The organism is Aquimonas sp. (assembly GCF_044377145.1).
Lineage (GTDB): Bacteria > Pseudomonadota > Gammaproteobacteria > Xanthomonadales > Xanthomonadaceae > Aquimonas.
The window spans coordinates 1-56023 of record NZ_JBILJQ010000009.1; the positions used below are offsets into that span (position 1 = coordinate 1).

Annotated in this window: 52 protein-coding genes and 1 tRNA gene (1 of these 53 cut by a window edge); 29 read left to right on the forward strand and 24 right to left on the reverse strand. The window is 65.2% G+C overall.

The features are described from left to right. Window positions 1–424: 424 nt before the first annotated feature. Both ACIQ7H_RS04575 and ACIQ7H_RS04580 read right to left on the reverse strand, forming a co-directional pair. A tRNA-Val gene (locus ACIQ7H_RS04575) sits at window positions 425–499 on the reverse strand. 34 nt (window positions 500–533) lie between these two features. Then, entirely contained in the window at window positions 534–1703 is a 1170-nt protein-coding gene (locus ACIQ7H_RS04580) for an MFS transporter (protein WP_395788852.1), read from the reverse strand. 279 nt (window positions 1704–1982) lie between these two features. On the opposite strand from ACIQ7H_RS04580, the gene ACIQ7H_RS04585 reads away from it, so the two are divergent. The 3 genes from ACIQ7H_RS04585 to ACIQ7H_RS04595 all read left to right on the forward strand — a co-directional run bounded on the left by ACIQ7H_RS04585 (window position 1983) and on the right by ACIQ7H_RS04595 (window position 6508). Next, a complete protein-coding gene (locus ACIQ7H_RS04585; protein WP_395788854.1) occupies window positions 1983–3599 on the forward strand; it encodes a hypothetical protein in 1617 nt (538 codons plus the stop codon). A gap of 339 nt (window positions 3600–3938) precedes the next feature. After that, complete coding sequence (locus tag ACIQ7H_RS04590; RefSeq protein ID WP_395788856.1) at window positions 3939–4982, forward strand: hypothetical protein; 1044 nt, start codon at window positions 3939–3941, stop codon at window positions 4980–4982. After that, the gene (locus ACIQ7H_RS04595; protein ID WP_395788858.1) at window positions 4979–6508 is read left to right on the forward strand and encodes a hypothetical protein; all 1530 of its coding nucleotides are present in this window, start codon (window positions 4979–4981) and stop codon (window positions 6506–6508) included. The genes ACIQ7H_RS04590 and ACIQ7H_RS04595 overlap by 4 nt, the downstream gene beginning before the upstream one ends. Here the strand turns inward: ACIQ7H_RS04595 and ACIQ7H_RS04600 are convergent. The 3 genes from ACIQ7H_RS04600 to ACIQ7H_RS04610 are packed head-to-tail and all read right to left on the reverse strand — an operon-like array spanning window position 6460 to window position 8874. Further along, the gene (locus ACIQ7H_RS04600; RefSeq protein WP_395788860.1) at window positions 6460–7632 is read right to left on the reverse strand and encodes a glycosyltransferase; all 1173 of its coding nucleotides are present in this window, start codon (window positions 7630–7632) and stop codon (window positions 6460–6462) included. The two genes, ACIQ7H_RS04595 and ACIQ7H_RS04600, sit on opposite strands and share 49 nt — an antisense overlap. A 19-nt stretch (window positions 7633–7651) precedes the next feature. After that, a complete protein-coding gene (locus ACIQ7H_RS04605; RefSeq protein WP_395788862.1) occupies window positions 7652–8062 on the reverse strand; it encodes a DUF2304 domain-containing protein in 411 nt (136 codons plus the stop codon). Next, window positions 8059–8874: a glycosyltransferase family 2 protein gene (locus tag ACIQ7H_RS04610; protein WP_395788864.1), complete on the reverse strand. Its 816-nt coding sequence runs from the start codon at window positions 8872–8874 to the stop codon at window positions 8059–8061. The genes ACIQ7H_RS04605 and ACIQ7H_RS04610 overlap by 4 nt, the downstream gene beginning before the upstream one ends. On the opposite strand from ACIQ7H_RS04610, the gene ACIQ7H_RS04615 reads away from it, so the two are divergent. From ACIQ7H_RS04615 to ACIQ7H_RS04660, 10 genes are all read left to right on the forward strand, one after another. Beyond that, window positions 8863–9672: an ABC transporter permease gene (locus ACIQ7H_RS04615; protein ID WP_395788866.1), complete on the forward strand. Its 810-nt coding sequence runs from the start codon at window positions 8863–8865 to the stop codon at window positions 9670–9672. The two genes, ACIQ7H_RS04610 and ACIQ7H_RS04615, sit on opposite strands and share 12 nt — an antisense overlap. Continuing rightward, window positions 9669–10898, forward strand: coding sequence for an ABC transporter ATP-binding protein (locus ACIQ7H_RS04620; RefSeq protein WP_395788868.1), 1230 nt, complete (start codon window positions 9669–9671; stop codon window positions 10896–10898). Before ACIQ7H_RS04615 ends, ACIQ7H_RS04620 begins: the two co-directional genes overlap by 4 nt. A 29-nt stretch (window positions 10899–10927) precedes the next feature. Continuing rightward, entirely contained in the window at window positions 10928–12670 is a 1743-nt protein-coding gene (locus tag ACIQ7H_RS04625) for a methyltransferase domain-containing protein (RefSeq protein ID WP_395788870.1), read from the forward strand. A 4-nt stretch (window positions 12671–12674) separates the two neighbouring features. Further along, on the forward strand, window positions 12675–13820 hold the full coding sequence (locus ACIQ7H_RS04630; RefSeq protein ID WP_395788872.1) for a glycosyltransferase family 4 protein: 1146 nt from the start codon (window positions 12675–12677) through the stop codon (window positions 13818–13820). Then, window positions 13817–14710 carry a GDP-mannose 4,6-dehydratase gene (locus tag ACIQ7H_RS04635; protein ID WP_395788874.1) on the forward strand — a complete coding sequence of 298 codons (894 nt, stop codon included), beginning with the start codon at window positions 13817–13819 and terminating at the stop codon, window positions 14708–14710. Before ACIQ7H_RS04630 ends, ACIQ7H_RS04635 begins: the two co-directional genes overlap by 4 nt. 11 nt (window positions 14711–14721) lie before the next feature. Further along, window positions 14722–15690, forward strand: coding sequence for a GDP-mannose 4,6-dehydratase (locus ACIQ7H_RS04640; RefSeq protein ID WP_395788876.1), 969 nt, complete (start codon window positions 14722–14724; stop codon window positions 15688–15690). A 22-nt stretch (window positions 15691–15712) separates the two neighbouring features. Then, on the forward strand, window positions 15713–18238 hold the full coding sequence (locus ACIQ7H_RS04645; protein WP_395788878.1) for a glycosyltransferase family 4 protein: 2526 nt from the start codon (window positions 15713–15715) through the stop codon (window positions 18236–18238). Between the two features lie 362 nt (window positions 18239–18600). Further along, complete coding sequence (locus ACIQ7H_RS04650; protein WP_395788881.1) at window positions 18601–20778, forward strand: DUF7024 domain-containing protein; 2178 nt, start codon at window positions 18601–18603, stop codon at window positions 20776–20778. A gap of 46 nt (window positions 20779–20824) precedes the next feature. Continuing rightward, complete coding sequence (locus tag ACIQ7H_RS04655; protein WP_395788883.1) at window positions 20825–21772, forward strand: WxcM-like domain-containing protein; 948 nt, start codon at window positions 20825–20827, stop codon at window positions 21770–21772. Window positions 21773–21782: 10 nt separating this feature from the next. After that, on the forward strand, window positions 21783–22163 hold the full coding sequence (locus ACIQ7H_RS04660) for a GtrA family protein (protein WP_395788885.1): 381 nt from the start codon (window positions 21783–21785) through the stop codon (window positions 22161–22163). On the opposite strand, the gene ACIQ7H_RS04665 is transcribed toward ACIQ7H_RS04660, so the two are convergent. The 11 genes from ACIQ7H_RS04665 to ACIQ7H_RS04715 all read right to left on the reverse strand — a co-directional run bounded on the left by ACIQ7H_RS04665 (window position 22153) and on the right by ACIQ7H_RS04715 (window position 33259). Further along, the gene (locus ACIQ7H_RS04665) at window positions 22153–23130 is read right to left on the reverse strand and encodes a glycosyltransferase family 2 protein (RefSeq protein ID WP_395788887.1); all 978 of its coding nucleotides are present in this window, start codon (window positions 23128–23130) and stop codon (window positions 22153–22155) included. The genes ACIQ7H_RS04660 and ACIQ7H_RS04665 overlap by 11 nt on opposite strands. 2 nt (window positions 23131–23132) lie before the next feature. After that, window positions 23133–24251: a DegT/DnrJ/EryC1/StrS family aminotransferase gene (locus ACIQ7H_RS04670; RefSeq protein ID WP_395788889.1), complete on the reverse strand. Its 1119-nt coding sequence runs from the start codon at window positions 24249–24251 to the stop codon at window positions 23133–23135. A gap of 170 nt (window positions 24252–24421) precedes the next feature. Continuing rightward, window positions 24422–25828, reverse strand: a complete 1407-nt coding sequence (locus tag ACIQ7H_RS04675) for a mannose-1-phosphate guanylyltransferase/mannose-6-phosphate isomerase (RefSeq protein ID WP_395788891.1) — start codon at window positions 25826–25828, stop codon at window positions 24422–24424. A gap of 248 nt (window positions 25829–26076) precedes the next feature. Then, window positions 26077–26718 carry a hypothetical protein gene (locus tag ACIQ7H_RS04680; protein ID WP_395788893.1) on the reverse strand — a complete coding sequence of 214 codons (642 nt, stop codon included), beginning with the start codon at window positions 26716–26718 and terminating at the stop codon, window positions 26077–26079. Window positions 26719–26802: 84 nt separating this feature from the next. Continuing rightward, on the reverse strand, window positions 26803–27363 hold the full coding sequence (gene rfbC, locus ACIQ7H_RS04685; protein ID WP_395788895.1) for a dTDP-4-dehydrorhamnose 3,5-epimerase: 561 nt from the start codon (window positions 27361–27363) through the stop codon (window positions 26803–26805). Beyond that, window positions 27360–28238, reverse strand: a complete 879-nt coding sequence (gene rfbA, locus ACIQ7H_RS04690) for a glucose-1-phosphate thymidylyltransferase RfbA (protein ID WP_395788897.1) — start codon at window positions 28236–28238, stop codon at window positions 27360–27362. Before rfbA ends, rfbC begins: the two co-directional genes overlap by 4 nt. A 55-nt stretch (window positions 28239–28293) precedes the next feature. Next, window positions 28294–29352 (reverse strand): dTDP-glucose 4,6-dehydratase, encoded by a 1059-nt coding sequence (gene rfbB, locus ACIQ7H_RS04695; protein WP_395788899.1) that lies wholly within the window; start codon window positions 29350–29352, stop codon window positions 28294–28296. 156 nt (window positions 29353–29508) lie between these two features. Beyond that, window positions 29509–29967, reverse strand: coding sequence for an rRNA maturation RNase YbeY (gene ybeY, locus ACIQ7H_RS04700; protein WP_395788901.1), 459 nt, complete (start codon window positions 29965–29967; stop codon window positions 29509–29511). Further along, window positions 29964–30965, reverse strand: coding sequence for a PhoH family protein (locus ACIQ7H_RS04705; protein ID WP_395788903.1), 1002 nt, complete (start codon window positions 30963–30965; stop codon window positions 29964–29966). Before ACIQ7H_RS04705 ends, ybeY begins: the two co-directional genes overlap by 4 nt. Before the next feature lie 93 nt (window positions 30966–31058). After that, complete coding sequence (locus ACIQ7H_RS04710; RefSeq protein ID WP_395788905.1) at window positions 31059–32606, reverse strand: hypothetical protein; 1548 nt, start codon at window positions 32604–32606, stop codon at window positions 31059–31061. Window positions 32607–32707: 101 nt separating this feature from the next. Next, the gene (locus ACIQ7H_RS04715) at window positions 32708–33259 is read right to left on the reverse strand and encodes a hypothetical protein (protein WP_395788907.1); all 552 of its coding nucleotides are present in this window, start codon (window positions 33257–33259) and stop codon (window positions 32708–32710) included. A gap of 411 nt (window positions 33260–33670) precedes the next feature. Between ACIQ7H_RS04715 and ACIQ7H_RS04720 the strand changes: the two genes are divergently transcribed. Both ACIQ7H_RS04720 and ACIQ7H_RS04725 read left to right on the forward strand, forming a co-directional pair. After that, window positions 33671–34237 carry an ECF-type sigma factor gene (locus ACIQ7H_RS04720; RefSeq protein ID WP_395788909.1) on the forward strand — a complete coding sequence of 189 codons (567 nt, stop codon included), beginning with the start codon at window positions 33671–33673 and terminating at the stop codon, window positions 34235–34237. A 44-nt stretch (window positions 34238–34281) separates the two neighbouring features. Beyond that, entirely contained in the window at window positions 34282–36519 is a 2238-nt protein-coding gene (locus tag ACIQ7H_RS04725) for a protein kinase (protein WP_395788911.1), read from the forward strand. Between the two features lie 27 nt (window positions 36520–36546). Here the strand turns inward: ACIQ7H_RS04725 and miaB are convergent, their stop codons facing one another. Beyond that, a complete protein-coding gene (gene miaB / locus ACIQ7H_RS04730; protein WP_395789024.1) occupies window positions 36547–37914 on the reverse strand; it encodes a tRNA (N6-isopentenyl adenosine(37)-C2)-methylthiotransferase MiaB in 1368 nt (455 codons plus the stop codon). 191 nt (window positions 37915–38105) lie between these two features. On the opposite strand from miaB, the gene ACIQ7H_RS04735 reads away from it, so the two are divergent. The 5 genes from ACIQ7H_RS04735 to ACIQ7H_RS04755 all read left to right on the forward strand — a co-directional run bounded on the left by ACIQ7H_RS04735 (window position 38106) and on the right by ACIQ7H_RS04755 (window position 41424). Continuing rightward, window positions 38106–38459 (forward strand): ArsR/SmtB family transcription factor, encoded by a 354-nt coding sequence (locus tag ACIQ7H_RS04735; RefSeq protein WP_395788913.1) that lies wholly within the window; start codon window positions 38106–38108, stop codon window positions 38457–38459. Further along, window positions 38446–39180 carry an arsenical resistance protein ArsH gene (gene arsH / locus ACIQ7H_RS04740; RefSeq protein ID WP_395788915.1) on the forward strand — a complete coding sequence of 245 codons (735 nt, stop codon included), beginning with the start codon at window positions 38446–38448 and terminating at the stop codon, window positions 39178–39180. Before ACIQ7H_RS04735 ends, arsH begins: the two co-directional genes overlap by 14 nt. A gap of 64 nt (window positions 39181–39244) precedes the next feature. Beyond that, window positions 39245–39754, forward strand: a complete 510-nt coding sequence (locus tag ACIQ7H_RS04745) for a CinA family protein (RefSeq protein WP_395788917.1) — start codon at window positions 39245–39247, stop codon at window positions 39752–39754. A gap of 133 nt (window positions 39755–39887) precedes the next feature. Then, entirely contained in the window at window positions 39888–40916 is a 1029-nt protein-coding gene (recA, locus tag ACIQ7H_RS04750) for a recombinase RecA (protein WP_395788919.1), read from the forward strand. Next, window positions 40894–41424 (forward strand): regulatory protein RecX, encoded by a 531-nt coding sequence (locus tag ACIQ7H_RS04755; protein ID WP_395788921.1) that lies wholly within the window; start codon window positions 40894–40896, stop codon window positions 41422–41424. The genes recA and ACIQ7H_RS04755 overlap by 23 nt, the downstream gene beginning before the upstream one ends. Window positions 41425–41449: 25 nt before the next feature. On the opposite strand, the gene ACIQ7H_RS04760 is transcribed toward ACIQ7H_RS04755, so the two are convergent. Continuing rightward, window positions 41450–42598, reverse strand: coding sequence for a hypothetical protein (locus ACIQ7H_RS04760; RefSeq protein ID WP_395788923.1), 1149 nt, complete (start codon window positions 42596–42598; stop codon window positions 41450–41452). A gap of 227 nt (window positions 42599–42825) precedes the next feature. On the opposite strand from ACIQ7H_RS04760, the gene ACIQ7H_RS04765 reads away from it, so the two are divergent. Next, complete coding sequence (locus tag ACIQ7H_RS04765) at window positions 42826–43836, forward strand: isocitrate dehydrogenase (RefSeq protein WP_395788925.1); 1011 nt, start codon at window positions 42826–42828, stop codon at window positions 43834–43836. A gap of 76 nt (window positions 43837–43912) precedes the next feature. Here the strand turns inward: ACIQ7H_RS04765 and ACIQ7H_RS04770 are convergent, their stop codons facing one another. Then, complete coding sequence (locus tag ACIQ7H_RS04770; protein WP_395788927.1) at window positions 43913–44368, reverse strand: putative toxin-antitoxin system toxin component, PIN family; 456 nt, start codon at window positions 44366–44368, stop codon at window positions 43913–43915. Between the two features lie 40 nt (window positions 44369–44408). After that, on the reverse strand, window positions 44409–44984 hold the full coding sequence (locus ACIQ7H_RS04775) for a lipocalin family protein (protein WP_395788929.1): 576 nt from the start codon (window positions 44982–44984) through the stop codon (window positions 44409–44411). 113 nt (window positions 44985–45097) lie between these two features. Here ACIQ7H_RS04775 and ACIQ7H_RS04780 point away from each other — a divergent pair, with 113 nt between their 5' ends. The 5 genes from ACIQ7H_RS04780 to ACIQ7H_RS04800 all read left to right on the forward strand — a co-directional run bounded on the left by ACIQ7H_RS04780 (window position 45098) and on the right by ACIQ7H_RS04800 (window position 49976). Further along, a complete protein-coding gene (locus ACIQ7H_RS04780; RefSeq protein WP_395788931.1) occupies window positions 45098–45700 on the forward strand; it encodes an RNA polymerase sigma factor in 603 nt (200 codons plus the stop codon). A gap of 3 nt (window positions 45701–45703) precedes the next feature. After that, window positions 45704–46471, forward strand: a complete 768-nt coding sequence (locus tag ACIQ7H_RS04785; protein ID WP_395788933.1) for a hypothetical protein — start codon at window positions 45704–45706, stop codon at window positions 46469–46471. 67 nt (window positions 46472–46538) lie between these two features. After that, a complete protein-coding gene (locus tag ACIQ7H_RS04790) occupies window positions 46539–47783 on the forward strand; it encodes a HEAT repeat domain-containing protein (RefSeq protein WP_395788935.1) in 1245 nt (414 codons plus the stop codon). Further along, complete coding sequence (locus tag ACIQ7H_RS04795) at window positions 47780–48859, forward strand: hypothetical protein (RefSeq protein WP_395788936.1); 1080 nt, start codon at window positions 47780–47782, stop codon at window positions 48857–48859. Before ACIQ7H_RS04790 ends, ACIQ7H_RS04795 begins: the two co-directional genes overlap by 4 nt. A gap of 187 nt (window positions 48860–49046) precedes the next feature. After that, on the forward strand, window positions 49047–49976 hold the full coding sequence (locus tag ACIQ7H_RS04800) for a M14 family metallocarboxypeptidase (RefSeq protein WP_395788938.1): 930 nt from the start codon (window positions 49047–49049) through the stop codon (window positions 49974–49976). 160 nt (window positions 49977–50136) lie between these two features. Here the strand turns inward: ACIQ7H_RS04800 and ACIQ7H_RS04805 are convergent, their stop codons facing one another. The 4 genes from ACIQ7H_RS04805 to ACIQ7H_RS04820 all read right to left on the reverse strand — a co-directional run bounded on the left by ACIQ7H_RS04805 (window position 50137) and on the right by ACIQ7H_RS04820 (window position 52657). Beyond that, window positions 50137–50343 (reverse strand): dodecin family protein, encoded by a 207-nt coding sequence (locus ACIQ7H_RS04805; RefSeq protein WP_395788940.1) that lies wholly within the window; start codon window positions 50341–50343, stop codon window positions 50137–50139. A 122-nt stretch (window positions 50344–50465) separates the two neighbouring features. After that, window positions 50466–51077 (reverse strand): high frequency lysogenization protein HflD, encoded by a 612-nt coding sequence (hflD, locus tag ACIQ7H_RS04810; RefSeq protein WP_395788942.1) that lies wholly within the window; start codon window positions 51075–51077, stop codon window positions 50466–50468. Further along, window positions 51074–52189, reverse strand: a complete 1116-nt coding sequence (mnmA, locus tag ACIQ7H_RS04815) for a tRNA 2-thiouridine(34) synthase MnmA (protein WP_395788944.1) — start codon at window positions 52187–52189, stop codon at window positions 51074–51076. Before mnmA ends, hflD begins: the two co-directional genes overlap by 4 nt. Window positions 52190–52195: 6 nt before the next feature. Beyond that, on the reverse strand, window positions 52196–52657 hold the full coding sequence (locus ACIQ7H_RS04820) for an NUDIX hydrolase (protein WP_395788946.1): 462 nt from the start codon (window positions 52655–52657) through the stop codon (window positions 52196–52198). A gap of 189 nt (window positions 52658–52846) precedes the next feature. Here ACIQ7H_RS04820 and clpS point away from each other — a divergent pair, with 189 nt between their 5' ends. From clpS to ACIQ7H_RS04835, 3 genes are all read left to right on the forward strand, one after another. Then, window positions 52847–53209 (forward strand): ATP-dependent Clp protease adapter ClpS, encoded by a 363-nt coding sequence (gene clpS, locus ACIQ7H_RS04825; RefSeq protein WP_395788948.1) that lies wholly within the window; start codon window positions 52847–52849, stop codon window positions 53207–53209. A 79-nt stretch (window positions 53210–53288) separates the two neighbouring features. Then, on the forward strand, window positions 53289–55562 hold the full coding sequence (gene clpA, locus ACIQ7H_RS04830; protein ID WP_395788950.1) for an ATP-dependent Clp protease ATP-binding subunit ClpA: 2274 nt from the start codon (window positions 53289–53291) through the stop codon (window positions 55560–55562). Window positions 55563–55673: 111 nt separating this feature from the next. Next, a protein-coding gene (locus tag ACIQ7H_RS04835) for a hypothetical protein (protein ID WP_395788952.1) crosses the window boundary here: on the forward strand, window positions 55674–56023 show its start. Its footprint extends 1495 nt past the window's final position; only the first 350 of its 1845 coding nucleotides appear in the window; it begins with the start codon at window positions 55674–55676; the stop codon falls past the right edge of the window.

Below are 56023 nucleotides of genomic sequence, written 5' to 3' on the forward strand. Positions count from 1 at the left end.
CGGCGGAAGATGTTTCTGGCGGGCGAACCCGCAACGGCTTTGGCATGGGAGTCTCCGAACAAAGCCGCCCTAGAATGAGAGATAACGTGCTGCGTCACTGTCTCGTGGAGTGTAGGCGCGTAGGGCCCTGAACCTCTTGAGTCTGATGGGCTTCACACTCGTTGAGTTCGAAGGACTGACGCGCCACTTTTTTGCTTGCATGCACTTCATCGCCCATGCAGCTGCGACGTACGAGCTCGGCTCAATTCCTGTTATCTCGGTCCGATCCAGCGCGAGGCCGAGCGCGCTCTGCGCGCTCGAGTGCGCGAGTTTGGGCGCAACGGTTGCCGACCTGCTTTACGGAACGCGGTTGGACCCTTCGCGTCAACTGTCCGCGCAAAAACGAAAAGGCCACCGCAAGGGTGGCCTAAGTCGTTGAATCTCTTGGTGGGCGGTGCAGGGATCGAACCTGCGACCCTTGCCGTGTGAAGGCAATGCTCTACCGCTGAGCTAACCGCCCGAGCCGCGCATTCTGCACATCTGTGGCGGGCAGATCAAGCCTGTGTAGTGGCAGCGGCCTGCGGACCAGCGAAGCGGCGCATCGCCGGCAGCAGGCCGAAGGCGGCAAACAGCGCCGCCGCGGCGAAGGCCCACTGGCCGCCGCCGGCGTTCCATAACGAGCCCGCGATTACCGCGCCGAGCACGCCGCCGAGGCCCGAGCCGAGGCTGTACATCAGACTTTGTGCGCCGATCCGGTCGGATTCGGGAAACAGCTCGACGATGCGCTGCATGCAGGCGACATGGAATGCGCCGAAGCCGATCGCGTGCGCGGCCTGCACCACGATCATCAGCGCCAGCGACTGCGGCATCACCGCAATCGCCAGCCAGCGCAGCACGGTGATGCCGAGCGCGATCTGCAGCGTGCGGCTGGCGCTGACCCGGCGCAGCAGGCTGCCGGCATACATGAACAGGACGATCTCGGCGACCACGCCTAGTCCCCACAGCTGGCCGACCACGTCGGTGGTGTGGGCGTGGCGCTCCAGCTGCAGGGTGAAAAACAGGTAGTACGAACCGAAGCTGATCTGGGTCAGCATCACGATCGCGATGAAAGGCGCCACGCCGGGTCGCTTCAGCAGCTCCAGCAGGCTGGCGTGAACGACCGGTCCATCCGATTCAATGCGTCGCTGCGCGGGCAGTGCGTGGGTGATCAAGGCGGTGGCGACTATTCCTGCGCCCATTACCCACGGCAAGTCTGGCGCCTGGCCGTGTTCAAGCAGCCAGCCGTAGCCGACCGCCAGCAGGATGAAGCCGAGTGAACCCCATAGCCGCACCCGGCCGTAGTTGTGTTTGAGCGGACCCAGCCCGGCCAAGGTGAAGGCTTCGAGCTGCGGCAGGATGGCGTTGTAGAAGAGGCTGAAGACTGCCATCGACACCATCAGCAGCCACAGGTGTTCGGCGCCGAAGAAGCCCAGAAACCCGACTGCCGAAGCCCACAGCCCGCCCAGCAACCATGCCTTTGGCCGGGCCGAGCCGCGGGCGAAATGGGCGAACAGCGGCGGGCCGAAGATCCGCGTGCCGTACCACAGCGCAAACAAGGCGCTGATAGCGAACGCACCGTGGCCGAGGCCTTCCATCCAGCGCGCGAAGTAGGGCGTGAACACGCCGATCGCGGCGTGGTAGCTGAAGTAGACGGCGGACAAACGCCAGTAGGGCAGGGTAGGCATCGCGCATTATCCGCTGGCGCGTGCGGCTTGGAATCCTCCTGAAGTCGCGCTTGTGTTCGATCGCCATCACGTTTTGGCGGGATCGAACCGGGTCGAGCGTCCGGAGTTCTCCCGAAGCTGCCCACTCGCCCGCGCGTGCTTGCCCATCTTCTTCCCCGCTTGTTCCTCGACCGCAGTGGTTCAGCCACATAGCGTCTGGGCCGCTGCAATCCCGCAGCGAATCCAGCCTGCAGCCCCGCCTACGGAGGCACGGGCTGCACTTATCCGGGAGCTTGATCCATGCGCCGTATCACCCATCCTCAACGAATCCTGTGGACCCTTGGCAGCCTGTTCGCGCTGCTGGGCTCGCCCCTGGTCATTGCCCAGAGCGAGGGCGGTGAATCCGAACAGCGGACCGTCTCCGCCAGCCTGATGGACGTGCTGGAAGGCTGGTCCGATCCGGTGACCGGCATCGAGGAGTTCGCCTTCGAGCAGCACCCCGAACTGATCGACGCCTATGCCGCAGCCTTGAGCCGGCTGTACGGCGGTCGCCCCCTGCTCGAGCACGTGGCCAAGACCTATCCGTCGGCCTACGCCGAGATCACGGCCGAGCTGCCGCGCGAATCCCAGACCGACGCCGAAGTGCTGGCTTGGCTGATGTCCGCGCGAGAAGCCGACTACATCGCGCTGCAGCGGGAGCCGGCCGTGCGCGCCGCCGGTCTGGTGTTCGCCGAATTTGCAGCACGTGCGTATCCGCACATCGTGGCTGAAGTGGAGCGCGGCGCAGCCAGCCCGGCCAGCCGCGGCGTGGCCCTGCTTGACTACGTCGAGGAACTGCGCGACCCGGAGCTCAGCGCCGAAGCGCGCCGCCTGATCGGCACCATCAAGCCTTGGCCACTCAAGCCCTGCGCCTGTTGGACCGTGTTGACCTTCCCGCACCAGCCTGACCCGTGGCAGACCGAGGTCAACCAGAACCACAACAGCAGCTGGGGCTGGCCGGTCAAGAAGGTGCAGCAGATGAACTACAGCGTGACCGCCCGCGGCGCAGCGAAGGACATCAACTTCTATCGCCGCAGCCGCCACCACACCTGGGAGGTCGACCGCATCAAGGGCACCAACTACAGCCACATGCGGGTTCGAATGCTGTGCACCCAGAACGGCCAGCCCGGCGGCGTGGAATGCTCCGGCCAGAGCTGCCGGGGTGACCTTGCCGTACGCGTGGCCTATGCCAGCCGCGTTGGCCAACAGGTGGCCTACGGCGGCCCGTGGTCGAAAGAGGCACGCGCCGTCGCCTCGGACTTGGCCCAGCTGAAGTACGATCCGCCCGGCGCAGCGCCGATGACCACCCTGTTCTCCAAGGGCGTCGCGGTGTCCGGATTTACCGCCACCAACTGGAACTCGGCCGCGATCATCCAGGTGCTGACCACTGCCGCCCAGGTCGGCCTCACGGTGGCCAATGACGGCTCGGCCGCCGGCGCCCTGCTGGAGGGCAATCTGGTGAACGAAACCATCACTGCCCTGTTCGGCCTGATCAAGCGCGAGGGCAACCAGAGCAGCCACCACCAGGACATGTTCGTCGCCTGGGACACCGCCAACACCGCGCCGATCAGCCTGGTGCCGAATCAGACCCATCTGTTCGAGCTGGATACGATGGCCAAGGTCTACGGCCGCGGCTACGGTGGCGACAGCCATAGCTGGGGCAATGTCGACAGCTCGGCCTACCTGGCGGCAGTCACCCGCAACTACGTCTGCAGCGCGGGCACCAGCGCACCCACCCCGCGCGCCCACTGGTTCTGGGCGACCAGCGGCACCCCGCACAGCAGCACGACCATCCAGAACCTGGTGCGCAACTACGTGCAGGTGGAACTGGGCGTGCTGCCGACGAATGTCTCGCAGCAGGTCGGGCAGTTCCCGTGATCTGACGACGTGAGCATGTAGTAGTGGAAGCGCGGCCCGGCACTGCCGGGCCGCGCTGTTGTGTGCAGGTGAAGCACGGATCGCCACGCTGGGGCGGGCCTGCGCCTTGATGAAGCGTTGCGCATGGGGATCTAGGCAGGCAGCGCGTTGCCGGGCATACGCCTTCGCCGGCAGTTGCTATGCTTTCGACGCCTCGTCGTTTGGCAGCGACTTCGCGCGGAAGTGATCTGCGCTTGCGTCGCACGAGCTGTGCGTGCTCTAGCCTTGGAATGCCCGTCGCCTATGCCTGTTGTTCGGATGCTTGTGCTGTTTTTCGCTTGCTGCTCGGCATGCGCGCTGGTGATCTGGCCGCATCGCGGTGGCGAGCTTGTCGCGGCGAGTTCGCGCGCCTTGCTGAACCCCACGGTTGAATCCTTGGCCTTGCCCATAGCAAGCGGGCAGGGATACGCGATGGTGCAGCTGGACACCTCGGACGTCGACGCCGCCGATTGGGCGTTCCTGGAGCTGGAAGTGCAGGCGATGCCTCGCACACACAGCCTGATGCTCTCGATCACCCAGGGCGGTCAGCGCGATCAGCGTGTACTGCCCCAGGGGCGGCATGTGTTCCCGCTACGGCGAATGCCGTCGTGGACGGGAACAGCGCCGACCCTCTCCTTCCTGCTCGTGCCCGACTCCAAGCTTGCGATCGCGGCGGCTCCCGCCGCGCAGGTGCAGATCAGCGCGGTGCGACTGCTGTCCGGCGGCCTGTGGAGCGCTTGGCGGACCAGTCTGTCGGAGTGGTTCGCCTACCGTCCCTGGCTGGCGTCGTCGATCAATGGCGAGGGCGCGGCCTACGCCGGGCGCGGCGGGCCATCCTTGCCGCTACTCGTATTTCTTTGCGCTGTCTGTGCCGTATGCCTGGCGCCAGCGCCGCGGCTGCGCTGGATCGCGCCTGTTGCGGTGGGCGGCTGGATGGTTCTGTATCTGCCGCATCTCGCCCAGTTGACCGGTCGCAGTATCGAGCTGCACACGCAGGCGACGGTGGCCGAGGCGAGCGGTGGGCTGCAGCTGCATGCCCGCCTTGCCGGTCTGGTCGCGGGCGCTCGTCCTAGTATCAATGCACTGCAGGCAGGTGTGCCGCTGGCGGTCTGGTCGAGCGACCACACCAGTCTTCAGTACATGCCCTACCTGTTGACCGACGTGCCGGCCGCACGTTTGCCCGATATCGCTGCCTTGGCCCTGCTTGCGCCGGGGGCCGAGCTCGTCCTGCTGGTGATCGAGCCTGACCACCTGCCGCCTGAGGCGCCGGATCTCGACTTGAGAGCGGCAGGGGTTCCCCTGCAGCAGCAGACGCTCTACCGGGCGCCGGATGTTCGACTGCTGCGACTGCGGAGGCCCGCATGACCGGGCTTGCAGTACTGGTTGCCTTGTTCGCCCCCGCCGGCTTGGCCGCCGCTTGCCTGGCCGCCCTCGGCCCGCGTCCGCGCACACTTCACGACTGGGTCTGGCTGTGGAGCTGTGGAGCCTTGGTCGGTATGGTTGTGCTTGGCGCCTGCTTGCCCCGCCTGGGTCTGGCGCCGCAGTCAGCGTTCGCGATGCTGATTGGGCCGCTGCTGTTCATCGCCTTCGGCGTGTGGGCACTGGCGGTATGGCGTTGGCAGCGCGAGCTCAGGCTTGTGCCGCCGCCGGCGCTTGGTTCAGTGCTTGATCAGCACGTGCCGCGCTGGCATGGCCTGCTGTGGGCGCTGCTGGGCGTGCAGGTGCTGCTGATCATCCATCAAGCGCTCGGCCTGCCCACCGTGCCCTGGGATGCCTGGACCACCTGGCTGGCGCGCGCGCAGGCATGGTTTTTGCTGAACGAATATCGCGCCCCGGCAGATTTCGCCGAATGGCTGGCCGCGCCCACTCGAACGCTGCCGGTGCACGCACCCGACTATCCCGACGCGGTAGCGGGCATCGCGGTGTGGATGGCAAGCGCCGCAGGCGCATGGCACACCGGCGCCGTGCACGCAGCTTGGCCGCTGGCGTGGTTGGCCACGCTTGGCGCCCTGTGGAGCGGGCTGAGGCGTGCCCAGCTTGGCGCCAGCCTGGCGCTGGCTGCCACCTTCGCCTTCGCCAGCCTGCCGATGCTGAGCGCGCACGCGGCGCTCGCTGGCTACGCCGATCTGTGGATCTGCACGCTGGTGCTGGTGGCGGCGCTGGCGATGGTGCACGGCTGCAGCGGCGAAGCGCGCCCAGACTCCTGGGTGCTGGCCGTGGCCTGCCTGCTGCTGATGCCCTTGGTCAAGCGCGAAGGCTTGGTGTGGATGCTGATCCTGGCGCTGGCCTGCAGCTATGCCTGGTCGCCCGTAAAGCTGCGGCGCTGGGTGTTTGGCGCTGCGGCCTTGACGGCCATCCTTGCGGTTTTCGTGCTGCCGTTCTGGCCGCTGCGGCTTGATCTGCCCCTGCTGGGGCCGCTGGTGATCGGCGGCGGACAGCTGCAGATCGGCAGCTGGCTGAGTACTCCGCTCAGCCCCTATCCGGTGCTGCCCGAACTGGCTTGGACGCTGTTCGTGTTGCCGCATTGGAATCTGCTCTGGTTCGCGCTGCCGCTGCTGGTGATCGCGGGGCGCTGGGCGACGCCGGTGGCCGCGGACGGCGCGCGCGTGCAGAGACTGTTGTGGGCGGGCAGTCTGATCGGTCTGGTGTTCCTGGTGCTGCTGTTCGGTTTTACCGACAACGCCCGCTGGGTGCAGAACCTGACCAGCATCAACCGCATCCTGCTGCAGTGGCTGCCGCTGCCCTTGCTGGCGGTGGTCTGGCAGTGGCGAGGCTGGCGCCCGCGCCGTCCTCACACGATCACCGCGATATCGCCCGAAGCCTCCGCCGGTTCAGGCGCAGATCAATCTGCCGATGCTCGGGTTGCCGCCTCGGCCAGCGCTTCCTCGTAGATCGCGCGCAGCGCCGTGGCGCACTGCCCGATCCGGAACAGCGCGTCGAAGCGTACGCGGCCGGCCTGGCCAAGCCGCAGCCGCAGCTCGGGCTGCAGTGCCAGGGTATTCAAGGCCGCCGCCAGCGCATCTGCATCGCCCGGCGGCACCTGCAGCGCGCTGATGCCGTCGGCGACCACCGCATTGACGCCCGAACCCGGGATACGGCTCGCCACCACAGCGCGGCCGGCCCGCATCGCTTCCAGCAGCACCAGCCCAAACGACTCGGCACGGTCCAGCGAGGGCAGGCAGAACACATCGCAGTCGCCAAGCGCGCGGATCAGGCGGGCATCGTCCACCTGGCCCGACAGGCTGACGCGATCCGCCAGTCCAAGCGCATCGACCAATCGCCGCAGCTCCGCCTCGCCTTCGCCGCTGCCGATCAACTGCAAACGCGCTTGCGGCACCTGCACCAGCGCGCGCAGCAGATGTTCGAAGCCCTTGTAGTAGGTGAGACGCCCGATCGCGAGAATGCGTAGTGCGTCGGCCGCGGGAGGCTCTGGCAAGGGCATGCCGGGCAGGTCGGGCATGCCCAGCGGCAGCACCCGGCAGCGCGGCAGATGCGGCTGCAGACTGGTGCTTGACTCCAGATAATCGACCGACGACACCACGATCCGGCGCGCGCGGCGCAGCACCGCCTGCTCAGGCAGGGCATAGGCGCCACGCAGCCGGCGCAGCAGCCAGCGCGGCATGTCATGGGGCACGTCGGCCTGCCACTGGATCACCCAGGGCAGCCTGCGCGCGGACGGCAGCAGCAGCGCGTGGAATGCCGACAAGTTGGGCAGATGCAGGTGCAGCAGGTCGGGCTGGAAGCGCCGGATCGCCTGGCTGAGGCGCAGCGGGAATTCGGCACTCAGTGGAACGAACAGGGCCTCGGCCAGCACGCGCGCCTGGTAGACGGGCGCTTGCAGGGGATCCGCTGGACGACTGCTCGGTGCTGCAATCCGGCTGGCATGCACCAGCGCAGCACTGGCAAGCCCGCTCTGGGTTTGCGCACGCATCAGATCATCAAGAAAGCGCTCCATGCCGCCCGGATGAGGCGGCAGGTACTTGCCGACATGCAGTACACGAATCGGTCTCAACATGGTCTGAGCGGAGTGTCGTTCAGTGCTCGTCGCGGCCGACACCATCCGCGGAGCTCGCGGACGCATTCGAGTCAGCCCGCACGGACTGACGCTTGCCGAACTGCTGCAGCTCAAGATCAAGCATCGCCACCCGCTGCACCAGGCGTCGCATTTCCTGCTCGCGCTGCGAGGACTGCACGTCCTGCGCGAGTGCTTTCAGCGCCATCAGGATCAAGCCAATGAAGGCGACCAGCATCGGCGGATAGCTCACGCCGAACCACAATCCGATCGTGTCTGCCCAGCCCGGGAAAACGCCAATGGCCAGACCGGCCGCACCCAGCACCAGCCAACCCACCGCCAGACGCCCGTGCAGGGCACCGCGGCGCACCAGCGCAAGCACGCCCAAAAACAGCACCAGGCCCAACGCGGCCGACGTGATCGAAAGTGTCATGGCCGGCCGCTTGTCGCGCGTTGTTTGAGCATCGGCCAGGCCAGGCACAGCACAGTGGTCTGCAGAAGATAGCCGCCGACCTTCCACCACGACGAAAACACATGCGACTTGCCGACCCCACGCGGGTGCATCGGCGCCGGCACTTCAGCGATGCCCAAGCCTGCGCGCCGCAGCAGCAACAGGACGCCCAGATCCTGATAGTCGAGCAGGGATGCTTGGGCCGACGCGGCCTGTTCGATCGCCCGCTGGCCGTAGATGCGCATGCCCGAGGTCACGTCTTCAAGTTTCAGGCCGGTCAACACGCGAAACCAGCGGGTGGCGCCGCGCCGAGCCCAGCTGAGGCGTTCCGGGTACACACCGATGACCATATCGACACCGTCCTGGCGTGCTGCGGTGAGCATTGCCGGCAGGTGCTCGGGCTGGTGCTGACCATCCGCATCCAGCGTGCACACGTAGCGATAACCCTTGCGCTGGGCCCATCGTAGCCCCGCTTGGGTGGCCAGCCAGGCGCCGCAGCGAAGCGGCAGCTCCATCACCTCCGCACCGGCAGCGCGAGCGCGCACAACGGTGTCGTCGGTGCTCGAATCCGAGACCACCAGCACGTCGCGGATGCCTTGTTGCTGCACGGCGACTATCACCCCCTGTATGCTTGCGCCCTCGTTGAAAGCCGGCAATACCGCCAGTGTCTGCGTGGCAACAGGATCGGCTGGCGATGTTGATAAATGAATGGGCATGGCGGCGCGAATGATACCGGAAGCAACTTCCGACGCGCCTGCTGGCTTCCTCGATACGGATTTCGAATGCTGAGTCATCTGGTCGCAATGCTGCGTTCGCTGTGGCGCTGCCGTGCGTTCATGCGAGCGACGGTGGAGCGTGAATTCCGCACGCGTTATGCGCGGTCGGCGCTTGGCCCGATCTGGCTGGTGCTGCCCTCGCTGGCTCAGATCATCATCTTTACGGTGGTGTTCTCCGCCCTGATGCGGCCGTCGCTGCCGGGCATGGAAGGCGACCGTTACGCCTACAGCGTTTACCTGTGCGCCGGCGTGATCTGCTGGGGCCTGTTCGCCGAGATCGTCAGCCGCATGAGCCTGGTGTTCATCGAGCATGCGGCCGTCATCCGCAAGACCAGTATTCCGCGCGCCAGCTTTCCGCTGATTTGCGCGGCCTCTGCGCTGCTCAACTTTGCGGTGCTGATGGCTTTGTTCCTGCTGTTCCTGCTGCTGGTCGGCAAGTTTCCGGGCGCAGAAATCCTGTATCTGATTCCGGTGCTGGCGGTCCAGGTGCTGCTGGCCAGCGCGCTGGGTGTGGTGGTCGGCGTGGTCAACGTTTTTCTGCGTGATCTCGGCCACATGGTCACGGTGATCCTGCAGTTCGGCTTCTGGCTGACCCCTGTGGTGTATTCGATCAACGTGCTGCCCGAGCAGGTCGCAAGCCTGCTGCAGTTCAACCCGATGTGGCCGATTGTGAGCGCGTACCAGAGCATTTTCGTCTGGCAGCAGGCGCCCTCGTGGTTGGGCCTGGGCTATGCGCTGGTGCTCGCGCTGATACTGTCGGCACTGGCCGCGATGACTTTCCATCGCATGGGCGCCGACATGGTCGATGAGCTGTGAGCGCGCCGCTGCTGGCCGTGCGCAATCTTGGCAAGGGCTTCAAGCGCTACCCCGGCGCGGCGGCGCGCCTGATCGAACTGCTGCTGCCATGGGGGCGCCCCCGGCACGAGCTGCGCTGGGTGTTGCGCGGGGTGTCGTTCGAAGTTCGCGCGGGCGAAACGGTTGGCATCCTCGGCTACAACGGCGCCGGCAAAAGCACCCTGCTGAAGATCATTGCAGGTGTATCGAAGCCCAGCACGGGCGAGGTGATCGTCAATGGGCCGGTGGCTGCGCTGCTTGAGCTGGGCATGGGCTTCCACCCCGACTTCACCGGCCGCGAGAACGTGCGCATGGCCGGCCACATTCTGGGCCTGGATGCGGCCGAGCTTGAGCGCCGGATGCAGGAGATCGAGGACTTCGCCGAGATCGGCGACTACATCGATCAGCCGGTGCGGACGTATTCCAGCGGCATGCAGGTGCGTCTGGCCTTCAGCGTGGCGACCTGCGTCAGGCCCTCGATCCTGATCGTCGACGAGGCCCTGTCAGTCGGCGATGCGTATTTCCAGCACAAGAGTTTTGCCCGTATCCGCGAGTTCCGCGATGCCGGCACCACCCTGCTGTTTGTGTCCCACAGCCCGGGCGCGATCAAGTCGCTGTGCGATCGCGCGATCCTGCTCGATGCCGGCGGCGTGGTGCGCGATGGCGAGCCCTCGCAGGTGCTGGACTACTACAACGCGATCATCGCCAAGCGCGAGGCCGAGGCTGAGATTCGCGAGGTCGAAGTCGGCAACGGACGCAAGGCGACGCGCTCGGGCGGCCTGCAGGCGCGGATTCTCGGCATCGAGTTGCTCAACCACCAGGGCGAGGCCGTGCGTGCTGTGCATTGTGCCGAATCCGCGACCTTGCGCATCCGTGTCCAGGCCGAACAAGCACTGGACAGCCTGACCGCTGGTATCCTGCTGCGCGATGCGTTGGGCAATGATGTTTTCGGAACCAATACATTTCATCATTCGGCAGAGCTTGGGCCCTTGGTGCCGGGCGATCAGCGAACCGTTGATTTTCAGTTTCCCCAGCTTCATCTCGGGCAGGGCAGCTACAGCGTCTCGGCCGCACTTCATGAACGTGATGTGCACACTGCGGGCAATTACGACTGGTGGGATCAGGCGATCGTCTTTCAGGTCATTCGTGATGACACGCCGTATTCAATTGGCGTGTGCAAACTTCCGGTGACCGTCACCGTTGTCTGACCCCGTCGGACCATTGAGTGTCCTGATTTATGCCCTCTTTCGATTCCGCTGTTGATGTTGAGTCCACCCTGCTGCGGGTGCGTGCCGAGCTGGAACGGCGCCGCGCTGCGGCGGTCTCCGCGAGGGCGTCGACCGCGGATGAGATTCCCTATCCTGGCGGGAGCGCCAGCTCCGCGGCTGCCGCGCTCGAGTGGCTGCAGCGGCGCGAGTTCAGGCTCGACGAGCTGTTGACGCCGCACGACTCGGAGTTCGTCGCTAGCGCCTATCGCGCGCTTCTGAAGCGTGCGCCCGACTACGAAGGCGCACGCAATTTCCTCGGTCAGCTTCGCAGCGGCCAGCTCAGCAAGGGCGAGGTGCTGGGGCGGATTCGTTTCTCTCCCGAAGGGCGCATGCACGGCGTGCGCGTGCGTGGGCTGCTGCCCGTCCTGGTGTTCCATTCGGCATCGCGTTGGCCGGTGGTCGGCTATCCGCTGCGGCTGTTCAGCTGGTTGCTGCGCTTGCCTGTTCTGGTGCGTCATTTCCAGGCGCTGGAGGCGCACAGCCATGGAATCGAGGCGCGCCTTGGCGAAGCCTTGGCATCGGCCGCCGCGCGAATGGATGCACAGGCGGTGGAGTTGGACCGGCTGTCTGCGCAGCTTCTGGCGGCGCAGGCACTGGCGGCGGAACATTTGATCGAAGCCCAGCAACAGGCTGCAGCGGCGGCGGTCGGCTTGAACGCGCGTATCGACCGATTGCAGCGTGAGTCGGAGCAGCAGCTGGCGTCGCTACAGTCGGAGTCGGCCCTGCTCGCGCACGCCTTCAGTCAGATCGACCCCGCGCGCCGTGCGGCGCAGATCGAGTCTCGTCTTGCGGAGCTCGACGCGCGGCAGACGCAGCAGCTTGACGAGCTTCGAACCGCGCTGTCCACACTGCATGGTGAAGGGCTCGCGCTGAGCGAGTCGATGGTCAGCCTGCAGAGTGCGGCCAGCGCTCAGGAACGGCGGCTGCAGGAGCTGCAGGCCGGAAAGGAGCAGTCGCATGCCGCCCACGCCGTTATGCCCGACGCCGGTCGTGCGTCCGACACCGATGCCGCCGCGCTGGATGCCTTCTACGTCGAGTTCGAAAACCGTTTTCGCGGCAGTCGCGCGGAGATCCAGCAGCGTGCGCGCTACTACCTGCCGATGATCGCGGCGTGCCAGGCGGGCGGTGAAGACGCCCCGGTGCTCGACCTCGGCTGCGGCCGCGGCGAGTGGCTGCAGGTGCTGCGCGAGGCGGGCCACCCTGCCTATGGCATCGACAGCAATCAGGTGATGGTGGGGCACTGTCAGCAGCTCGGTCTGAAGGCACTGCAATCCGATGTGCTTGCCCACCTGCGCAGCCTGCCGGCGGAGTCCGTCCGCGCGATCAGCGCGATGCATCTGATCGAGCATCTGGACTTCCGGACCCTGCTGGCGCTGCTGGATGAGTCCCTGCGAGTGCTCTGCCCCGGCGGTCTGCTGCTGCTGGAAACGCCCAACCCGGAGAACGTCCATGTCGGCAGCTGCAACTTCTACATGGACCCGACCCACCGCAATCCGCTGCCGCCGCTCCTGACCCAGTACCTGGCGGAGTCGCGTGGATTCACGGGTGCCGAGATTCATCGGCTCTCTGCGGACCGCGGCGAGCAGCGAGCTTTGTCCCAGCTGGATGTCGATCAACCCGGCAGTGTGGTTTTGAACCAGGCGCTCGCGGATCTGCATGCGTTGACCGCTGCGGCGCCCGACTACGCCCTGATCGCGCGCAAGGCCGTCTGAGCGCATGAAGCTGATCCTCAACGTGGACGCGATTGCGCAGCCGCTGACCGGCATCGGTCGCTATGCGCTGGAACTTGCGCGTGGGCTGTCGATCCGCAGCGAGATCGACGATCTGCGCTTCTACTCCGGCTATCGCTGGCTGCGGACACCCGATGCGGCGCTGCGTGCCAACGCGCCGCTGGCCGGCCTGCGCAAGCATGTCCCGGCCAAGTCGCTGGCCATGCGCACCTACTTCTGGCTGCGCCAGCGCCGTTTCGATCGGTTGACTCGACGCGACTGTGCCGAGCATGTGCTGCACAGCCCGAACTACCTTCTGATGCGCCATGCGGGCCCCAGCGTCGCCACCTTTCACGATTTCTCCTGGCTGCATTTTCCGGAGCACCACCCGCGCGAGCGGATCGAACTGATGCACCGCGAGGTGCCGCGCACGGTCGAGCGGGCAAGCCTGCTGATCACCGACAGCCAGTTCGTGAAGGATGAGGCGGTCCAGCTTCTGGGAGTTTCGGTGCAGCGTGTGGAGGTTGTGCCTCTGGGCGTGGATCCCTGCTTCGCGCCGCGCGCGCGCGCCGACTGTGCTGTCGCGCTGGCACGGCATGGCTTGCGCCACGGCGAGTATCTGCTGGCAGTGTCGACGCTGGAACCGCGCAAGAACCTGCAGCGGCTGTTGAGCGCTTTTGCGGCCTTGCCGGCATCGCTGCGTCAGCGCTATCCGCTGGTGCTGGTGGGCGTGCGCGGCTGGCATACCGAGGGCATCGAGCGCGCCGCGGCGCCGCTGGAGGCGCGCGGCGAGGTCCGGCGGCTGGGCTATGTCGACGAGGCGGACCTGCCGGCAATCTACGCCGCGGCGCGCGCATTCGCGTTCGTGTCCCTGCACGAAGGCTTCGGACTGCCGCCGCTGGAGGCGATGGCGTCGGGTGTGCCGGTGTTGTCCTCGAATGCATCCTGTCTGCCCGAAGTGCTGGGTACGGCGGCGCTGCAGGTCGATCCCCTCGATGAGGAGGCGATTACAGGTGGATTGCAGCGCGTGCTGATGGACGAGCCTTGGCGGGCCGAAGCCATCGCTGCTGGCTTGAGCCAGGCTTCGCGTTACACTTGGGCACAATGTGTTGAGCAAACCCTTGCCGTCTATCAGCGGGCCCTGCAGCTATGAAAACCTTGCTGATTACTGGCGCCAGCGGCTTTGTCGGTCGTTGGGCCATGCGCCTGTTTGCCGAACGGCCCGACTGGGGCTATCGGCCGATTGCACTCGGCGCGGTCGACCTGCGAGATGCCGAAGCCACGGCCGCCCGGGTGGCTGAAGTCGCGCCCGATGCGGTGCTGCACTTGGCCGCACAGAGTTTTGTGCCGCGCTCGTTTGAAGCGCCGACCGAAACCTTCGAGATCAATCTTTTCGGCACCCTGAACCTGCTCCAGGCCCTGCAGCGGGGGCGCTTCGCCGGGCGTCTGCTGTATGTGAGCTCGGGCGATGTGTACGGACGGGTTGCCGAAGACCGCCTGCCCGTGGATGAGGCGCAGCTGCCGGAGCCGCGAAGCCCGTATGCGGTGAGCAAGATCGCTGCTGAACAGTTGTGCCTGCAGTGGTGGCGCAGCGAAGGCCTGGATGCGCTGATTGCGCGCCCCTTCAATCATATTGGCCCGGGCCAGGACGCCCGATTCGTGGTGCCGGCCTTGGCCGCGCAGGTGCGTGCCATCGCATTGGGTCAGCAGCCGCCGGTGATCACGGCCGGCGACATCGACACCACCCGCGATTTTCTCGACGTGCGCGACGTTGTTTCAGCCTACGCGGCCCTGCTCGCGACGGGGCAGGCCGGAGTGACCTATGTCGTCGGCTCAGGTGTCGAGCGGCGCGTGCGGGATCTGCTGGGCCTGCTGTGCGACATCGCCGGCGTATCGGTCTCCGTACAGCAGGACACGGCGCGAATGCGCCCCGCCGAGCAGCGGCGGATGGCCGCAAATCCTGCGCTTCTGCGCAAACACTGTGGCTGGGATCCCGCATTCGGGATCAAGCAGACCCTGAACGATATCTACAGCTCTCTTTAGAAGGCCTTCCCATGAACAAACATGCACTCATCACCGGCATCACCGGCCAGGATGGCGCCTACCTCTCACAGCTGCTGCTCGGCAAGGGTTATCGCGTGCACGGCATCCTTGCGCGCCGCAGCTCCGACACGCTGTGGCGCCTGCGCAAGCTCGGCATCGCCGACGAGGTTGAACTGATCGACGGTGACCTCACCGATTTGTCTTCGCTGATCCGCGCCCTGCAGACCTCGAAGGCCGATGAGGTCTATAACCTCGGCGCGCAGAGTTTTGTCGGCAGCTCCTGGCAGCAGCCGCTGCTGACGGCCCAGGTGGACGGCGTCGGCGCGTTGAACGTGCTGGAGGCGGTGCGTATCGTCAATCCGGCCGCACGCTTCTACCAGGCTTCGACCAGCGAAATGTTCGGCCTGATCCAGGCCGAGATGCAGGACGAGAGCACTCCGTTCTATCCGCGCAGCCCCTACGGGGTGGCCAAGCTGATGGCGCACTGGGCGACCGTCAACTACCGCGAGAGCTTTGGCCTGCACGCCTCCAGCGGCATCCTGTTCAACCACGAATCGCCGCTGCGCGGGATCGAGTTCGTGACCCGCAAAGTCACCGATGCGGTGGCGCGGATCAAACTCGGGCTGCAGCAGGAGCTGCGCCTCGGCAACATCGATTCCAAACGCGATTGGGGCTTCGCCGGCGACTACGTCGAGGCGATGTGGCTGATGACCCAGCAGGCCGAGGCCGATGATTACGTGATCGCCACCGGCCGTACCACCACCGTGCGCGAAATGTGCCGGATCGCGTTTGAGCATGTCGGCCTTTCGATGGAAGACGCGCTGGTGATCGACCCGGCCTTCGTGCGCCCGGCGGAAGTCGACGTGCTGCTCGGCAACCCCGCCAAGGCCAAGGCCAAGCTGGGCTGGACGCCAAGAACTTCGCTCGAACAGCTGATCACCGGCATGGTCGATGCCGACCTGCGTCGACTGCAGCGCTGAACGCGTCGCGACCCTCGCCCGAATGAAGATCGCCATTGATCTGCAGCCTTGCCAGACCGACTCGCGCGAGCGCGGAATCGGCCGCTATGCGCTTGGTTTGGTGGCTGCAATGCAGGCGTTGCAGATGCCTGACCTTGAGCTGTCTTTGCTGCTGGATGCTGCCCGGCCCGAGCGGCTGAGGGATGCCCGTCGCGCGCTGCGCGCTCGCGGCGTGGATGCATCCAGCGCCGTGTATGCGTATCCCGCGCATCCGGCCTTCACCGATGCCGTTGGCAGCTTGAAGTCCTGCGCTGAACAGCTGAAGAGCCGTTTCGTTGCCGCGCTGGAGCCGGATGTTCTGCTGGTGACCAGCCTGTTCGAGGTGGGTGACGAGCATGCCTCGGGCTATGCGCTTGAACCGCTGCAGCCTTTGCCGACGGCGGTGATCGCCTACGATCTGATCCCGCTGCTGTTCCCCGAGCGTTATCTGCCCGAGGGTGAGTTCATCTCCGACTGGTATCGCCAGCGGCTGCAGATGTTCCGCCGCTTCGATCTGTTTCTGGCCATTTCCGAGTCAACGCGCCGCGACCTGATCGCGCACCTGCAGATCGAGCCTGAGCGGATCGTGGTGATCGATGCCGGTGTCGACGACTGCTTCCAGGCTCGGTCTGCGGATGGCGCTGCCAACGCGATCCTCGCCGCGCTGGGTATCACCAAGCCGTTCGTGCTGATGGTGGGCAATGCCGACTGGCGCAAGAACTGTATCGGCGCGCTGCGGATGTTCGCGGCACTGCCGGAACCGGTCCGCCGCGCCCATCAACTGGTGTTCACCCGCGTCGGCCCGGATGTGCTGGCGGCTCTTGAAGGGCCGCTGCGCGCGCTCAAATCCTCGGTAGTGGTGCTGGGCGCGGTCGAGGAAAGCGTGTTGGCTGATCTCTACGCGTCATGCCAAGTCTTCCTGTTTCCCTCCCTGTACGAGGGCTTCGGGCTGCCGGTGCTGGAGGCGATGGTGGCGGGCGCACCGGTGCTGTGTGCCGCGCGCGGCGCGCTCCCGGAAGTCGTGCCGACGCCCGATGCGCTGTTCGATCCCGAGGCAATCGACGACGCCGCAGCCGTGTTGCTGCGAGCCTTGAACGACGACGAATTCCGGGCCACGCTGCGGGCCGGCGCGCGTGAGCACGCACTCAAGTTCAGCTGGGCGCGCAGTGCGGAGCGCGCGCTGTATGCGCTGCGCGCACTCGCCGCATCGCGAACTTCGCGTCCGCCGACGGGCACCTGGCAACCCAGCGTGGCCGAGGTCGAGCTGATGGCCGATGCCGCTGAGGCCTTGGGCGGGCAGGGCGAGGCAGCGCTTCGTCCAGGCCTGCAGGCGATCGCCCGCCGCGGCCGTCGACGCGTGCTGCTGGATATCTCCGAGGTGGTGCGCCTGGATGCACGCAGCGGCATCCAGCGGGTGGTTCGCAACTACTGCACCGGCCTGGCTCAACTGGCGCAGTCGCGCCGCGATTTCGAGCTGGTGCCGTTCGCCTGGTGTGACGGCGAGTTGTGCACCGCATACAGCTATGTCCGCGAACAGTTGGGGCTTGAGATCGAAGGCGAAGACGCCGCACTGGGCGTGCTGGCCGGCGATCTCGTCTTCATGTTGGATTCGTCGTGGTGGTCGCCGGAGCGCTTCAACGAGCTGCACGACGAAGTGCGGGCGCAGGGCGGCGAGGTGGTGTGGATGGTCTATGACCTGGTGCCGATCCGTACTCCACACGTATGCGACCCCGTCATGCCACCCGTGTTTCGAGCCTGGCTGCAGTCGGTGGCAGACAGTGCTGACGGTTGCATCTGCATTTCGCACAGCACCGAGATCGAGCTGCAGCGCTTCTTCGGCGAGCACCTTTCCGCCGGCGAGCGACGCCCATGGACTCGCAACCTGCATCTCGGCAGTGATCTCGAATCGGGTGAGAGCAAGTCAGCGACCGATGAAGGGCTGGCGCTGCGTGAGCGGCTTTCAGCTTCAGGCTACTGCGTTGCCCTAAGTACGGTGGAGCCGCGCAAGGACTACCCGACGATCCTCGATGCATTCGAGCGCCTTTGGGCAGCAGGCAGCGAACTCTCGCTGGTCATCATCGGCAAGCAGGGCTGGAACGTCGAAATCTTCTGCGAGCGCGTCCGCAAACATCCGCAGCTGGGCGCACGTCTGCATTGGCTCGACCGCGCGTGTGATGGAGACGTGCGGGCATTCCTAACCGGAGCACGCTGCCTCGTTCAAGCCTCGGTTGCAGAAGGTTTCGGACTCGCGGTGGTTGAGGCCGGTAGTCTCGGAGTGCCGCTGCTCCTCAGCGACATACCCGTCTTTCGCGAAGTGGCCGGCGATGAAGCCTGTTACTTCCCGGTGGGTGACTCCCAGGTCTTGGCTAGTTTGCTCGACCGTGTGTCGAACACGGCTGCGTTGAGGCGCCCGGTGGGGATGACCAGCCTCACATGGGCGCAGTCGACGGTTCAACTGGCGGAGCGGCTTGTGGGAAGCCGGCCAGACACGGCAGACGGCTGCTGCAACGCATCCCTTTCCGCTGAGTAGTCTGAGATGGATCGAAACTCGATAGACCAGACGGCGAACCTTCTAAGGAAAAGGTTCCGGGCAAAACGCGTGATTGATCTGGTCTCTGGTCGATGCGCGCGATCTACGCCGCACTTGAGATTGATGATTCGTCGCGGCGGTCGGTCGGCGAAGACCTTGATGGAGGAAGGAAGGGGCTTGATGCGTGGAGTTGAGTGCGAGAGCGATCTACAACAGCGTCAATGGATACTCGCGATAGATGGGTGCGGCTTATGAAATCGAGCGGAGTTTTTTTTGGTGCGTTTGCCGGCCAGATTCTTAGGCGTGAGTGGTACCTATGGTTGACGCTTTCACTCGTGGTGTTTGTTCTCGCGAGTTTCTCCATGTCCGGATTTCCCGCGGGGATTATTCCGAACGTGAGCTATCCTTTTGTCTACGCGGGCGATGGTTTGAGTCATTCGTGGATGGCGCAGCGGGCTATCGAGGGCTGGATTTTTGACAATGATCGGAGTGGATATCCGTTCGGATCGGACTTTAGGGACTACCCAGGTTCAGATGCAGGGAATCTGCTGATTCTGAAGGTCTTCGGCTGGAGTGAACTGGGCTATGCGGCTGCATTGAATCTGTTCTTCCTGTTTTCATTCTCTGCGATCTCGATAGCGTCTTATGTGGTTCTTCGCACCTTTGGTGTTGGCAGGCTTTGGGCAGGAGTCGGCGCGATCTCCTTTGCCTTCGCCCCATTTCATTTTCAGAGGCTTAGTCACCTCTTCTACGCGTCTTATTTTGTTGTGCCGATCTACTTCTACTACTGCGCGCTCGTGTGCGCAGAAGTCGACAGGTTCGACGGGTACTGGCGCAATCGTAGAAACTTGCTTGTTGGTGCTTTGATTCTTGGCGGAGCGGCTTCCTTCGGGGTGTACTTTGCATTCTTTGGAGCGATTCTTCTGTGCGGCAGCGGAATCCTCGCATGGCTGAAATTTGGCGGCGCTGCACGAGTGAGATTGGGATTCACCCTGGCGGCTTTTGTCGCTGTTGGCGTGGCCATGAATATCGCACCCAACATTCTTCATCGTATGGAGATTGGGCCGAACGCTGAGGTCGCGAAACGCAGTCCAGTTGAGGCGGAAATATACGGGTTCAAGCCTGCCCAATTGGTCTTGCCGCAGTTGGGTCATAGAGTCCCAAAGCTGGCCCAGGTGGCTGACGGGTATGCAAAAAACTATCCTTTGGTGAATGAGAACCATACCGCCAATCTAGGTTTCCTGGCCTCACTGGGTGGGTTGGGGCTCGTTCTTGTGCTGCTGCTCAGCTCCATAGGGAAAGGTTCGGGATGGCTCTTGATCGTGATGGCGTGGTTGGCGGTTTTGATCTTTGTGTTTGGAGTGCTGGGAGGAGCTGGCTATCTTTTTTCGGCCGTCGTGTCTCCGTCTATTCGAGGCTGGAACCGGATCAGTATTTTCTTGCAGTTCGCATGCATCGTCTCTTTCGTTTGCATTTTGGAGTGCTGGCTAAGGGATCGTTTTCGAGCATGGTTCGGGGTCGCTCGTGCTACAGTGCTGGCGGTGGTGCTGGCTCTCATCTTTGTGGATCAGACCAAAGAGGTTTGCATAGCTTGCAATGAACACATCGCACGAGTCTTCGAGATCGACAAAGCCTACTACCGCGCTGTCGAGGAGTACGCCGGTGAGGGCGGTGCTGTCTACCAATTGCCCTATATCCCATTTCCTGAGAGTCCCAACCTAAACGGAATTGGCCCTTACGATCTGCTGGTTGGATTTCTCCACACCAAGACAACGCATTGGAGCAGTGGAGGAATGAAAGGACGACCCGGCGACCTCTTCTTTCGATCGATGGCGCAGCAACCATTCGAGGTGCAAGTTGAGATCGCGAGGCGTCTAGGATTCAAGGGGATTCAAGTCGATCGACGCGCATATGTAGATTCCGGCGCTGACATTGTTGCGCAGCTCTCAGCGGCTCTGCGGAAGGGGCCGAGCATCGAGAGAGAGTTCGGAGAGATTGTGTTCTTTGAACTTGAAAACACCGTGGATTTCAATCCGGTGGGCCGTAGCGCCAGTGAGATCTATCGCCAAGCGAGTTATTCGCCTGATGGAGCAGACATTAAGCTCATGACTACGATTACAGACGGCTTTGAACTCGCTACCGGTGTCCTGCCCTCTGACGTCTTGCGGGTTTCCGGGCTTTCGGATGTGGAGAGCTGGGGGCGTTGGTCAGATGCGCGGCTTGAACCGTCTGTTGAGATTCACTTGGCGGAAGTCCTGCCAAGTGAATTCACGCTTGTTTTTGAAGCCCGCGGTTTGAGTCGTAGTGGTTACCAGGATGTAGTGATTGAAGTGGGCAGCAGGCGAGTAGACGTTAGTGTTTCGAATGGATTCCTCGCCTACACCATTCCATTCACTGGCGTTGACGGGAAGCGAGACAAAATCAGTTTTCGCCCGCTGGATCCTGTTTCTCCCAGCGAGCTCGGAACGGGGGCGGACGATCGCAAGCTCGGGATCGGGCTGGTGAATCTCCGCGTGATTCCCGGCACGGATACCGACTAAGCCCAGTTCGAATACTCTCCCCTAGTCAATCAAGGAGCACCGCGAAATGTCGTATTTTGTTCATGAGCGCGCTATTTGCGAAACTGCCTCCATCGGTGATGGAACCCGAGTCTGGGCTTTCGCTCATATCTTGCCGGGTGCAAGAATTGGTCGGGACTGCAATATCTGCGATGGCGTCTTCATCGAGAACGACGTTGTGGTCGGAGACCGCACGACAATTAAATGTGGTGTCCAGCTATGGGATGGTGTCTGTCTGGGGGATGATGTCTTTATTGGTCCTAACGCCACATTCGCGAACGATGCATTCCCGCGTAGCCGCGTCAGGCCTGATCACTTTCTTAAGACCATCGTTGAATCCGGCGCTTCAATCGGTGCCAACGCCACCCTGTTGCCCGGGATTACGATCGGCGCGGGCGCGATGGTTGGAGCCGGGGCGGTTGTGACTCGTTCCGTGCCGCCCAATGCGATTGTCGTTGGCAATCCAGCTCGCATCTCGAGCTATGTCACGCATCGCGCCGCCGAGCCGGGTAGCGCTGGCAAGAACGCCGACAGCGCGAACCCTTCCGGGGGTGACGCGAGACCGTCAACCGCGGTCCGTCTGCATCGCCTGCAAAGGTTCAACGATATCCGCGGCGCTCTTTCGGTGGGTGAGTTCGAGCGTGACCTTCCGTTTGTGCCGCGTCGCTACTTTGTGGTCTTTGATGTGCCGTCTCGCGAGACACGCGGGGAGCATGCGCACCGGCGCTGCCATCAGTTCCTCGTGTGTGTGAGCGGCTCCGTGCGCGTCTTGGCGGACGATGGTCAATCACGGGACGAGTTCACTCTCGATGCACCCGACATGGGTCTCCACATGCCGCCAATGATCTGGGGGACTCAGTATCGGTACACTCGCGATGCCGTCCTGCTGGTATTTGCATCCGAGACCTACGACAACGATGACTATATTCGCAGTTACGACGACTTCGTCAGATTGACCTCCGACGCTAGAGCATGACGCGCATCAGATGAAGCGACTTATCGATGCTGCCGGTCTGCGGGGAGAGGTTCTTCGGTTCCTGCTCGGTGGCGGACTGAATACGCTGGTCACCCTACTTGTGTATTGGGGTCTGCTTGTCATCATGCGCCCGCAGGTGGCGTATGCGATCAGCTACGTCATTGGGATCGGCTTGTCGTACCTGATCGCGACCCGATTCGTATTCCGCGTTCGGCATGCCTGGTTCCGTTCGGTGGTATTTCCACTAGTCTACTTGGCTAGCTACGGCGTCGGCGCTGTAGTGCTCGCGTTGTCGACTCCGCCGCTGGGGGCGCAGCTCGCGGTGTTCCCGGCGATCGCCGCCAGCATCCCGGTCAGCTTTGCGTTGTCGCGTCTTCTGCTCAGTCGATAGCCGACTTCGCTGTGGTTGCGCCATGTGCTTCGATGCTATTCGGCGAGTGTTCATGGCTTCGCAGCACAACACTCAGCGGCCGAGCCTTGGTGTTCTCGTAGGTTCGCCACGCGTAGGAGCCGACGATGCCGAGTCCGAACAAATTCAAGGCGCCGAAGAACACGATAGCGATGACCGTTGCGGCGTAGCCGGGTACGTCGATCCAGCCCAGAATTCTCGATGCCGCAACAGCCACTCCGAAAGCGGCAGCGAGTAAAGCAACCGTGCCGCCCGTGCGGATGAGCAAGCGAATTGGCAAATCGGTGAACGCGAATACGCTGTCGCTCAGATAGTTGAGCTTCTTTCGCAAGGTCCACGCCGAAGTGCCGTGGCGACGCTGCTGTCGCGCGTAGCTGACGTTGCGGCGTCTGAACCCCAACCAGAAAATCTGCGCGATCAAGGAGCTGTGCCGCTCCTCCAGTCTAAGCAGCTGGTTGCGGAAAGCGCGGTTGCATGCGAACACGTCGACCCCGCCAGGTGGCATCTCAGGCACAACGAAACGACGGTAGAAGCCCCAGAACAATTGGGCGGGCAGCCGTGCCAATAGGGGGTCTTGTCGTGATTCACGCACCGCGACGACCACGTCTGCCTGGTCGTCTCGCAACACCGTGTCCATCTCAAGGACCAGCTCGGGCGGCTCCTGCAGGTCAGCGGCCATGACAGCGAATCGCTCGCCTTGGGCCGCCTCAAGTCCCGCGCGGATCGCCGCGAATGAGCCAAAGTTCCTTGACAGCAGAAGAAGCCTCGAGTGAAACGGCTGCGAGGGCAGCACATCGCGCAGAATCTGGTAGCAGCGATCTGGGCTGCCATCGATCACAAACACGACTTCAAATGCCCCATTGCTGGCTCTGTCGAGCCCCGCGACGGCCGCGAGAAGGTCCGGCAACGAGCCCTCATTGCGATAGACCGGAATGACCAAGGACAGCACGCTCACGCTCCGACGGCCGCGCCGGCACGGCGGCAGGCGTCGATGACGCGTTGGACGGCCAAATCCTCCATCCCCGGGAAGCAGGGCAGAGAGACAACCTCATCGCAGACGCGCTCGGTCACGGGAAGGGATCCGCGCACTTGGACGCAGGCATAGGCGCGCTGCAGGTGATCCGGGATCGGATAGTGCACGTCTGTCGCAATTCCGTCCTCGGCAAGCGACGCGCGAAAAGCATCCCGCGCGGCGCTACGAATCACATACAAGTGGCCCACATAGTCCCCGCCCACCGACGCAGGACAGGTGAAGGGAAGATCAGAAAACGCAAGGTTGTAGCGAGTTGCAATTGAACGACGCTGTCCATTCCAACGCTCCAAATGCGGCAGCTTCTCAAGTAGGATCGCGGCCTGCATCTCGTCAAGGCGGCTGTTGCGCCCGCCGGCAACACCTACGTTGTACTTGCTCCCCCAGCCGTACTGGCGCAATTTCCGCACGCGCGCAATCAGCTCGTCATCATCGCTGACCAGTGCGCCACCATCGCCGAGCGCACCCAGGTTCTTAGTTGGATAGAAACTGAAGCAGCCGACGGCACCGAAACTGCCAGCACGTCGACCGCCGCGCTCGGCGCCGTGGGCCTGGGCGCAGTCTTCGATGACCGGCACTCCGACGGCCGCTGCGCGCTCGACGATCGCCTCGATGTCAGCGAGCTGGCCGTACAGGTGAGTGACGATCACGGCTTTCGGACGCTTTGCGAGTGCGGCGTCCAACGAATCGACCGACAGCGTCAACAAGCGCGGGTCGACATCCGCGTAGACAGGTTCTGCGCCGATCAGCCGTACTGCTGTACTGCCATAGAATCCGGCATTGGCGGCCAAAATGACGCGGTCGCCCGTGCTGACTCCCAGTCCGCGCAGTGCGAGTTCCAGTGCATCGGTGCCGTTGCCAAGAGTTACGCAGTTTTTGCTGCCGGACCAAGCTGCAAACGCGTGTTCGAAAGCTGCTACTTCCGTGCCGAGCACGTACCAGTGGCTGTCAAGAACTCGCCCGATGGCGCCGGAAAGATCCAAACCGGCGTTGACAGCTTCGGCGGAGAAAAGAGGAATTTTCGTGTTTGTATTCGCCATCGTGTTTTCTCAGCGGACTTGTGAAGGCCTATGGCCCTGTCTGGATGGAGGTCTGCAGACGTTCGCCGCTTCCCGTTTGCGTCAGTGGCGGAAACTTCGAGTCAACTCTGATGCCGATTGCTCGGGCATCAGGAGCCGATTGATTTGGCTGAAGATTTGAACTCTGGAGATCAGCCGGTGCGCCCATACACATCCTCGAAGCGCACGATATCGTCCTCGCCCAGATAGCTGCCGGACTGCACCTCGATCAGCTCCAGCGGCAGCTTGCCGGGGTTTTCCAGGCGATGCACCACGCCCAGCGGGATGTAGGTGCTCTGGTTTTCAGTCAGCAGGATCGATTCATTGCCCTTGGTGACTTTGGCGGTGCCGCTCACCACGATCCAGTGTTCGGCGCGGTGATGGTGCATCTGCAGGCTCAGTGCTGCACCGGGTTTGACCGTGATGCGCTTGACCTGGAAACGATCGCCGGCGTCGATGCTGTCGTAGGCGCCCCAGGGCCGATAGACCTTGCGGTGCCAGACGGCGTGGGTGCGGCCATCGTTCTTCAAGCCTCCGACAACTTCCTTGACCCGTTGCACCTGGTCGCGATGGCTGATCAGGATCGCATCATCGGTCTCGACGACCACCACATCATCCAGCCCGACCATGGCGATCAGACGTTCGCTATAGGCGTAGGTATTGCGGCAGTCCAGCGCGATCACATCGCCGCGGTGGGCATTGCCATCGGCGTCCTTGGGGCTGATGTCCCACAGTGCCGCCCACGAGCCGACATCGCTCCAGCCGGCATTCAGTGCGATGACTGCGGCATCGGCGGTCTTCTCCATCACCGCGTAGTCGATCGAATCCGATGGGCAGACGGCGAAGCTGTCGGCATCCAGTCGGATGAAGTCGGCATCGCGACGTGCCTTGGCGACGGCTTCGACGCAGGCGGAGTGGATCTCCGGAGCCAGCAGCTGCAGCTCCTGCAGGTAGCGGCTGGCGCGGAACAGGAACATGCCGCTGTTCCAGAAGTACTCGCCCGAGGCCAGATAGCCGCGTGCGGTGTCCAGATCAGGCTTTTCGACAAAGCGGTCGACCGCACGCACGCCGCTGCCGGCAGCCGCATGGATATAGCCGTAGCCGGTTTCGGGCGCAGTCGGAACGATGCCAAAGGTGACCAGTTTGCCGGCTTCTGCCGCAGGGGCTGCGGCCAGCACGGCGGCGTGGAAGGCCGCGACGTCGAGAATCACGTGGTCGGACGGCAGCACCAGCAGCAGGGCGTCTTCGCCGGTGGCGGTGGCTTCCAGTGCGGCCGCTGCAATCGCGGGTGCGGTGTTTCGCCCGAGCGGTTCCAGAATCGTAGCCGCCGGCTCGGCGCCGACTTCGCGCAGCTGTTCGGCCAGCATGAAGCGATGCTCGTGGTTGCCGACCACGATCGGGCGGCAGGCGGTGAGGCCGGCGACGCGCAGCCAGGTCGCCTGCAGCATGGTGCTGCTGTCGGCCAGCGGCAGAAACTGCTTCGGATACGACTCGCGCGAAAGCGGCCACAGGCGCGTGCCGGAGCCGCCGGAAAGAATGACGGGGAGAATGTCTTGCATGGTCGTGAGCTGGGATCTGTTCAATCGAAATGGGGGGTGCGTCGACGCCGGGGACCCGGCGCCACTCCGCAGTGGCCGACTCTAACCCCTGGCGCCTTGGATTTCTGCTACGCGCGCCGGGCGCAGAACTGCAACGCGGAATGAAGAGGCGCGTTTACGCCTCGACCTTGCCGGAACGCCGAGGCGTGGATGGCGACTTCTGTGTCGCGCCTCGCGCCTCGCGCATGCGCATGCGTTGGCGGCGCTGCCTACTCGCGCTTCAGCGCGTGACCTTTGTCATCGCAAAGGTTCGACGCATCCTCCGGGCAGCGCTGGAAGCTGCCAAGATCAAGCGAGGGCTGGCCGTAGGCGCTGAACCAGTTGACGCCCTCCTGCACCAGCTCGAAGCGGATCGGCAGACCGAGCGCCGGCGCCGCCGGCAGATCGACGCTGAGCTCGGCGCTCTGTCCCAGGGCGATCAGCGGCAGGGCGGCGCGGGCGAAATCGCGATTGCCCGGCGGTGCATCATCGCCGTTCGGGCCGAGCAGCTGGGCGCCGAGGTTGACCATCATGCTGCCTGCGCTGACCAGGCGGTGCTGACCGTCGTTGAAGATGCGGACCCGCACGCGCAGCACGTCGGCGGCTGCGACGTAGACTGCTGGTGATGCCAGTTCCATCCGGGTGGCGATCTGGATGGGATCGATCGGCGCATGGATGTCCACCGGCTCCGAGGCGGCCGTGGGCGCCGTCGGCGCCGCAGCCGGTGGCGTTGCCGGTGTTGCCGCAGCCGCAGGCGTCGGGGCGGCAGAAGCTGGCGGAGCCGCGGGCGATACCTGCTGGGTGCCTTCACAGCCGGCCAGCAGGCCCAGCAGGATGCAGCTGTAAAGCATTCGTGTCGAAGCGATGCTCACGAAAATCCTTGTGCAAGCTAACGATCAGGAAGTTGGATCAGGTGCGAAACGGCCGGCTTGAGCCTTGGCTCATGTTGTCTTGGTTCAAGCGGGCAGGTACGGCGGCAGGTGTTCAGGGGGCAGGTCTGCCAGCAGAGGGGCGGCAAGATCCTTGTGCGACAGCAGCGGCGTGGCCAGCGGCCAGTCGACGGCGACGGTGGGATCGTCCCAGCGCAGACTGCGGTCGCCCTCGCGGTCGTAGGGGGCGGTGCACAGGTAGCTGAAAATCGCGTGCGCACTGCTGACCGCGAAACCGTGCGCGAAGCCGGGTGGTATCCAGAAGTGACGGTGGTTTTCGCCACTCAGCACCACGCCAGTCCAACGGCCAAAGTGCGGCGAGCCGCGGCGGATATCGACGGCGACATCGAACACCTCGCCCTCCAGCACGCTGACCAGCTTGCCCTGCGGGTTTGGCCACTGAAAGTGCAGGCCGCGCAGCACGCCGCGGCTGGAGGTCGACACATTGTGCTGCACGACCTCGAAGTCTAGGCCCGCATCGACAAAACGCTGACGGTTCCAGCTTTCAAAGAAAGCGCCGCGGGCATCATCGAACACGGCGGGCTCGATCACCACGCAGCCGGGCAAGTCGGTCTCGATGATTTTCATCGTGCCAGACCCAGCTTCAGCAGGCTCATCAGATACTGGCCATAGCCATTCTTCAGCAAGGGCTGGGCCAGGGCTTCAAGCTCGCTGGCGGTGATCCAGCCGTTCGAGTAGGCGATTTCCTCGGGGCAGCACACGCGCAGGCCCTGCCGTTGCTCGATGGTCTCGATGAAGTTGCCGGCCTGCAGCAGGGACTCATGAGTGCCCGTGTCCAGCCAGGCATAGCCGCGGCCGAGCTTTTCCAGCCGCAGCGAGCCGTCGTCAAGATAGCGGCGATTGAGATCGGTGATTTCCAGCTCGCCGCGCGGCGAGGGCTTCAGCTCGGCGGCGAACTCTGGTGCACGGCCGTCGTAGAAATACAGGCCGGTGACGGCGTAGTTCGACTTCGGCTCTCGCGGTTTTTCCTCCAGGCCGATGACCGTGCCACTGGCGTCGAATTCGGCCACGCCGTAGCGCTCGGGGTCGCGCACCCAGTAGCCGAACACCACCGCGCCGTTCTGCAATGTGGCGGCGCGGCGCAGCTGCTCGGAAAAACCATGGCCGTAGAAGATGTTGTCGCCCAGCACCAGGCAGGACGGCTCAGCATTGATGAACTCGCGGCCGATCAGATAGGCCTGGGCCAATCCATCCGGGCTCGGCTGAGCGGCGTATTCGATCCGCATGCCCCACTGGCTGCCATCACCCAGCAGCTGGCGGAACAGCGCTTGCTCGTGCGGCGTGTTGATGATCAGCACCTCGCGGATGCCGGCCAGCATCAAGGTGCTCAGCGGGTAGTAAATCATCGGCTTGTCGTACACCGGCAGCAGCTGTTTGCTGATCGCCTGGGTGATCGGATACAGCCGTGTGCCGGAACCGCCGGCGAGGATGATGCCTTTCATGCGTTGCGCCCGAGATTCGTGGTGTTGAGTGGTCGCCGTCGATGGCGCGATTGCTTCACACGTCACCTCGCCCAATCCGCTCCAGCCGGTAGCTGCCGTCCAGCACGCGCTGGACCCAGGCCTGGTTTGCGAGATACCAGTCGACCGTTTCAGCCATGCCCTGCTCGAAGCTGCGGCTCGGTGCCCAGCCCAGCTCGGATTTCAGCTTGCTGGCGTCGATGGCATAGCGGCGGTCATGGCCGGGGCGGTCGGTGACATAAGTGATCTGCGAGGCGCGCGGGGCGCCGTCGGCGCGCGGCACGCGCGCATCGATCAGCGCGCACAGGGTGTTCACCACCTCGATGTTCTCGCGCTCGGCATCGCCGCCGACGTTGTAGACCTCGCCAATGCGGCCGGCTTCGAGCACGCGTGCGATCGCGCGACAGTGGTCGCCGACGAACAGCCAGTCGCGGATGTTGCGGCCATCGCCGTAGACCGGAAGCGGCTCACCGGCCATCGCGCGCTGGATGATCAGCGGGATGAGCTTCTCCGGGAACTGGTAGGGCCCGTAATTGTTGCTGCAGTTGGTGGTCAGTACCGGCAGGCCGTAGGTATGGTGGTAAGCACGCACCAAGTGATCCGAGGCCGCCTTGGAGGCTGAGTAGGGCGAATTCGGCGCATACGGCGACTGCTCGCTGAAGCGGCCCTGCTCGCCGAGTGAGCCGTACACCTCGTCTGTCGACACGTGCAGGAAGCGGAACCCGGCGCGCGCAGCCGCATCGAGCGCGCCGAAATAGCCACGCGCAGCTTCGAGCAGGTTGAAGGTGCCGACGATATTGGTCTGGATGAAGGCGCCGGGCCCGTCGATGCTGCGATCGACATGGCTTTCTGCAGCGAAATTGACGATCGCCTCGGGCCGGTGTTCGCTCAACAGACGGTCGATCAGGCTGCGGTCGCCGATATCGCCCTGCACGAACACGTGCTGAGGATTGCCATCAAGGCTGGCCAGGGTGTCGCGGTTGCCGGCATAGGTCAGCGCATCAAGATTGATGACGCGATGGCCGGCGGCGACCTGCTGCAGCACGAAATTGCCGCCGATGAAGCCAGCGCCGCCGGTAACGAGAAGAGTGCTCATGCGAAAAGCTCATCCTTTAGGGAACAGGGCCGAGTGCGACCGTGAACTGGCGCAGAAGTTTACAGCAGCCGCCGCCGGCGGCTTGGCGCTCGCGGGCGGCGTCGACCCGAAGATTCCCCCCCGCGGTGACACTGGCCGGCATCTGCACCGACGCGCTCAGTCGCGTTCGCCTGCATACGGGTCGGGCATGCCCAGGCTGGCCAGGATCTCGCGCTCAATCGCCTCCATCGCCTCAGCCTCGGCGTCCTGCGCGTGGTCGTAGCCCAGCAGATGCAGCACGCCGTGCACCACCATATGGGCGTAGTGGTGCTTGAGGGTCTTGCCCTGCTCGCTGGCCTCGCGGGCGATGACCGGCGCGCACAGCACCAGATCGCCGAGGATGGGCAGGGGCACGCCGGGCGGCAGTTCGGCCGGAAAACTCAGCACATTGGTGGCGTAGTCGCGGCCGCGGTAGTCGCGGTTCAGGGCCTGGCCCTCATCGCTGTCCACCAGCCGGATCGACAGCTCGCCGTCTTCGCGGCGACCCTTGAGCCCGGCTTCGGCGAAGCCGCGCAGGCTGGTTGCCGCTGGCAGGCCGGCGCGCGGCAGGCCGTAGCTGATATCAACCCGGCTCATCCTTCCTGGGTCTCGGCGGTGACGCCGTCGCGGCGGTCGTAGGCGCGGACGATACGCGCCACCAGCGGGTGTCGCACCACATCGCCCGCAGTGAAGAAGGTGAACGAAATGCCCTCGACTTCGCGCAGCACCTCCAATGCATCGCGCAGGCCGGATTTCTGCGCCTTGGGCAGATCGATCTGGCTCAGATCACCGGTGATCACCGCGGTCGAGCCGAAACCGATCCGGGTCAGGAACATCTTCATCTGTTCGACCGAGGTGTTCTGCGCCTCATCCAGAATCACGAAGGCGTCATTCAGGGTGCGCCCGCGCATGTAGGCCAGCGGGGCGATCTCAATGACATTGCGTTCGATCAGCTTGGCTACGCGTTCGGTGCCAAGCATCTCGTACAGCGCGTCGTACAGCGGCCGCAGGTAGGGATCGATTTTCTGGCTGAGATCGCCTGGCAGAAAGCCGAGCTTTTCGCCCGCTTCGACGGCCGGCCGCACCAGCAGCAATCGCTGCACGCGGTTCTCGCTGAGGGCTTCGACCGCCATCGCTACCGCAAGAAAGGTCTTGCCGGTGCCGGCCGGGCCGATGCCGAAGTTGATGTCGTGGGTGGCGATCGCGTGCAGGTAGCGGCCCTGGTTGGGGCCGCGTCCGCGCACCACGCCGCGCTTGACCTTGATCGCCACATCCTGGGCGCTCTCGGCCGCGCGCACTGCATGGAGTTCGACCAGCGCGTCAACGCCTGAGTCCTGCAGGCGCAGGTGCACCGCCGCGGCGTTCAGCGTCTCGGTTTCGGTGTCGTCGTAGAGCTCGCGCAGCAGGGTCTCGGCCTTGGCCGCCAGCGCTGGTTCGGCGATCACCCGGAAGATGTTGCCGCGGTTGGCGATCTCCACGCCGAGGCGCAGTTCGATCTGGCGCAGGTGTTCGTCGAGCGGGCCGCACAGGTTGGCGAGGCGCTCAAGGTGGTCGGGTTCGAGGACGAAGTCGCGTTGAATCAGGGAACTGGTCATGCCGCGCAGTTTAGCAGCGCCGCGTCAGCTGGCCGCCGCGCGGACGTCGGTCGGCCAGACGACCACGGGCTGAGGCGTAGACCGTGCGCGCTTTCAGGGCGACTCGAAGCCATCGGCAAACAGCTCGCCTACCAGCACCATCTCGCCGGTATTGCCGGCGGCGTCGGTGACGGTGATGCCGACCCCGCGGCTGAATTGGGCCAGGGGTAGCACGTACTCGCGCACTTGCTGGGCACTCGCGAGGGCATAGGTCTGGGTCAGCGCCGGGCGCAGGATCGTGGCCTCGTCGAAGCGGTAGAAGTCGAGCCGCAGCGGATAGGCGGCGGCACTCGGGCTGGAGTCCACCCGCAGGCTCAGGCGCAGTTCGCCCGCCACGCTGTCGGAGACGATCGCGGACACCTCGGCGGTGTTCTGCAGACGGTTGCCTGCGGCCACGGCGAAGGGATCGGTGCCGGTGCCGTCGAGATCACCGGGGTCGTTCGGCGTGCGGCCGTCGAAATTGTTGGTGGTGGCCAGATCGATCGCTTGGCCGCGGTTGGCAAGGTACGCATTGCCGATGATCGGTGCGCCCCAGCAGCTGTTGACCGCGACCGCAGCATTGGCTCCATAGGCGAACAGATTGCCCTCGCCAATGGCATCACCGCCGATGGCGACCCGGCAGTGGCCGAGCCGGCCGATCTGGATGGAAGGCACGCTCTGGCTGGGCGAGCTCGGATTGCCGCCGTTGCCCAGCGCGACGCCATCGGGGTTGGTGCCGATCAGGTTGCCGAGGATGCGCAGCTGGGCCGCGCCGCCGGTCGACTCAGGCGAGGCTGATGCGGAGATCGCGTTGAAACGGCTGCCGACCAGAATGTTCGCCTCTGCCGCCGAGCTGCCGCCGATCAGGGCGTCGGTCCAGGGGCCGATCAGCTGGATAGCGTAGTCCTGCGCCCCGGCGATGGCGGCGAGTGTCGCGGTGGCGCCGACGACATTGCCCTGGATACGCAGCCCAATCAGGCCGCGCTGCTGAGTCATGCCGGCGAACTGGTTGGCCGAGATCACATTGGCCTGCGCCGGCAGGCTGCCACCTATCCGTGCCTGGCCGCCCAGTGCGATACCGGTGCGATTGGGCGCAGCGACTTCGCCACTGATATCCACGCCGATGTGATTGCCTTCGATCACATGCGGCCCCGGTTCGAACAGGAAGACCGCGTTGTTGCAGTTGCCGAGCGCCAGCCCGCGCACGCTGAGGCTGCTGACCCCGAGCATGCAGTTGCCGCTCAAACCCGGGCCGCGCAGTTCGATCTTGAGGGCGTGGGCGACAGCGGTCAGTGGCGGGTTGCTGTTGGCGGCGGCGCCGGGTTGAGTGAAGCCGTCGATCGTCAGCGGCGCGGTCACCACCAGCTCACCGCCCACAGCGATGCGCCAGTGGCTGCTGGCGGCGATGAAGCCGGAATCGCTGTCGGGAATGTCGAATTGGATCTCGTCTGCGCCCGCGCTGCCGTTCGCACTTTGAATGGCGCCGCGCAGGGAGCAGTCGTCGGGTGCTTCGGTGCATGCCGAGAGGGCCGCATCGCTGCTGGTGTCGACGGTCAGGATCGCCGCCTGCGCAGGGCCGGAGTAGGCGAGGGCGATGATCAGCAGGGTGCGGTTCGGGCGCATGGCGAGGTCCTTGCCGCGACGCGGCTGTCGAGGCTTCTGCAATCACCTACGCCGACGCTCGCGAAACCTGACATTGCTCGCAGCGATCCATTCGCCGCTGCCTACTCGCTGTAGCGGAAGTGGCCCGCCGTCAGCTTTAGAGTGGCACCATCGCTTGCGACCAGGCTGCCTTCGAAGCGCGCCTCGATTCGAACCGGGTTGACCTGCATCTGCAGCAGCTCCACCTCGATGTCGTAGCCGAGCACATTGCCCATCAGATAGCGCTCCTGGCTCAGGTTGGCCAGCTGCACCATACCGATCGCCGGAGCCGTACTTTGCAGCCGATAAGTGCCCGGCTGCGTCGCCGCATGCAGGTTGAGGTTGAACGCCTGCTCGTGCGCGTCCTTGGGGCCGAACGAACCGGACATGATCACAGTCTGGCCCATGCCCGGCGGATGCACGGCGCCCCAGATCTCGCGATCGGCCTGCCAAGCGACGCCATCCAGCTGCAGGGTCAGCAGCGGTCCAGCGGCGGTGGGCGTTGATGTGCTCGGGGCAGGCTGCACGCGCGCGACCCGCGGGTCTGAATCCGCCGGCGATGGCGGGTTGGACTGGCTGCAGGCGGCGACACCGACCGCGAGCATGAGTGTGAGTAGGGCATGGCGAGGTGACATCGGTGAACTCCTTCTGATCGCGGTTGGGACGTACATGCCAGGCTGCGCCCCTGGCTGGCGGCGGTTGCGGCTGATGTGGTTGCGTTGCTGGTCTCGGCGGTGTCTGCGGCTAGATCCTCAGGCGATGGCAGCGGACTCGGTGGGTTTGTAGCGTCGGCCCCGATTTGGCGCCAGCTCAGCGACTGTCCTGTACGTGAGCAAGTCGGCAGGAGCGACAGGCTCATCGGGAGGTCGGCGCTTTGACGCAGGTGGATCGGTTCATGCGGTGTGATGGCAAGGGGCTTGACTGCGCATACGCGGATTGCGCCCGTCGCCTGACAGGGTCGGGTGCGGCGGGCGGGAACGCGGCCGATCCAGTCAGCTCTCTTCAATCCGCTAGACTCTCGACGAACCGACCCCATGACCGCGCGCATGAGCCAATCCGCAGGCGACATCACCCAGCTGTTGCGACGCTGGCACGCCGGCGAGGCCGAGTCGCTGGACGCGCTGTTGCCCAAGGTCTACGCCGAGCTGCGCCAGCTCGCAGCACATGAGCTGCGTGGCCATCGCAATCACGAAACCCTGCAGCCGACGGCCCTGGTCAACGAGGTGTTTGCGCGCCTGCTGGCGGCTGCGAATGTGGACATCAGCAACCGCAAGCATCTGTTCACCACCGCCGCGAAGCTGATGCGCCAGACCCTGGTCGACCGCGCCCGCGCGCAGCAGCGCGAAAAGCGTGGCGGCGGTCACTGGCAGCGGGTCGATTTCATCGAAGCACTCGCTTTGCCAATCGAGCAGGACACCCAGCTGCCGGCGCTGGATGAAGCTCTGCAGGCGCTTGCTGCACTCGACCCGCGGATGGCCCAGATCGTCGAGTTGCGCTATTTCGTCGGGCTTGAGGTGGCTGAGGTCGCGCACCTGCTGGAGGTCGACGAGCGCACCGTGTATCGAGACTGGGCCATGGCGCGGGCCTGGCTGCGCCAGCGGATGGAGCTGTAGCCATGGCATGTCGGTTTCGGGCCGCAATGACGTACGTCTGAGGCATGCACATCGACACTTCCGACGGCAGCCACTTCGCACGCCTGCGCCACCAGTTCCACCTGCTGGTCGATGCCGATCAGGATCGCCGCGCGGCCATTCTGGCCCGGCTGGACGAAGCCGATGCCGAACTCGCCGCCGAGCTGCGCGGCCTGCTCGACAAGCTCGACGAAGCCGATCTGGACGCCGCCACGGCTGCGGCGGTGCCGGCACAGCTGGGGCCGTTCCGGCTGCTGCATCGGATCGGCCGCGGCGGCATGGGCGATGTGTATCTGGCTGAACGGATCGACGGTGGCTTCGAACAGCAGGTGGCCTTGAAGCGGGTGCGCGAGGCAGGGTTCTCGCCGGCCGCCAACCGGCGTTTCCAGCGCGAGCGGCAGATCCTCGCGCGCCTGCTGCATCCGAACATCGCCCATCTCATTGACGGCGGCATCGGCGCCGATGGGCGCCCCTGGCTGGCGCTGGAGTATGTGCAGGGCGAGCGCATCACCGACTGGTGCGCGCGGCGCGCGCTGGATACCGCGGCGCGGGTGCGCCTGTTTCTGCCGGTGTGCGATGCGGTGCAGCTGGCCCACCGCAATCTGGTGGTGCATCGCGATCTGAAGCCCGCCAACCTGCTGGTGAACGCCGAAGGCCGCCCCAAGCTGCTCGACTTCGGCATCGCCCGCCTGCTTGAGCCGGGCGACACCGAGCGCACCCAGACCTCGCTGGCGATGACGCCGGCCTACGCGGCGCCGGAGCAGCAGCGCGGCGGCGAGATCACTACAGCGACCGATGTTTTTCAGCTCGGTCGGGTGCTGCAGGAACTGTTGACCGAGCGGGGGCCGGAGATCGATCTGGCCCGCGGCTCTGCGCATTCGGCGATCGACGACGCGCGCCGGACGACGGTCACTCCGCGTGGCGACCTCGGACGCATCCTTGCCAAGGCCCAGGCCGAGCTGACGGCGGATCGCTACGCCAGCGTCGCGATGCTCGCGGATGACCTGGGCGACTGGCTGGCGGCACGCCCACTGCGTAGCGGCATCGGCAGTGCGCGTGCGCAGACGCGCTACCTGCTGACACGCTTTCGCTGGCCGCTGGATCTCGCCGCTGCGGTGCTGGTGACACTGAGCCTGGGGGCGATCGTGGCCTTGCAGCAGGCGCAGCTGCAGACTCGCGCCGCGCAGGCACATCTGAAGTCTCTGCTGGACGTGCTGGGCTCGGCCAATCCAGGCCGGTACGCCGGCCGCGAAGCCACCGCCGGGGAGTTCCTGCTTGGCGCTGCCACCGCCCTGCAGCAGCGCGCCGACGATCAGCCCGAGCTGGTGCGACGCGCCTCGGTGGAGATCGCACACGCGTTGATCAATCTCGGCCGCGGTGGCGACGCCGAGCCGCTGCTGCAGACGGCACTGCTCGCGGCTGAGCGTGATCCGGGCGCAAGCTTGGATGCCCGCTTGGTCATTCTCGGCCTGTTGATGCATGCGCAGGATTCACCCGCAGCCGCGTCGCGGGCGCGGGTCAGCGCCGCCCAGATCGAGGCGCTGGTGGGCGAGGGCACGGTTGCCACCGGCAACGCCGTCGATGCCCTGGCCCGCGCCGGTGGCGTGCTGTCCAAGCAGGGCGAATTCGCGCTGTCGCGGCGCCTGTTCGCGCGCGCCGAAGTGCTGATCGGCGCAAGCGCCAAGGCCGCACCCAAGGGCGTGGTCGAGAACTACTGGCGGCAGCGCCGATGGGCGGCGCTGCGCGCTGCCGATGCGGACACCGCGCAGGCAGCGCTGGTGAAGAGTCTGGCCGTGATCGCTGCCGACCCGACCGGGTTTTCGCCCTTGCGTCGGGCCGAAGGCGAAGTGCTGTTGGCCGAGGCCGAACTGGCCAACGGCGAACGCGAAGCGGCCCAGCAGCGTTTCGAGGCCGCCTTGCCGGTGCTGTTGGAAGAGTACGGTGGCGAACATCCCGAGCGGGCTGCGACCTGGGTCAAACGTGCGGCCCATGCCTTGGGCGGAGCCGATCTGGCCGGGCCGCGCGACTGGCTGGCATTGGCGGAGCCGGTGCTGCTTCGACACGCGTCCGACTATGCGCGCGACCTGGCCTACATTCCGATGCTGCGGGCCCGGTTGGCCGCGCAGCAGCGGGACTGCACTGCCGCGAGGCAAGAACTTGCGCTCGCGGCGCAGCGCGTAGAGGACTTGCCGCAGCGCTTGCCGCGCGAGCAGGCCGCGTTGAGCACGGCCGCACAGGCTGTTGCGGGCGCCTGCGACGCTTAGCAGAGACTGGACAGCTGTCGCTGGACGTCAGGCGGCCTCGACGTCCTGATCGGACAGATAGACGCGACCGCGCAGCGAATTGCTCATCGCCTCGGTGATGACCACATCGACGAACTCGCCGATCAGCCGAGCGGGCGCGGCAAAGTTGACGAAACGCATGTTCTCGGTGCGGCCGGTGAGTTCGTTCGCATCCTTCTTGCTGGTGCCGGTGACCAGCACGCGCTGCACGCTGCCGACCATGGCCTGCGAGATGGCCTTGGCATTGGCATCGATTGCCGCCTGCAGGCGCGCCAGCCGCGCGCTCTTCTCGGCGGCCGGGGTTTCATCCGGCAGGTTGGCCGCCGGTGTGCCCGGGCGCGACGAATACACGAAGGAGAAGCTCTGGTCGAAGCCGATGTCTTCGATCAGCTTCATGGTCGCCTCGAAGTCGCGCTCGCTCTCGCCGGGGAATCCGACGATGAAATCGGAGCTGATCGAAATGCCGGGCTTGGCCTCGCGCAAACGGCGGATCTTGGCCTTGTACTCGAGCGCGGTGTGGCCGCGCTTCATCGCCGACAGAATGCGATCGGCGCCGGCCTGCACCGGCAAGTGCACGAAGGAGGCCAGTTCCGGCACATCGCGATGGGCCTCGATCAGGCTGTCGCTGAATTCGACCGGGTGCGAGGTGGTGTAGCGGATGCGGCCGATGCCCGGAATCTGCGCGATCGCGCGGATCAGGTCGGCGAGGTCGGCAGTGCCGGCCTCGGCATCGTCTCGGTCGAGCAGGCCGCGATAGGCGTTGACGTTCTGGCCTAGCAGGTTGACCTCTTTCACCCCCTGTTCGGCCAACTGCGCCACTTCGAGCAGCACATCGGCAAATGGCCGGCTGACTTCTTCGCCGCGGGTGTAGGGCACCACGCAGAAGGTGCAGTACTTGCTGCAGCCTTCCATGATCGAAACGAACGCCGTCGGTCCGTCGGCGCGCGGTTCCGGCAGGCGATCGAACTTCTCGATCTCGGGAAAGCTGATATCGACCTGCGGACGGCCCGACTCGCGCTTGGCCTCGATCATCTCCGGCAGGCGGTGCAGGGTCTGCGGGCCGAACACCAGGTCGACATAGGGCGCGCGCTTCAGGATCGCTGCACCTTCCTGGCTGGCGACGCAACCGCCGACGCCGATGATGAGCTTGTCGTTCTTCTGCTTGAGCTGCTTCCAGCGACCGAGCTGACTGAACACTTTTTCCTGCGCTTTCTCGCGGATCGAACAGGTGTTGACCAGGATGACATCGGCCTCGTCCTCGTTGTCGGTCAACTCCAGGCCGTGCGACGCAGCCAGCACGTCGGCCATCTTGGCGGAGTCGTACTCGTTCATCTGGCAGCCGTGGGTTTTGACGAAGAGCTTGCCGGCCATGGGCATTGGAACCTTGCAGAAGAGGGTGGTCACGCGACGCGTGTGATCCGCGCGCGCAGCGAGGCCGCAATTGTAGGCACGTCATGGACTTGGGGCCACCGTCGCGTGCCGATGCGGCACGACGGGTTGCATTGATTTGAAAATTCCGGAAATATCGAAATATGCAAACCGACACCTTGGTCCGTCGACTTTCCGCCTTGGCCCAGCCCACCCGGCTGAGCCTCTTTCGTCGCCCGCTGAAGCAGGGCCGAAGCGGCGCGCGAGCGCAGGAGCTGGCGTGCCAGCTCGGGATCGGCGGAACTGCACTCTCGTTTCATCTGAAGGCTCTGCTGCGCTCTGGCCTGATCGAAGGCAGGGCCGAGGCGGGGGACATCCGTTACTTCGCCGTGGTCGCAGCGACCCGCGAGCTGATAGAAGCGCTTTCGCAAGGCTGCTGTGAGGCCAGCGGCGAAGGCTGCGAACTGGGTGATCCGCTTCGGCCGGAGCCCGGCCGACGGCTGAAATCGCCAACTCGCCAAAAACCATCAAGGAACCTGCATGCCCCTGCGTGAACTTTTCGACCCCGATCTGCTGCCCGCGCTGGACCTGCACTACGCCCAGCGGCGCCCTGCTGCAGGCTTGGGCAGCGGCGAGCCGCCTCGCATCCTGCTGCTGTATGGCTCGCTGCGGGAGCGCTCGTTCTCGCGTTTGGCGGTGGAAGAAGCGGCGCGTCTGCTGCGCTTCTTCGGCGCCGACACTCGCATCTTCGACCCCTCGACCTTGCCTTTGCCCGATCAGATCAGCAACGACGATCACCCGGCTGTGCGTGAGCTGCGCGAGCTGTCGCTGTGGTCGGAGGGGCAGGTCTGGTGCAGCCCCGAGCGCCACGGCGCGATCACTGCGGTGATGAAGGCGCAGATCGATCACCTGCCTCTGTCGATCGGCGCGCTGCGCCCGACGCAAGGCCGCACACTCGCGGTGATGCAGGTGTCGGGCGGCTCGCAGTCGTTCAACGCGGTCAACACCCTGCGTTTGCTGGGGCGCTGGATGCGCATGTTCACCATTCCCAACCAGAGCAGTGTGGCGATGGCCTGGAAGGAGTTCGATGAGCAGGGGCGGATGAAGCCTTCGGCGTACTACGAGCGAATCGTCGATGTGATGGAGGAACTGGTGCGCTTTACCGTGCTGCTGCGCCCGCATGCCGCCAGCCTGGTGGATCGCTACTCGGAGCGCCGCGAGGTCGGGCTGAAGGCGGACGCCACCGCTGCCCTGGCGAAAGCGGCCACCGTCTGAGCCAGGCTTGCCGACAGCGACGCGCGCCGCCATGCTCGCGCGTCGAATCCGCGGAAGCCCAACCATGCCCGAACTCGCACCGAGCGATACCGAACTGCTGGACCTCGCGCGCCGCGTTGGCGAGTGCCTGCAGCGGGAGCATCTGTCGCTCGCCACGGCTGAAAGCTGTACCGGTGGCTGGATCGCCAAGATGGTGACGGATGTGCCGGGCTGCTCGGCCTGGTTCGAGTGCGGCATCGCGGCCTACAGCTACGAGGCCAAGCAGGCGCTGCTCGGTGTACGCCCCGACACTCTGCTGAAGCATGGCGCGGTGAGCGAAGAAACCGTGCTGGAAATGGTCTCCGGAGCATTGATCCACACCGGCGCGACGGTCTCGGTGGCGGTCACCGGCATTGCCGGCCCAGGCGGCGGCACAGAGGACAAACCGGTCGGCACGGTCTGGCTGGCATGGAAGCGTCGTGGCGGCTATCCGCGCGCCGAACTGCACCAGTTCGCCGGCGATCGCGAGCAGATCCGCCGGCAGACAGTCGCGGTCGCACTGCGCGGCATCCGCGGAATTCTTACCCCGCGCTGAGCCTTTCACCGAGGGCGCAGTCGGGGGCTGTGGGATACTGTGGGCCTGCCTCGCGGCGGCGGTCTCAGCTCCTGAGAATGCGCTTCCGCAGTCTCCCCCGACCTTTCAACGACCCAGCCGTCAAGGATCCGCCATGGACGACAACAAGAAGCGTGCGCTTTCCGCAGCCCTTTCCCAGATCGAGAAGCAGTTCGGCAAGGGCGCGGTCATGCGTATGGGCGACAACCCGATCGAGAAGGCCGAGGTGATCGGCACCGGTTCGCTGATGCTCGATATCGCGCTCGGCATCGGCGGCCTGCCCAAGGGCCGCGTGGTCGAAATCTACGGCCCTGAATCCTCCGGCAAGACCACCCTGACCCTGCAGACGATCGCCGAGTGCCAGAAGGCCGGCGGGACCGCTGCGTTTGTCGATGCCGAGCACGCGCTGGATCCGGGCTATGCGCAGAAGCTCGGCGTCAACGTCGATGACCTGCTGGTCAGCCAGCCCGACACCGGCGAACAGGCGCTGGAGATCGCCGACATGCTGGTGCGCTCCAATGCGGTCGACATCGTGGTGATCGATTCGGTCGCTGCGCTGACTCCGCGTGCCGAGATCGAAGGCGATATGGGCGACCAGCTGCCGGGCCTGCAGGCCCGACTGATGAGCCAAGCTCTGCGCAAGTTGACCGGCAACATCAAGCGTTCCAACTGCATGGTGATTTTCATCAACCAGCTGCGCATGAAGATCGGCGCGATGATGCCCGGCCAAAGCCCGGAAACCACCACCGGTGGCAACGCGCTGAAGTTTTACGCCTCGATCCGTCTGGACATCCGCCGCATCGGCGCGATCAAGAAAGGCGACGAGATCATCGGCAACCAGACCAAGATCAAAGTGGTCAAGAACAAGATGGCGCCGCCGTTCAAACAGGTCGTTACCGAGATCCTGTACGGCGAAGGCATCAGCCGCGAGGGCGAGCTGATCGAAATGGGCGTCGAGGCCAAGCTGGTCGAGAAATCCGGCGCCTGGTACGGCTACGGCGCCGAGCGTATCGGCCAGGGCAAGGAGAACGCGCGCCAGTGGCTGAAGGACAACCCCGCGGCCGCGCTTGAACTTGAAGTCAAGCTGCGCGAGCTGTTCGTGCCGACTGCGATTTCGCCCGATGCCGACGCCGCCGCCGACTGATCCGGGCGCGGAGTCTGCGCGGCGGAGGCCGCGGGATTCCGCACTGGCGCGAGCGATCGGGCTGCTGTCGCGGCGCGAACATTCGAGCATCGAGCTCAAACGCAAGTTGATCCAGCGCGGCTTCGACCCCGATGAGGTCGAGGCCGCGCTGTCGCGTCTGCAGCAGGCGGGTCTGCAGGACGACACCCGTTTCGCTGAATCGCTGGTGCGCAGCCGTGCAGATTCGGGCCGCGGCCCGATGCATCTGCTCGCGGAGCTGGCCCAGCACGGGGTCAAAGGCGAGCAGAGCAGTGCTCTGCTTGAGTATGCGAACGATCAATCCAGCTGGACCGAGCGCGCGCTGGAGTTGGCGCGCAGGCGCTTTCCGAATGGCGTCAGTGATGCGCGTGAGCGGCGACGCTTGGCCGACCTGCTGGTTCGCCGCGGCTTTGGCGGCGACAGTATCCGCGCGGTGCTGGTGGTGCTGTCAGCCGGCGCTGAGGATGACGAAGAGTTCGCAGGGCAGTAGCACCGGTGCGGACGACCGTGGACTGCTAGTCCGCCGCGATCTGCAGCAGGCGCACGCGCTTGCCTTCGGTGTCCGTGCCATCCAGCCGTGCCAGGCCAAGACGGTCAAAATCGAGTTCGATGGCCTGATCGGCGATCCGCAGCTGACACAGGTCAGGCAGGCGGTCGGTGGTCTGGTCTTCGGCGACACACAGCAGTTCGACCTTGCCCTTGCCATCGGTCAGCGCGAATCCGCTGGTGGTGGGACGCAGCTGGCTGAGTTCGAAACTGTGGGTCTCGGGTCGCGAATCAACCTCGCCGGGTAGTACCAGCAGCCACTGGCCGAGCCAAGTCTCCGCGGTCGACTGGGCGAAGCTGAAGCGGACCATCGGCAGCGGACGCAGAACGAGATCGATGCCTTCGGCTTCCGAATACACCAGCCAGAAAGTCGCCTTGGCAGGCCCTTCGTACTCGACCAAAACCCGGCCCAGGCTTTCGACACCCTGTGGCCGCTGGTAGACACCGCGCGGGCCTGATCCATTCGACAAACGGCTGAGGCTGAGGCTCGCCGTGTTCTGACCCAGCTCGCCGCTGGCGATCGACCAATCCGGCCGGCCTTCGGCGTCATAGCCAAACAGCACCAGGCTCAGTGCCTCGCCCTGGTGCTCCAGGTTCAGGCCGATGCCAGGCCCGGCATAGCGCTCTTCGTCCTGCGGGTCGGCCCACCAGTAGCCGTTTTCCGGCGCGCTGGCGGGTGCGGCTGATGTCCCCATGCTCAGCAGCTCGAAGCCGCGCAAGCGCAGGCCGTCGTCGGAATCAATCGCGTAGTGGATGCGCTGTACGCCGGGCTCGACCAGCGCCGAACGCACATTCAGCTGGCTGCCGGTGTCGATGACATAGCTCGACACTACCTGGCCGCAAACCCGACGCGCGCTGGTGTCGCGGGCCAGCACCCAGATGTCGCGGCCACGAACTTCGACACTGCTGAGTTCGGGCGTGCAGGCGTTGGGCCAGCTGTCCTCGATGCGCAGATGCAGGGCGTCGCCGCTGCGCAGAGCCGGCTGAAGCGCTGTGATCTGGGCGCCTGCCGCGGCGACTGGAGCTGCTGACCACAGGCTGCCGATCGCCGCTGCGGCCACCCAAAGGCCAGCAAACGGGAAGTTTGAGCGCCGCGGATGGCGAGAGAGTCCGTTCATGGGCCGAGACTGTACCGCAGCTGCGGCGACCACCGCGACCATCGGCAGGTTCCGCTTCAGGTCCGTCTTTCGGATAATGGCGGGTCAGCCTGCGCGCCGCTACCCTGTTGCACTGGCCTGCGCGCCGCGACTTTCGCCGTGACTCCTGCCGTGGCCTCGCACAAAAGATGCAGGGCTCGGGCGGCGGCGTGCTCCTTCGAATTCAACCCTGCGAGATCCAAATCATCATGAGCACCACTATCGCGGTCATCCGCGGCGACGGCATCGGCCCGGAAATCATGGACGCCACCCTGCGGGTGCTGGACGCCATGCAGCTGGGTCTGGTCTACGAGTTCATCGACGCCGGCATGGTGGCGCTGGAGAAACACGGCGAGCTGCTGCCGCAGTCCTCGGTGGACACAATCGAGCGGCTCGGCATCGCCCTGAAGAGCCCGCTGACCACGCCGGTCGGTGAAGGCTTCAGCTCGATCAACGTGGCCCTGCGCAAGCGCTTCGACCTCTATGCCAACGTTCGCCCGGCGATTTCGTTCCCGAACACCAAGGCTCGCTACAGCGGCATCGACATCATCACCGTGCGTGAGAACACCGAAGGCGCCTACATCGGTGAGGGCCAGACGGTGTCGCCGGATGGTGAGGTCGCCACCCTGACCCAGCGCATCACCCGCAAGGGTTCGGACCGCATCGTGCGCTACGCCTATGAGCTGGCGCGCAGTGCCGGCCGGCGCAAGGTCACCATCGTGCACAAGGCCAATATCCTGAAGAGCACCTCGGGCCTGTTCCTGAAAGTGGCGCGCGAGATCTCCAAGCTGTACCCGGACATCGAAACCCAGGAAATGATCGTCGACAACACCTGCATGCAGCTGGTGATGCGGCCCGAGCAGTTCGATGTGATCGTCACCACCAACCTGTTCGGTGACATCGTCTCCGACCTTTGCGCCGGCCTGGTCGGCGGTCTTGGGCTGGCCCCGGGCGCAAACATCGGCGAGAAGGCGGCAATCTTCGAGGCCGTGCATGGCTCGGCGCCGGACATTGCCGGGCAGGGCATCGCCAACCCCTGTGCCCTGCTGCTGGGCGCCGCGCAGATGCTCGGACACCTCGATCTCGAAGCGGACGCCAAGCGGTTGCGTGCGGCCATCGTCGCCACCATGGAAGCGCGCGATCGCGTGACCCCTGACCTCGGCGGCACCGGCAGCACCGACAGCTTTGCCGATGCGATCATCGAGCGGCTGGGGGCCTGACCGACGAAGCGTTGTGCAATGAGATGAGATCGGAGTCGCCCCTGCCGACCTTGCAGGGGCGTCCCTCGCTACGACCTCAAGTATTGCCCAAGGCTTCCGGTGTGCAGATGTCGAACAATCCGAGCCGGCGCGTGCGTCGAGCCAGGGTCAACAGGGCCAGATCGCGGCTGAGCAACACGGTGGCGTCGGCGGCGCAGGCCAGCTCCAGAAACTTCTGGTCATCCGGGTCGCGGCAGCGCGGCAGCGCCGGCCAGGGCAGGGCGCGCGAAGCAATCGTCACCATCTTCGCCTGCTGATCAAATCGCGCCGAGGCCACGGACAGCTCTGCGGGCGTGAGCCGCAGCGCGGGGTAGTCGAGCACCCGACGCCACTCCTCGCGGCAGGCGGCATTCGACAGCGCGACCGCGCGGCCGCTGTCGAGGGATGCCCGCAAGCCCGCGCAGCGCGGATCGTTGAACAGCAGCAGATCCAGCCAGACATTGGTGTCCAGCACCAGGCGTTGAACGGACGGGGCGAAGGCGTCGGCGGGCATTGCCCATTCTGCCGCGCCTGCGCCGCAGCGCGCTCTTCGACTACTGGAATCCGGGCTGACCGACCTGTGCCGCCGACTGCGGTACGCGCAGCAGGTCCGCCGGATCGTAGCCGTGCGGGCGCAGGCGTTCGACCAGCTCGGCATAGGTCGCAGCGTCCATCTGCGGCTCGCGCGCGAACACCCAGGCCAGGCTGCGCTTGGGGTTGCCGATCAGCGCCCAACGGTACTCGGAGTCGACCTCCAGCACCTGCAGCTGGACCGACAACACGCCGAAGAAGCGCTGCTTCCAGTGCGCGCCGCCGCTGCCTTCAAGAGGCCGCGCACTGGCCTTCAGCGTGCGTTCGGTGGTCTCGTCGAACGACTTGCGGTAGGCGTACACCACATCGATGCCGCCGTCCTGGCGCAGGCTGTAGTTGTCCGAGCTGGCGACCTTGCCGCGCTCGGCGAAGTAGGGAATGTTGGCGATCACCCACCAGCGGCCCATGAAGCGCGGCAGGTCAAGCGCGGCGATGGCAGGGCGCGACATGGCGGTTTCCTTCGGCAGGGTGGTGCAGGCGGCGATCGCTGCGATCATGCTCAGCAGCAGGGCCGCACGCAGATTCAGGAGCTTGGGCATGGCGGTTGATCCAGTGGGTGCAGCCGCATGCTTGGCCCGCGCGAGTGCAGGTGACGCGAAATCTGTGGCGCGCACGTGCTAACCAGACTTCGGCGCCGCGCATCCAAGCCGGCATGAGTTCCGACCCTACCGCGATACTGAGTGCCGCCCGAGGCGGCGATGCCGCTGCGTTCCGTCAGCTGGTCGAGCTGCACAGCCGGGCGGTGTTTCAGCTGTGCTGGCGCATTACCCGCGATGTCGCGCTGGCCGAAGACGCCGCGCAGGAGGCCTTCTACAAGGCCTGGCGTGCGCTGGCCGAGTTCGACGGCCGCGCCGCGTTCTCGACCTGGCTGCATCGGATTGCGGTCAACGCCGCGCTGGAGCAGCTGCGCCGCAACGCGCGCCATCGACATCAGCAAAGCGAGTCCGATGCCGACGGCGAGGACGCGTCATCGCTGGATCTGTTCGTCGATGCCGAGCCCGATGTTGATACCGAATCCCACCACGCTGCGCCCGGCCCACAGGCACATGCGCGTGCCGCCGAGCTGGCGACGCGGGTGAGCGCGGAGCTCACGCAGATGAGCGTGATGGAGCGCACCGCCTTCGTGCTGCGGCATGTCGAGGGCGAATCGCTGGAGCAGATCGCCGCCCAGCTGTCGCTCAACATCGGCCAAAGCAAACAGGCGATTTTCCGCGCCGTGCGCAAGCTGCGCGCGGCGCTGCAGGACTGGAGCTAGAGCATGACCACGACGTCGCCGATCGATGACCGCGAGCTGATCCTCTACCACTACCGCGATGGCCTGCCGCAGGCGCGATTGCGCGAGATCGATACAGCGCTGGCGATCGATGTCGCGCTGTCGGCGCGCTATGCCGGCCTGTGCGCCACGCTCGATGCCAGTGCGCTGGATCTGCCTCCCGAGCCCGCGCAGGGGCTTTCAGACCGGATCTGGCAAGGTCTGTCGGCGCGTGCAGCGGCTGATGCCGCGGTGCCGCCACAGGCGCGGTTGAGCCATCGACACGGCTTTGGCCGACGTCGACTGCAGCGCGGCCTGGCTGCGGGTATCGCTGCGGCCGTGCTGCTGTCGGTGAGTTTCATGGCCGGACGCGAGCATGGCCTGCAGCAACAGCCGCCAACGCCCGTCGTTGCCAGCGAGCGCGTGTATGCGAATGTTCTGGCACAGCACCTCGATAGCACGCGGCGGGCACTGATGACCGCGGTGAACGTCGACGGCGACAGCCTGCGAGTTGGCAATGCGGAGCTGGCGCGCGCGCTGATCGACAACAACCGGCTCTATCTAGCCGCGGCGCGCCATAGCGGCGACACCCGCCTGGTCGATCTGCTGCAGACGCTGGAGCCTGTGTTGATCGAGCTGGCTAACCCGGCGCAGGCCGATGACATCCAACTGCGTACAGGTCTGGGCGATTTCGTCGAGCGTTCGGATCTGATCTTCCAGGTGCGCGCGGCGGAAGCCGGCCTGCGCGCCCGCAACGCGATCACCAGCACCTGATATCCGCCTGACGGATGTCGTGTATCCGAAACCCGTTGCACCCTCATTCAAGGACAGGAGTCCGGCCATGATGAATCGAATCACTCGCCCGCTCGCGCTGCCGCTGCGCGCGCTCGGCTTCGCCCTGGCGCTGGCGGTCGGCTCTGCCGCCGCCGCCCCCGATGACCGCGCCATGGCGCCCAGCGGCAGCGCCAGCCAGACCCTGTATTGGCAGGGCCATGAACAGTTGAAACAGGGTCGCTGGGAGCAGGCCCTGCAGCTGTTCCTCGAACTGGAGCAGCAGCTGCGTCGCGACGAGCCGGCAGCGGCCGACAGCGCGCTGTACTGGCAGGCCTACGCACAGCGTCAGGGACGCCGCGTGGCTGAGGCTCGCGCCACCGTCGAGCGCCTGCAGCGCGAGTTCCCGCAAAGCCGCTGGCTGGCCGAAGCGCAAAGTCTGCTCGGCGCACCCGCTGCTGCCACCAGCGTTGCAGCCGACGCTGCTGAGCGCGAAGACCTGGTCGAATCCGCTCTGGCGGGCCTGCTGTCCGCGCCCTCCGAGCGTGCGCTGCCCTTGCTGCAGCGGGTGATCGCCGGCAACTACAGCGCACGCAGCAAGGAGCGGGCGTTGTTTGTGTTGAGCCAGATCGATGATCCACAGGCCAGCGCGCAGATTCTGCAGATCGCCCGCAGCGGCGAGCCTGACTTGCGCGACCGCGCGATCCGCATGCTCGGCATGTCCGGCAACGACGCCGCCCGGCAAGCGCTGCAAACCCTGTATCGCGACAGTTCGGAGTTGAAGGTGCGGCAGTCGGTGCTGCAAGCCTGGATGATCAGCTCGGATTCCGCCTCCATGCTGCAGGCCGCGCAGACGGATCCTTCCACCGAGCTGCGCGCCGAGGCGGTGCGTCTGCTTGGGGCGATGGGGGCCTTGGACGAGTTGCGCCAGCTGCTCTCCACAAGCACCGACGCCGATGTGCAGGAGTCGGCTTTGGACGCGCTCGGTATTGCGGGCGCCAGCGACGATCTCGTCGCAGTCGCCACGGGCAAGGCCGCGCTACCGCTGCGCATGCAGGCCCTGCGCGGACTCGGCATCGCCGGTGCCGGCGAGCAGCTGGTCGCGTTGTACCCGCGGCTGGAGTCGGCGGAACTGAAGGCTGCAGCGCGCGAGGGTCTGCTGATCAGCGGCCACCAGAGCGGCCTGCGGCAGCTCTACAACGCAGCGCAGGACGCGGACGAAAAGCGTGAGCTGCTGAAGCTGGTCAGCCTGCTCGGCGGTGACGATGCGCTGGATGCGATCGAACAAGCGATTGAAGAGGGAGAAGGTCGATGAGCATCGTCAGTGTGTTGTGGGCGCGGCTGCGTCAGGAGCTGCAAGATTGGCGTGGCGGCGCGTTGCAGCTGCGGCTTTTGAGTCAGCTGCAGAGTGCCTGGCTGCTGATGGCCCTGCTGAGCCCGCAGCCCGCGCTCGCGCAGCCGCTGGAAGGCGCCCCAACTGAGGGTTGGGCGCACTGGCAGGTGCCCAAGCAGGCCGGGACCGGCGTGGCGTGCTGCATCGATGGCGCTGACCTGAAAGGGCGAGGCTGCAACCTCGACGCGCGTGCCAACACCTATCACGTCAATGCGTCTGCATCGGAATTGACCGTGACCGACCGGCTGGATGTCTACGTGCGCTTTGCGGGAAGTGAAGCGGTTGAAGTGCGCGCCTACGACGCCCAGTGCCCGGTGCACTCGGCCGCCCCGCCGATCGAACTGGCCTCGACCAGCCCCGACAGCAGCGCCCGCTGGCTGGCCGCACAAAGCCTGCGCGGGCACAGCTCGCCAGGCCGAAAAAGCGAGCTGGGTGAGGGCGCGCTGGTGGCCTTGGCCCTGCACGCCACGCCCGTGGCCAGCTCGGCGCTGATCGATCTCAGCGCCGCCGGCAAGCCGGATGGGCTGCGCCGCAACGCTGCGTTCTGGCTGGGCCAGGTGCGCGGCGAGGCGGGTATCGAACAGGTGCTTGCACTTTCGCGCGGAGCCGAGTCGGACGGCTTTCTGGAGCATCTCGCCTTCGTGCTTTCAGAGTCGGAGTTGCCGCAGGCCCGCGCCGGTTTGAGTGCGCTCGCCGGTGCCGGACGCAGCGACTCCGTGCGCGGCGGCGCCTTGTTCTGGATCGCTCAAGCGGGCTGGGACGATGCCGAACAGCGCATCCTCGCCGCGCTGGCCGTCGATGCCACGCCGGAGCTGCAGGAGAAAGCAGTGTTCGCGCTAAGTCAGCTCAAGGACGGCGGTGATGAGGCCTTGATCCGCCTGCTGCAGGGCAGCTATCCGCGCGCCGCGAAGAAGCAGGCGTTGTTCTGGCTGGGCCAGTCGGGCTCGGATCGCGCACTCGAGTTTCTGGATCGCCATCTTGCAGATGGAGCTGGCTGAGCGCGGTCAAGCGTGGTCGTTCCGCACCCTGTGCGCGCCGGGTCGCGTGTGAGTCTGGATCGGTAGATGTCGCTGCGCCGGACGCTCCATCCTGGCGAGCTGCGATTCGAATACGCCGCCGCGGTGATGCCGAGCCGGCTCGGTAGAATGGCGGCCCGCCCCAAGGCTTGCTTGAGAGAATCTGCCGATGACCAGCCCAGACCCGTATCCGATTGGCACACCCGGACAGCCCTGGGGCGATGCAGAGCGCGCCATCTGGCTGTCGCGACAGACCAGACATCGCAGCTATGCGACGGATGTGTTGAGCCTGATCGAACCGCTGCGTGCGCGTTTCGATGTCGAACAGTACGGCCAGCTGGACTACGCGCCGGACAGCTACCCGCTGTTGGCCCTGCGCAGCCGCCACTGGAAAGAGAGCTTGCCCTGTGTGCTGGTGACTGGCGGTGTGCACGGATACGAGACCAGCGGCGTGCTCGGCGCGCTGCAGTTCGCTGCGACCCGGGCCGCGCAATACGAAGGGCGGGTCAACCTATTGATCGCAGCGTGCATCAGCCCTTGGGCGTATGAGCGTATTCACCGCTGGAATGCACACGCGATCGACCCGAACCGGTCCTTTCGCGAGGACAGTCCGGCGCAGGAGTCAGCTGCGTTGATGCGTCTGGTCGCACCCATTGCGGAGCAGGTGCTGTTGCATATGGATCTGCACGAGACCACCGATACCGACGAGAGTGAATTCCGCCCGGCGCTGGCGGCCCGCGATGGCAAGCAATCGGCTCCCGGCGAAATACCCGACGGCTTCTACACGGTCGGCGACAGCGACAACCCGCAGCTTGACTTCCAGCAGGCGGTGATCGCGGCCGTTGCCCAGGTCACCCATATCGCACCGGCCGATGCGCAGGGCGAGATCATCGGTTCTGCCGTGGTTGCGCCGGGCGTGATCCTGTATCCGTTCAAGCAGCTCGGTCTGTGCGCGGGGCTGACTTCAGCGCGCTTCACCAGCACCACCGAGGTCTACCCCGACAGCCCACGTGCAACACCGCAACAGTGCAACGACGCCCAGGTGGCGGCGGTGTGTGCGGCGATCGATTTCGCCTTGAGCGCGGCGCGCGACGGCTGAGCTGGAGCAAGGCCCAGCTTGGGTCGAACCGAGGCGTGTCCCAAGCCAGTCGTGCGATCTCAACGAAAGCAAAGGGCCCGCAGAACGGGCCCTTGTGCAAACACAGGCGGAGGTCGCTGCCTGATTGCAGTCTCGGGTCGCGCCGCGGCTGCTCTGAGATCTACTCGACGATGAAGCTGACCCGCATGTTGACCCGCCATTCGGTGATGGTGCCATCGGCGCTGGTGATGACCTTGGTCTCGTTGATCCAGGCGCCGCAGATGTTCTTGACGCTGTGTGCGACTTTCTTGAGGCCGCCCTGCACGGCATCTTCGATGCTCGTCGGCGATGCGGCGGAGACTTCGATGACCTTGGTGACTGTAGACATGGCGTGATTCTCGCAAAGGCGTGCCGGATCGGCTGCCCGAGTCTACGCCAGGGCTTCCGCGCGAGCCGAAAAGCCGAATGCTCCGCCGGCAAGACGTTCAGTCAGGTTGCTGATGCAAACCCTCAGCGAGTGCTGCCCTCGATCAGGTAGCCCGCTGTCTTCAGTATCGCGCCGCGTCGAAGTGCGAGGTCCCAGTAGCTTCCGCCGACCTGGCGCCACAGCACCGCGGAGCGCACTGCTGCGAGCAGGGCCGCGCGGATCTGTGCCACCACGGCCGCCTGCGACAGCTGCAGCGGGTTGCCTTGCACCATCACCCGCGGCCTGAGCTGGCTGAGCGTGTCGGCGTAGAGATCGGCCAGGCGCTGGCTTACGGCGGTGTGGTCGCTGCCGAAGTGATCGCGCTGACGCTCGGCCGACTGGATCCCGCGGCGCAGGTCCTCCAGCATTTTCGGGTTCTTCGCCAGCTGCCGTTCCAGCTGCATCACGGTGACCGCCATCCGCGAAATCGCGGTGTCGCGCGCTTGGCCCTTGATCTGGCTGACGAGGCAGTTCAGCCCCGGCTGCAGTGCAACCACGCCGCCGTAAACCGCCTCGACGTTGGCGGCGTCCAGACGGAACACGCTGTCGATGCACGGGGAAACCAGTTCGGCGTCGGCGCGGCCGTCCTGCGAAATCTGACGGACAGCAGCCAGAGCCTGCAGCAGGCCGGCCAACGCGAGTACGCGGTCTTTCATGCAATCTCCATGGCGTGGGCCTCAAGCGGCGCGTCGGTGGCTTCGATCACCGCGCCGCCCAGACACACCTCGCCAGCATAGAAAACGATGGATTGGCCCGGAGTGACGGCGCGCTGCGGCCGCGCGAATCTCACCCGCAGACTGCCGTCGCTCTGGACATGGACTTCGCAGGCTTCATCGGCCTGGCGATAGCGGTGTTTGGCGGTGCATTCAAAACGCTCAGCGGGCGGCGCATCGTCAACCCAGTCGGGCAGGGCGCAGCGCAGCCGCTGCGACTGCAGGTAGGCGCTGTCGTGGCCCTGGTCGACGATCAACCGATTATTGTCGACGTCCTTGCCGACCACGAACCATGGCGCCTGCGGCCGGCCGCGCACGCCGCCGAGGTTCAAGCCCTCGCGCTGGCCGAGGGTGTAGAAGAACGCGCCGCTGTGGCGGCCGAGCAGCACGCCCTCGGGGTCGACGATTTCACCCTCGCGAGCTGGCAGGTAGCGGCCGAGGAACTCGCGGAAGTCGCGTTCGCCGATGAAACAGATGCCGGTCGAGTCCTTCTTCGCGTGGGTCTGCAGCTGCGCCTCCGCCGCCAGACGACGCACTTCGGATTTCGGCAGCTCACCCACGGGGAATAGTGTGGCGGCGAGCTGGGACTGACCCAGGGTGTAGAGGAAGTAGCTCTGATCCTTGCCGGCATCCTGTCCGCGCAGCAGCTGCCAGCGCCCCGCTTGCTTCCGCACCCGGGCGTAATGGCCGGTGGCGATGCGCTCGGCGCCCAGCGCGCGGGCGTGGTCCAGAAAGGTGCGGAACTTGATCTCGCGGTTGCAGAGGATGTCAGGGTTGGGTGTGCGGCCGGCGCGGTACTCGGCGACGAAGTGCTCGAACACGCCGTCCCAGTATTCGGCGGCGAAGTTGCGGCTGTGGCAGCGGATGCCCAGGCGACCGCAGACCGCGATCGCGTCCTTGCGGTCCTGCTCGGCGCGGCAGCCGCTTTCGCGTGCGTCTTCGACCCAGTTCTGCATGAACAGGCCCTCGATCGGTACGCCCTCGCGCTGCAACAGCAGGGCGGCGACCGACGAGTCGACGCCGCCGGACATCCCGACGATGACCGTGCCCTGCATGCCGGATCAGCCCCGCACGTGCTTGACCAGCGACAGCGGCGCGCGCTGCCCAGCCAGATAGTCGTCGATCGCGGCGCGCACCAGCGGGCTGCGAAGTCGGGCGGCTTCCGCGTCCAGCTCGTCGGGGTTCAACCAGACGCAGCGGACGATGCCGCGGTCCAGCGTACGCTCCGGATCGTGGCTGAGGGCCTCGGCGGCGAACGCAAAGCGCATGTAGGTCTTGCCGCCATCGGCCTGCCACAGATAGCTGCCGATGAAGGCAGTGGGTCGCACCGTCCAGCCGGTTTCCTCAAGTGCCTCGCGGGCGGCGGCTTCGATCAGACCTTCTTCCGGCTCCAGGTGACCCGCCGGCTGGTTAAGCACCAGACGTTCACGCACCGACTCCTCCACCAGCAAGAACCTGCCCTCGCGTACGATGACGCAGGCTACCGTGATGTCCGGATTGAAGTGGATGTCACTCTTGGGCACAGGTTGAACCGCCGGCAAAGAGGCGGAACTTTACAGCAGCGGGCCGCGTGGCACGCGCAGCGTTCAGCTTCGTCTGACGTCGCGCAGCCCGGTCCCGCCCCGGTTTTCGGCAATCGGGGCAGAGTGCGGCGGGCAGGATTTCATGAGCCTGCCCTTGCATCTGGCCCGCGGGCATTCATATAGGTCGCCATGATCGACGCCGCACATACTCAGCACATCCACCTTGGTGATCCCGATGGCGCCCCCGACAGCGAGCCCTCACGCGGGCTCGCCATCGAGGAAGCGCGCCCTGAAGTGATCCGGCCTCCGCTGTATCAGGTGGTCATCTTGAACGACGACTACACCCCGATGGATTTCGTGGTCGAAGTCTTGCAGGTGTTCTTCGGCATGAACGCCGAGCGGGCCACCCAAGTGATGTTGCACGTCCATACACGCGGTAAAGGCGTGTGTGGGGTGTATACCCGTGAAGTAGCAGAAACCAAGGTTCAGCAGGTCAACGAATACTCGCGCAGCCATCAGCACCCGCTGATGTGCAGCATGGAAAAAGCGTAAAAAATTGACGCATGGGCCCATTGGGGGCGCAGGCGGCGCAGCGGCAAGCGGTAGAAGGTCAGGCGCAAGGAGCCCCGACATGTTCAGCAAAGATCTCGAGTTCAGCATCGGCCAGTGCTACAAGCAGGCTCGTGAAGCGCGGCATGAATTCATGACCGTGGAGCACCTGCTGCTTTCGCTGCTGGAGAATCCGTCAGCCGTGGCCGTGCTTCGCGCCTGCGGCGCAGACCTGACCCGGCTGGGGCAGGAGTTGCGCAACATCATCCAGGAGACGGTTCCGGTTCTGGCATCGGAGGACACCCGCGACACGCAGCCAACCCTGGGCTTCCAGCGGGTGCTGCAGCGCGCGGTCTACCACGTGCAGTCGTCGGGTCGAAAGGAAGTCACCGGCGCCAATGTGTTGGTGGCGATCTTCGGTGAGAAAGACTCGCACGCGGTGTATTTCCTCGGCCAGCAGGAGATCGCCCGGCTGGATGTCGTGAACTACATCAGCCATGGCGTCGCGAAGCTGTCCAGCGACCAGCCCAAGCCCTCCGAACCGGAAGCGCAGAAAGACCCGGAAGGCGAAGACCCGAAGTCGAATCCGCTCGCCGAGTACGCCGCCAACCTCAACGAACTGGCCAAGCAGGGCAAGATCGATCCGCTGATTGGCCGCGCCGACGAAATCGAGCGCACGATCCAGGTGCTGTGCCGTCGAAGGAAAAACAATCCTTTGCTGGTCGGTGAAGCCGGCGTCGGAAAAACGGCGCTTGCCGAAGGTCTGGCCAAGCGCATCGTCGATGGCGAAGTGCCCGAGGTGCTGGCCGAAGCGACCATCTACGCGCTTGACCTGGGCGCCCTGGTCGCAGGTACCAAGTACCGCGGCGATTTCGAAAAGCGCCTGAAGGCGGTGTTGGCCCAGCTCAAGAAGGAACCGGGCTCGATTCTGTTCATCGACGAGATCCACACCATCATCGGCGCCGGCTCGGCCTCGGGTGGCACGATGGATGCGTCCAACCTGATCAAGCCGGTGCTGGCTTCCGGCGAGCTGCGCTGCATCGGCTCGACCACCTTCCAGGAATACCGCGGCGTGTTCGAGAAGGACCGCGCCTTGGCTCGGCGCTTCCAGAAGATCGACATCGTCGAGCCGTCGGTCGCGGATGCCGTTGCGATCCTGAATGGCCTGAAGACCAAGTTCGAAGAGCACCACCGGGTCGAGTACGCCGGCGATGCGTTGCAGGCTGCGGTGGATCTCTCGGTCAAGCATATCGGCGATCGCCTGCTGCCCGACAAGGCGATCGACGTGATCGACGAGGCCGGCGCACGTCAGCGCCTGCTGCCTGAAGGTCAGCGCAAGGCGGTGATCGACGTCGCCGAGATCGAGTACATCATCGCCCGCATGGCGCGCATTCCGGCCAAGCAGGTCTCGGCTTCCGACCGGGATGTGCTGCGCAATCTCGACCGCAATCTGAAGATGGTGGTGTTCGGCCAGGACGAGGCAATCGACACCCTGGCGGCGGCGATCAAAATGGCGCGCTCTGGCTTGGCCAATCCCGACAAGCCGATCGGCAGTTTCCTGTTCGCCGGCCCGACCGGTGTCGGCAAGACCGAAGTCACCCGTCAGCTCGCGATGCAGTTGGGTATCGAGCTGGTGCGCTTCGACATGTCCGAGTACATGGAAGCGCACTCGGTCAGTCGTCTGATCGGCGCGCCTCCCGGCTACGTGGGCTTCGACCAGGGCGGCCTGTTGACCGAGAAAGTGGTCAAGACACCGCACTGCGTGCTGCTGCTGGACGAAATCGAGAAGGCGCATCCGGATGTGTTCAACATCCTGCTGCAGGTGATGGACCGCGGCACCCTGACCGATACCAACGGTCGCGAGGCCAACTTCCGCAACGTGATCGTAGTGATGACCACCAATGCCGGTGCCGCTCAGGCGGCCCGACGCAGCATCGGCTTCGTCGAGCAGAACCATGCCACCGACGCGATGGAGGTCATCCGCAAGGCGTTCTCGCCCGAGTTCCGCAACCGGCTTGATGCCATCGTGCAGTTCGGCGGCTTGGATTTCGAACACATTCTGCGCGTGGTCGACAAGTTCATCATCGAGCTCGAAACCCAGCTGCAGGACAAGCACGTGGTGCTGAGTGTTGATCCTGAAGCCCGGCGCTGGCTGGCGCAGAACGGCTTCGACCCGCAGATGGGCGCGCGGCCGATGGCTCGGGTGATCCAGGAGCAGGTCAAGCGGCCGCTCGCCGATGAGCTGCTGTTTGGCAAACTGGTCGGGGGCGGTCGCGTAACCGTGGGCGTGCGCGAAGGCCGGCTGACCGTGGACACCATGGAAGAGCCGAGCACTGAACTCAGCGTGGTCGAGTAGGTCGCCGCCGAGGCTACTTGCTGCAGCAGTAGCTTGGGACTACCCTCGTCGGGTTACTGACGCGCTGGGCACGAATGAGTGCCCAGCGCCCTCTCGCCGGAGATCGCTGACTTGTTTCGATCCACCCACCGGTATGCGCGCGCGTGCGTCGGCGCCTGCCTGATTGCGATCTCCTCGGTGCTGCTTGCAGGCACGCCCGATTTGACCGCCCGCGGCTCGCAGCCGGGGTTGACCCATCCGCTGGAAGACTCCGGCAACTGCACCGGCTGCCACGCGGGCGGCCCGATCGAGTTCCACTATCCGGCCACCAGCTGGAAGGGCTCGATGATGGCGAACGCCGGGCGAGACCCGGTGTTCTGGGCCGCGCTCGACGTTGCCAACGCCGACGGCGAGAGCCTCGGGGTGCCGGGCGTCGGTGATTGGTGTCTACGCTGCCATGTTCCGGAAGGCTGGTTCGGCGG

Bases quoted from the DNA above. Each gene is read 5' to 3' on its own strand.
- ACIQ7H_RS04720 (WP_395788909.1), top strand. From the start codon at position 33,671: ATGAGCCAATCCGCAGGCGACATCACCCAGCTGTTGCGACGCTGGCAC.
- miaB (WP_395789024.1), bottom strand. From the start codon at position 37,914: ATGCCCATGGCCGGCAAGCTCTTCGTCAAAACCCACGGCTGCCAGATG.
- ACIQ7H_RS04760 (WP_395788923.1), bottom strand. From the start codon at position 42,598: ATGAACGGACTCTCTCGCCATCCGCGGCGCTCAAACTTCCCGTTTGCT.
- ACIQ7H_RS04670 (WP_395788889.1), bottom strand. From the start codon at position 24,251: ATGGCGAATACAAACACGAAAATTCCTCTTTTCTCCGCCGAAGCTGTC.
- arsH (WP_395788915.1), top strand. From the start codon at position 38,446: ATGCCCCTGCGTGAACTTTTCGACCCCGATCTGCTGCCCGCGCTGGAC.
- ACIQ7H_RS04780 (WP_395788931.1), top strand. From the start codon at position 45,098: ATGAGTTCCGACCCTACCGCGATACTGAGTGCCGCCCGAGGCGGCGAT.
- ACIQ7H_RS04645 (WP_395788878.1), top strand. From the start codon at position 15,713: ATGAAGATCGCCATTGATCTGCAGCCTTGCCAGACCGACTCGCGCGAG.
- hflD (WP_395788942.1), bottom strand. From the start codon at position 51,077: ATGAAAGACCGCGTACTCGCGTTGGCCGGCCTGCTGCAGGCTCTGGCT.
- mnmA (WP_395788944.1), bottom strand. From the start codon at position 52,189: ATGCAGGGCACGGTCATCGTCGGGATGTCCGGCGGCGTCGACTCGTCG.
- ACIQ7H_RS04755 (WP_395788921.1), top strand. From the start codon at position 40,894: ATGCCGACGCCGCCGCCGACTGATCCGGGCGCGGAGTCTGCGCGGCGG.
- recA (WP_395788919.1), top strand. From the start codon at position 39,888: ATGGACGACAACAAGAAGCGTGCGCTTTCCGCAGCCCTTTCCCAGATC.
- ACIQ7H_RS04705 (WP_395788903.1), bottom strand. From the start codon at position 30,965: ATGACCAGTTCCCTGATTCAACGCGACTTCGTCCTCGAACCCGACCAC.
- rfbB (WP_395788899.1), bottom strand. From the start codon at position 29,352: ATGAGCACTCTTCTCGTTACCGGCGGCGCTGGCTTCATCGGCGGCAAT.
- ACIQ7H_RS04790 (WP_395788935.1), top strand. From the start codon at position 46,539: ATGATGAATCGAATCACTCGCCCGCTCGCGCTGCCGCTGCGCGCGCTC.
- ACIQ7H_RS04615 (WP_395788866.1), top strand. From the start codon at position 8,863: ATGCTGAGTCATCTGGTCGCAATGCTGCGTTCGCTGTGGCGCTGCCGT.
- ACIQ7H_RS04640 (WP_395788876.1), top strand. From the start codon at position 14,722: ATGAACAAACATGCACTCATCACCGGCATCACCGGCCAGGATGGCGCC.
- ACIQ7H_RS04765 (WP_395788925.1), top strand. From the start codon at position 42,826: ATGAGCACCACTATCGCGGTCATCCGCGGCGACGGCATCGGCCCGGAA.
- ACIQ7H_RS04775 (WP_395788929.1), bottom strand. From the start codon at position 44,984: ATGCCCAAGCTCCTGAATCTGCGTGCGGCCCTGCTGCTGAGCATGATC.
- rfbA (WP_395788897.1), bottom strand. From the start codon at position 28,238: ATGAAAGGCATCATCCTCGCCGGCGGTTCCGGCACACGGCTGTATCCG.
- ACIQ7H_RS04675 (WP_395788891.1), bottom strand. From the start codon at position 25,828: ATGCAAGACATTCTCCCCGTCATTCTTTCCGGCGGCTCCGGCACGCGC.
- ACIQ7H_RS04800 (WP_395788938.1), top strand. From the start codon at position 49,047: ATGACCAGCCCAGACCCGTATCCGATTGGCACACCCGGACAGCCCTGG.
- ACIQ7H_RS04795 (WP_395788936.1), top strand. From the start codon at position 47,780: ATGAGCATCGTCAGTGTGTTGTGGGCGCGGCTGCGTCAGGAGCTGCAA.
- ACIQ7H_RS04715 (WP_395788907.1), bottom strand. From the start codon at position 33,259: ATGTCACCTCGCCATGCCCTACTCACACTCATGCTCGCGGTCGGTGTC.
- ACIQ7H_RS04770 (WP_395788927.1), bottom strand. From the start codon at position 44,368: ATGCCCGCCGACGCCTTCGCCCCGTCCGTTCAACGCCTGGTGCTGGAC.
- ACIQ7H_RS04625 (WP_395788870.1), top strand. From the start codon at position 10,928: ATGCCCTCTTTCGATTCCGCTGTTGATGTTGAGTCCACCCTGCTGCGG.
- ACIQ7H_RS04710 (WP_395788905.1), bottom strand. From the start codon at position 32,606: ATGCGCCCGAACCGCACCCTGCTGATCATCGCCCTCGCCTACTCCGGC.
- rfbC (WP_395788895.1), bottom strand. From the start codon at position 27,363: ATGAAAATCATCGAGACCGACTTGCCCGGCTGCGTGGTGATCGAGCCC.
- ACIQ7H_RS04585 (WP_395788854.1), top strand. From the start codon at position 1,983: ATGCGCCGTATCACCCATCCTCAACGAATCCTGTGGACCCTTGGCAGC.
- ACIQ7H_RS04655 (WP_395788883.1), top strand. From the start codon at position 20,825: ATGTCGTATTTTGTTCATGAGCGCGCTATTTGCGAAACTGCCTCCATC.
- ACIQ7H_RS04605 (WP_395788862.1), bottom strand. From the start codon at position 8,062: ATGACACTTTCGATCACGTCGGCCGCGTTGGGCCTGGTGCTGTTTTTG.
- ACIQ7H_RS04660 (WP_395788885.1), top strand. From the start codon at position 21,783: ATGAAGCGACTTATCGATGCTGCCGGTCTGCGGGGAGAGGTTCTTCGG.
- ACIQ7H_RS04805 (WP_395788940.1), bottom strand. From the start codon at position 50,343: ATGTCTACAGTCACCAAGGTCATCGAAGTCTCCGCCGCATCGCCGACG.
- ACIQ7H_RS04610 (WP_395788864.1), bottom strand. From the start codon at position 8,874: ATGACTCAGCATTCGAAATCCGTATCGAGGAAGCCAGCAGGCGCGTCG.
- ACIQ7H_RS04725 (WP_395788911.1), top strand. From the start codon at position 34,282: ATGCACATCGACACTTCCGACGGCAGCCACTTCGCACGCCTGCGCCAC.
- ybeY (WP_395788901.1), bottom strand. From the start codon at position 29,967: ATGAGCCGGGTTGATATCAGCTACGGCCTGCCGCGCGCCGGCCTGCCA.
- clpS (WP_395788948.1), top strand. From the start codon at position 52,847: ATGATCGACGCCGCACATACTCAGCACATCCACCTTGGTGATCCCGAT.
- ACIQ7H_RS04785 (WP_395788933.1), top strand. From the start codon at position 45,704: ATGACCACGACGTCGCCGATCGATGACCGCGAGCTGATCCTCTACCAC.
- clpA (WP_395788950.1), top strand. From the start codon at position 53,289: ATGTTCAGCAAAGATCTCGAGTTCAGCATCGGCCAGTGCTACAAGCAG.
- ACIQ7H_RS04595 (WP_395788858.1), top strand. From the start codon at position 4,979: ATGACCGGGCTTGCAGTACTGGTTGCCTTGTTCGCCCCCGCCGGCTTG.
- ACIQ7H_RS04650 (WP_395788881.1), top strand. From the start codon at position 18,601: ATGTCCGGATTTCCCGCGGGGATTATTCCGAACGTGAGCTATCCTTTT.
- ACIQ7H_RS04630 (WP_395788872.1), top strand. From the start codon at position 12,675: ATGAAGCTGATCCTCAACGTGGACGCGATTGCGCAGCCGCTGACCGGC.
- ACIQ7H_RS04580 (WP_395788852.1), bottom strand. From the start codon at position 1,703: ATGCCTACCCTGCCCTACTGGCGTTTGTCCGCCGTCTACTTCAGCTAC.
- ACIQ7H_RS04745 (WP_395788917.1), top strand. From the start codon at position 39,245: ATGCCCGAACTCGCACCGAGCGATACCGAACTGCTGGACCTCGCGCGC.
- ACIQ7H_RS04635 (WP_395788874.1), top strand. From the start codon at position 13,817: ATGAAAACCTTGCTGATTACTGGCGCCAGCGGCTTTGTCGGTCGTTGG.
- ACIQ7H_RS04600 (WP_395788860.1), bottom strand. From the start codon at position 7,632: ATGTTGAGACCGATTCGTGTACTGCATGTCGGCAAGTACCTGCCGCCT.